The sequence below is a fragment of the Acinetobacter sp. CIP 64.2 genome, from assembly GCF_000369645.1.
Classification (GTDB): domain Bacteria; phylum Pseudomonadota; class Gammaproteobacteria; order Pseudomonadales; family Moraxellaceae; genus Acinetobacter.
Map to the genome: position 1 here is coordinate 1,939,531 of NZ_KB850122.1, position 57,671 is coordinate 1,997,201.

Annotated in this window: 54 protein-coding genes, 6 tRNA genes, 1 pseudogene and 1 other annotated feature (2 of these 62 only partly in view); of the genes and pseudogenes, 22 read left to right on the plus strand and 39 right to left on the minus strand. The window is 42.2% G+C overall.

Going from position 1 to position 57,671, the window contains the following annotated elements:
- The 4 genes in view from F895_RS02125 to kdpA are tightly spaced (at most 16 nt apart) and all read right to left on the minus strand, a layout consistent with a single transcriptional unit that may run on beyond the window.
- Positions 1-849: the 5' end (the start) of a sensor histidine kinase gene (locus F895_RS02125; RefSeq protein WP_005243952.1), read on the minus strand. The gene continues 1,800 nt to the left of window position 1, outside the view; 849 of the gene's 2,649 nt are visible here — the first part of the coding sequence; the start codon lies at positions 847-849; its stop codon lies beyond the left edge, outside the window.
- A gap of 13 nt (positions 850-862) precedes the next feature.
- A complete protein-coding gene (gene kdpC / locus F895_RS02120; protein WP_005243955.1) occupies positions 863-1,474 on the minus strand; it encodes a potassium-transporting ATPase subunit KdpC in 612 nt (203 codons plus the stop codon).
- Between the two features lie 9 nt (positions 1,475-1,483).
- Positions 1,484-3,496, minus strand: coding sequence for a potassium-transporting ATPase subunit KdpB (gene kdpB, locus F895_RS02115; protein ID WP_005243957.1), 2,013 nt, complete (start codon positions 3,494-3,496; stop codon positions 1,484-1,486).
- Positions 3,497-3,512: 16 nt separating this feature from the next.
- Complete coding sequence (gene kdpA, locus F895_RS02110) at positions 3,513-5,210, minus strand: potassium-transporting ATPase subunit KdpA (RefSeq protein ID WP_010589830.1); 1,698 nt, start codon at positions 5,208-5,210, stop codon at positions 3,513-3,515.
- 490 nt (positions 5,211-5,700) lie between these two features.
- Between kdpA and F895_RS02105 the strand changes: the two genes are divergently transcribed.
- Both F895_RS02105 and F895_RS02100 read left to right on the plus strand, forming a co-directional pair.
- A complete protein-coding gene (locus tag F895_RS02105; RefSeq protein WP_005243962.1) occupies positions 5,701-7,191 on the plus strand; it encodes a long-chain fatty acid transporter in 1,491 nt (496 codons plus the stop codon).
- Positions 7,192-7,443: 252 nt separating this feature from the next.
- Positions 7,444-8,670 (plus strand): OmpP1/FadL family transporter, encoded by a 1,227-nt coding sequence (locus F895_RS02100; RefSeq protein ID WP_005243964.1) that lies wholly within the window; start codon positions 7,444-7,446, stop codon positions 8,668-8,670.
- A gap of 75 nt (positions 8,671-8,745) precedes the next feature.
- Here the strand turns inward: F895_RS02100 and thrH are convergent, their stop codons facing one another.
- Positions 8,746-9,363: a bifunctional phosphoserine phosphatase/homoserine phosphotransferase ThrH gene (gene thrH / locus F895_RS02095; RefSeq protein ID WP_004652299.1), complete on the minus strand. Its 618-nt coding sequence runs from the start codon at positions 9,361-9,363 to the stop codon at positions 8,746-8,748.
- 172 nt (positions 9,364-9,535) lie between these two features.
- On the opposite strand from thrH, the gene F895_RS02090 reads away from it, so the two are divergent.
- Positions 9,536-10,267 (plus strand): phosphoadenylyl-sulfate reductase, encoded by a 732-nt coding sequence (locus tag F895_RS02090; protein ID WP_005243966.1) that lies wholly within the window; start codon positions 9,536-9,538, stop codon positions 10,265-10,267.
- 186 nt (positions 10,268-10,453) lie between these two features.
- Complete coding sequence (locus F895_RS02085; protein ID WP_005243968.1) at positions 10,454-11,836, plus strand: WS/DGAT/MGAT family O-acyltransferase; 1,383 nt, start codon at positions 10,454-10,456, stop codon at positions 11,834-11,836.
- A gap of 37 nt (positions 11,837-11,873) precedes the next feature.
- Here F895_RS02085 and F895_RS19985 read toward each other — a convergent pair whose 3' ends face one another.
- The 6 genes from F895_RS19985 to F895_RS02060 form a co-directional block, all read right to left on the minus strand.
- Positions 11,874-12,047: a PA1571 family protein gene (locus F895_RS19985; RefSeq protein ID WP_005243969.1), complete on the minus strand. Its 174-nt coding sequence runs from the start codon at positions 12,045-12,047 to the stop codon at positions 11,874-11,876.
- A 134-nt stretch (positions 12,048-12,181) separates the two neighbouring features.
- Entirely contained in the window at positions 12,182-13,636 is a 1,455-nt protein-coding gene (rng, locus tag F895_RS02080) for a ribonuclease G (RefSeq protein ID WP_005243977.1), read from the minus strand.
- Between the two features lie 42 nt (positions 13,637-13,678).
- Positions 13,679-14,245 carry a Maf-like protein gene (locus tag F895_RS02075; RefSeq protein WP_005243979.1) on the minus strand — a complete coding sequence of 189 codons (567 nt, stop codon included), beginning with the start codon at positions 14,243-14,245 and terminating at the stop codon, positions 13,679-13,681.
- Positions 14,233-14,724: a rod shape-determining protein MreD gene (gene mreD / locus F895_RS02070; protein WP_005243982.1), complete on the minus strand. Its 492-nt coding sequence runs from the start codon at positions 14,722-14,724 to the stop codon at positions 14,233-14,235. Before mreD ends, F895_RS02075 begins: the two co-directional genes overlap by 13 nt.
- Positions 14,711-15,568 (minus strand): rod shape-determining protein MreC, encoded by an 858-nt coding sequence (mreC, locus tag F895_RS02065; RefSeq protein ID WP_005243984.1) that lies wholly within the window; start codon positions 15,566-15,568, stop codon positions 14,711-14,713. The genes mreD and mreC overlap by 14 nt, the downstream gene beginning before the upstream one ends.
- Positions 15,569-15,585: 17 nt before the next feature.
- Entirely contained in the window at positions 15,586-16,626 is a 1,041-nt protein-coding gene (locus F895_RS02060) for a rod shape-determining protein (protein ID WP_005226999.1), read from the minus strand.
- A gap of 133 nt (positions 16,627-16,759) precedes the next feature.
- Here F895_RS02060 and gatC point away from each other — a divergent pair, with 133 nt between their 5' ends.
- Genes gatC through gatB form a run of 3 tightly spaced genes read left to right on the plus strand, consistent with a single transcriptional unit; the run spans position 16,760 to position 20,078 of the window.
- Positions 16,760-17,077, plus strand: coding sequence for an Asp-tRNA(Asn)/Glu-tRNA(Gln) amidotransferase subunit GatC (gatC, locus tag F895_RS02055; RefSeq protein ID WP_004652310.1), 318 nt, complete (start codon positions 16,760-16,762; stop codon positions 17,075-17,077).
- A gap of 53 nt (positions 17,078-17,130) precedes the next feature.
- Positions 17,131-18,609, plus strand: a complete 1,479-nt coding sequence (gene gatA / locus F895_RS02050; protein ID WP_005243988.1) for an Asp-tRNA(Asn)/Glu-tRNA(Gln) amidotransferase subunit GatA — start codon at positions 17,131-17,133, stop codon at positions 18,607-18,609.
- Complete coding sequence (gene gatB, locus F895_RS02045) at positions 18,609-20,078, plus strand: Asp-tRNA(Asn)/Glu-tRNA(Gln) amidotransferase subunit GatB (protein WP_005243990.1); 1,470 nt, start codon at positions 18,609-18,611, stop codon at positions 20,076-20,078. The genes gatA and gatB overlap by 1 nt, the downstream gene beginning before the upstream one ends.
- Positions 20,079-20,121: 43 nt before the next feature.
- Here gatB and F895_RS02040 read toward each other — a convergent pair whose 3' ends face one another.
- Entirely contained in the window at positions 20,122-20,742 is a 621-nt protein-coding gene (locus tag F895_RS02040; RefSeq protein ID WP_005243992.1) for a TetR/AcrR family transcriptional regulator, read from the minus strand.
- A 111-nt stretch (positions 20,743-20,853) separates the two neighbouring features.
- Between F895_RS02040 and F895_RS02035 the strand changes: the two genes are divergently transcribed.
- From F895_RS02035 to F895_RS02030, 3 genes and pseudogenes are all read left to right on the plus strand, one after another.
- The gene (locus F895_RS02035; protein WP_005243993.1) at positions 20,854-21,720 is read left to right on the plus strand and encodes a metal-dependent hydrolase; all 867 of its coding nucleotides are present in this window, start codon (positions 20,854-20,856) and stop codon (positions 21,718-21,720) included.
- Between the two features lie 16 nt (positions 21,721-21,736).
- Positions 21,737-21,824: pseudogene (locus F895_RS20495) on the plus strand (hypothetical protein); the annotation flags it as partial.
- Positions 21,825-21,922: 98 nt separating this feature from the next.
- Entirely contained in the window at positions 21,923-22,402 is a 480-nt protein-coding gene (locus tag F895_RS02030; protein ID WP_005243996.1) for a hypothetical protein, read from the plus strand.
- Positions 22,403-22,516: 114 nt separating this feature from the next.
- Here F895_RS02030 and F895_RS02025 read toward each other — a convergent pair whose 3' ends face one another.
- The 3 genes from F895_RS02025 to F895_RS02015 form a co-directional block, all read right to left on the minus strand.
- Positions 22,517-23,038 carry a hypothetical protein gene (locus tag F895_RS02025; RefSeq protein WP_005243997.1) on the minus strand — a complete coding sequence of 174 codons (522 nt, stop codon included), beginning with the start codon at positions 23,036-23,038 and terminating at the stop codon, positions 22,517-22,519.
- Between the two features lie 136 nt (positions 23,039-23,174).
- The gene (locus tag F895_RS02020) at positions 23,175-23,945 is read right to left on the minus strand and encodes a hypothetical protein (RefSeq protein WP_005243999.1); all 771 of its coding nucleotides are present in this window, start codon (positions 23,943-23,945) and stop codon (positions 23,175-23,177) included.
- Positions 23,946-23,979: 34 nt separating this feature from the next.
- Positions 23,980-25,047: a DUF1176 domain-containing protein gene (locus tag F895_RS02015; RefSeq protein ID WP_005244001.1), complete on the minus strand. Its 1,068-nt coding sequence runs from the start codon at positions 25,045-25,047 to the stop codon at positions 23,980-23,982.
- A 130-nt stretch (positions 25,048-25,177) separates the two neighbouring features.
- Between F895_RS02015 and F895_RS02010 the strand changes: the two genes are divergently transcribed.
- Positions 25,178-25,927: a DUF4850 domain-containing protein gene (locus F895_RS02010; protein WP_010589827.1), complete on the plus strand. Its 750-nt coding sequence runs from the start codon at positions 25,178-25,180 to the stop codon at positions 25,925-25,927.
- Between the two features lie 13 nt (positions 25,928-25,940).
- Here F895_RS02010 and F895_RS02005 read toward each other — a convergent pair whose 3' ends face one another.
- A complete protein-coding gene (locus F895_RS02005; RefSeq protein WP_005244004.1) occupies positions 25,941-26,840 on the minus strand; it encodes a LysR family transcriptional regulator in 900 nt (299 codons plus the stop codon).
- A gap of 100 nt (positions 26,841-26,940) precedes the next feature.
- On the opposite strand from F895_RS02005, the gene F895_RS02000 reads away from it, so the two are divergent.
- Positions 26,941-27,513, plus strand: a complete 573-nt coding sequence (locus F895_RS02000) for a chromate transporter (RefSeq protein WP_005244006.1) — start codon at positions 26,941-26,943, stop codon at positions 27,511-27,513.
- Complete coding sequence (locus F895_RS01995; protein ID WP_005244007.1) at positions 27,510-28,025, plus strand: chromate transporter; 516 nt, start codon at positions 27,510-27,512, stop codon at positions 28,023-28,025. Before F895_RS02000 ends, F895_RS01995 begins: the two co-directional genes overlap by 4 nt.
- Positions 28,026-28,074: 49 nt before the next feature.
- Here F895_RS01995 and F895_RS01990 read toward each other — a convergent pair whose 3' ends face one another.
- The 6 genes from F895_RS01990 to F895_RS01965 form a co-directional block, all read right to left on the minus strand.
- Complete coding sequence (locus tag F895_RS01990; RefSeq protein WP_005244009.1) at positions 28,075-30,126, minus strand: M13 family metallopeptidase; 2,052 nt, start codon at positions 30,124-30,126, stop codon at positions 28,075-28,077.
- 219 nt (positions 30,127-30,345) lie between these two features.
- Positions 30,346-31,539, minus strand: a complete 1,194-nt coding sequence (gene sbmA, locus F895_RS01985) for a peptide antibiotic transporter SbmA (protein WP_005244011.1) — start codon at positions 31,537-31,539, stop codon at positions 30,346-30,348.
- A gap of 227 nt (positions 31,540-31,766) precedes the next feature.
- On the minus strand, positions 31,767-32,747 hold the full coding sequence (locus F895_RS01980) for a patatin-like phospholipase family protein (RefSeq protein ID WP_005244015.1): 981 nt from the start codon (positions 32,745-32,747) through the stop codon (positions 31,767-31,769).
- 155 nt (positions 32,748-32,902) lie between these two features.
- Positions 32,903-34,384 carry an alanine/glycine:cation symporter family protein gene (locus F895_RS01975; protein ID WP_005244017.1) on the minus strand — a complete coding sequence of 494 codons (1,482 nt, stop codon included), beginning with the start codon at positions 34,382-34,384 and terminating at the stop codon, positions 32,903-32,905.
- A 94-nt stretch (positions 34,385-34,478) separates the two neighbouring features.
- Positions 34,479-35,714 (minus strand): sodium/glutamate symporter, encoded by a 1,236-nt coding sequence (gltS, locus tag F895_RS01970; RefSeq protein ID WP_005244019.1) that lies wholly within the window; start codon positions 35,712-35,714, stop codon positions 34,479-34,481.
- 190 nt (positions 35,715-35,904) lie between these two features.
- Positions 35,905-37,254 (minus strand): DcaP family trimeric outer membrane transporter, encoded by a 1,350-nt coding sequence (locus F895_RS01965; RefSeq protein ID WP_005244022.1) that lies wholly within the window; start codon positions 37,252-37,254, stop codon positions 35,905-35,907.
- A gap of 423 nt (positions 37,255-37,677) precedes the next feature.
- Here F895_RS01965 and F895_RS01960 point away from each other — a divergent pair, with 423 nt between their 5' ends.
- A complete protein-coding gene (locus F895_RS01960) occupies positions 37,678-38,382 on the plus strand; it encodes a nitroreductase (RefSeq protein WP_005244024.1) in 705 nt (234 codons plus the stop codon).
- Positions 38,383-38,404: 22 nt separating this feature from the next.
- On the opposite strand, the gene F895_RS01955 is transcribed toward F895_RS01960, so the two are convergent.
- Positions 38,405-39,622 carry a multidrug effflux MFS transporter gene (locus F895_RS01955; RefSeq protein WP_005244026.1) on the minus strand — a complete coding sequence of 406 codons (1,218 nt, stop codon included), beginning with the start codon at positions 39,620-39,622 and terminating at the stop codon, positions 38,405-38,407.
- Between the two features lie 108 nt (positions 39,623-39,730).
- Here F895_RS01955 and yccS point away from each other — a divergent pair, with 108 nt between their 5' ends.
- Positions 39,731-41,905 carry a YccS family putative transporter gene (gene yccS, locus F895_RS01950; protein WP_005244029.1) on the plus strand — a complete coding sequence of 725 codons (2,175 nt, stop codon included), beginning with the start codon at positions 39,731-39,733 and terminating at the stop codon, positions 41,903-41,905.
- 105 nt (positions 41,906-42,010) lie between these two features.
- Positions 42,011-42,595, plus strand: coding sequence for a YcxB family protein (locus F895_RS01945; RefSeq protein ID WP_005244031.1), 585 nt, complete (start codon positions 42,011-42,013; stop codon positions 42,593-42,595).
- A gap of 91 nt (positions 42,596-42,686) precedes the next feature.
- On the opposite strand, the gene F895_RS01940 is transcribed toward F895_RS01945, so the two are convergent.
- From F895_RS01940 to F895_RS01925, 4 genes are read right to left on the minus strand one after another with little or no spacing between them, the layout of a single operon-like run.
- On the minus strand, positions 42,687-43,805 hold the full coding sequence (locus F895_RS01940) for a type VI immunity family protein (RefSeq protein ID WP_010589826.1): 1,119 nt from the start codon (positions 43,803-43,805) through the stop codon (positions 42,687-42,689).
- 4 nt (positions 43,806-43,809) lie between these two features.
- On the minus strand, positions 43,810-44,910 hold the full coding sequence (locus F895_RS01935; RefSeq protein ID WP_010589825.1) for a type VI immunity family protein: 1,101 nt from the start codon (positions 44,908-44,910) through the stop codon (positions 43,810-43,812).
- A 4-nt stretch (positions 44,911-44,914) separates the two neighbouring features.
- Positions 44,915-46,015, minus strand: coding sequence for a type VI immunity family protein (locus tag F895_RS01930; RefSeq protein ID WP_005244035.1), 1,101 nt, complete (start codon positions 46,013-46,015; stop codon positions 44,915-44,917).
- 14 nt (positions 46,016-46,029) lie between these two features.
- A complete protein-coding gene (locus tag F895_RS01925; protein WP_005244036.1) occupies positions 46,030-46,467 on the minus strand; it encodes a VRR-NUC domain-containing protein in 438 nt (145 codons plus the stop codon).
- A gap of 208 nt (positions 46,468-46,675) precedes the next feature.
- Between F895_RS01925 and F895_RS01915 the strand changes: the two genes are divergently transcribed.
- Positions 46,676-47,895, plus strand: a protein-coding gene (locus F895_RS01915) for an IS3 family transposase (RefSeq protein WP_107114716.1) whose coding sequence is annotated in 2 segments (ribosomal slippage) — positions 46,676-46,952 and positions 46,952-47,895 — 1,221 coding nt in all. Because the reading frame shifts where the segments join, the coding sequence is not laid out codon by codon here.
- Positions 46,951-47,067: a sequence feature (AL1L pseudoknot), on the plus strand. (Overlaps the previous gene by 117 nt.)
- Here F895_RS01915 and F895_RS01910 read toward each other — a convergent pair.
- Positions 47,892-48,071 carry a hypothetical protein gene (locus tag F895_RS01910; protein ID WP_005244037.1) on the minus strand — a complete coding sequence of 60 codons (180 nt, stop codon included), beginning with the start codon at positions 48,069-48,071 and terminating at the stop codon, positions 47,892-47,894. The two genes, F895_RS01915 and F895_RS01910, sit on opposite strands and share 4 nt — an antisense overlap.
- The gene (locus F895_RS01905; protein WP_005244039.1) at positions 48,064-48,597 is read right to left on the minus strand and encodes a PAAR domain-containing protein; all 534 of its coding nucleotides are present in this window, start codon (positions 48,595-48,597) and stop codon (positions 48,064-48,066) included. The genes F895_RS01910 and F895_RS01905 overlap by 8 nt, the downstream gene beginning before the upstream one ends.
- 240 nt (positions 48,598-48,837) lie before the next feature.
- Between F895_RS01905 and F895_RS01900 the strand changes: the two genes are divergently transcribed.
- Positions 48,838-51,375: a PepSY domain-containing protein gene (locus tag F895_RS01900; RefSeq protein ID WP_005244041.1), complete on the plus strand. Its 2,538-nt coding sequence runs from the start codon at positions 48,838-48,840 to the stop codon at positions 51,373-51,375.
- Between the two features lie 122 nt (positions 51,376-51,497).
- Complete coding sequence (locus F895_RS01895; protein ID WP_005244043.1) at positions 51,498-52,283, plus strand: YdcF family protein; 786 nt, start codon at positions 51,498-51,500, stop codon at positions 52,281-52,283.
- A 21-nt stretch (positions 52,284-52,304) separates the two neighbouring features.
- Here the strand turns inward: F895_RS01895 and F895_RS01890 are convergent, their stop codons facing one another.
- The 9 genes from F895_RS01890 to F895_RS01850 all read right to left on the minus strand — a co-directional run bounded on the left by F895_RS01890 (position 52,305) and on the right by F895_RS01850 (position 55,113).
- On the minus strand, positions 52,305-52,787 hold the full coding sequence (locus F895_RS01890; protein WP_005244044.1) for a DUF2750 domain-containing protein: 483 nt from the start codon (positions 52,785-52,787) through the stop codon (positions 52,305-52,307).
- Between the two features lie 87 nt (positions 52,788-52,874).
- Positions 52,875-52,950 (minus strand) — tRNA-Val (locus F895_RS01885).
- Between the two features lie 139 nt (positions 52,951-53,089).
- Positions 53,090-53,166 (minus strand) — tRNA-Asp (locus tag F895_RS01880).
- A gap of 39 nt (positions 53,167-53,205) precedes the next feature.
- Positions 53,206-53,281 (minus strand) — tRNA-Val (locus F895_RS01875).
- A gap of 101 nt (positions 53,282-53,382) precedes the next feature.
- Positions 53,383-53,459 (minus strand) — tRNA-Asp (locus F895_RS01870).
- Between the two features lie 43 nt (positions 53,460-53,502).
- Positions 53,503-53,579 (minus strand) — tRNA-Asp (locus F895_RS01865).
- Between the two features lie 23 nt (positions 53,580-53,602).
- Positions 53,603-53,678: transfer RNA gene (locus F895_RS01860), tRNA-Val, on the minus strand.
- Between the two features lie 157 nt (positions 53,679-53,835).
- On the minus strand, positions 53,836-54,351 hold the full coding sequence (gene elsL / locus F895_RS01855) for a cell wall-recycling L,D-carboxypeptidase ElsL (RefSeq protein WP_005244045.1): 516 nt from the start codon (positions 54,349-54,351) through the stop codon (positions 53,836-53,838).
- Between the two features lie 396 nt (positions 54,352-54,747).
- Positions 54,748-55,113 (minus strand): YbaN family protein, encoded by a 366-nt coding sequence (locus F895_RS01850; protein WP_005244046.1) that lies wholly within the window; start codon positions 55,111-55,113, stop codon positions 54,748-54,750.
- Between the two features lie 100 nt (positions 55,114-55,213).
- On the opposite strand from F895_RS01850, the gene F895_RS01845 reads away from it, so the two are divergent.
- The 3 genes from F895_RS01845 (at position 55,214) to dapE (ending at position 57,595) form a co-directional block, all read left to right on the plus strand.
- Positions 55,214-56,086 (plus strand): DUF1853 family protein, encoded by an 873-nt coding sequence (locus F895_RS01845; protein WP_005244048.1) that lies wholly within the window; start codon positions 55,214-55,216, stop codon positions 56,084-56,086.
- A gap of 108 nt (positions 56,087-56,194) precedes the next feature.
- On the plus strand, positions 56,195-56,338 hold the full coding sequence (locus tag F895_RS01840; protein ID WP_168926886.1) for an entericidin A/B family lipoprotein: 144 nt from the start codon (positions 56,195-56,197) through the stop codon (positions 56,336-56,338).
- A gap of 123 nt (positions 56,339-56,461) precedes the next feature.
- The gene (gene dapE / locus F895_RS01835) at positions 56,462-57,595 is read left to right on the plus strand and encodes a succinyl-diaminopimelate desuccinylase (RefSeq protein WP_005244050.1); all 1,134 of its coding nucleotides are present in this window, start codon (positions 56,462-56,464) and stop codon (positions 57,593-57,595) included.
- A 48-nt stretch (positions 57,596-57,643) separates the two neighbouring features.
- Here dapE and F895_RS01830 read toward each other — a convergent pair whose 3' ends face one another.
- On the minus strand, positions 57,644-57,671 hold the 3' end of the coding sequence (locus F895_RS01830; protein WP_005244051.1) for a hypothetical protein. It continues 428 nt past the right edge of the window; the window shows 28 of its 456 coding nt (coding positions 429-456); its start codon lies off the right edge, out of view; its stop codon occupies positions 57,644-57,646.

Consider the following 57,671-nt stretch of genomic DNA (forward strand, 5'->3'; position numbering starts at 1 on the left):
AATCGAGATGACACTCCATATCGCATTACGTCTTTCAGCAATACGGTGTGCACGTCGTACCAAATCTTCTGAAAACTCAGACCCATCAATCGCTAACATCACATGATTTTGAATGGGAATGATTTGTCCCTGTGCGACAAATTTTTCCCGATAATCCATTTCAACTTGCCCTGCCACCGTTTGAATCGCGAGATCACGCAAAGCAGTTAAATGTGCGGGTTTGAAAAATCCCTGTAAGGCATGCGGTGCAACATCCGCTAAATAAATCTTGCCGTGATTCATACGCTCTAACAGCTCAGGCACAGGCAGATCAACCAAGCGAATATCTTTCAAACGTTTGAGCAATGCATCCGGAACTGTTTCGCTAACGCGAATCCCTGTAATTTGATAGACCACATCATTGAGACTTTCCAGATGCTGAATATTTAAGGTGCTATAGACATCAATCCCTGCATCCAACAGTTCATTGACATCTTGCCAACGGTATTCATGCCGACTATTTGGCACATTACGATGTGCGAGTTCATCCACCAACACAATTTCAGGCTTTAATTTAAGGATTTGATCAAGATCCATCTCTTCCAGAGTACGACCCTGATAGTCCACGGCCTTTCTTGGAATCACATTCAGGCCTTGAATCAAACGCTCGGTATCAGATCGACCATGCGTTTCCACCACGCCTACCACCACATGAGAACCTTGCTGCATCAACTCATGTGCCCGTGTCAGCATGGCATAGGTTTTTCCCACACCTGGTGCCGCACCCAAGAAAATGGTTAAACGACCAGATTGCTCCCGTTGACTATGCGCCAACCATGCATCTGCTTTATTGTTTCGGTCGATCTGCATATCCTGTGCTCTATCAACGTTGGGTCGATGACAATTGATCTAATGCCAGATTCAATTTCAGCACATTAATCCGTGCTTGCCCATACAAACCTAATTGAACAGGTTGAATCTGTTGTTGTACTAAATTATGTAGCTGCTGCTCAGACAAATGACGCTGCTGTGCTACACGTTTTACCTGCAATAACGCACTTGCTGGTGAAATGTCTGGATCAATACCACTGCCTGATGCAGTAATCATTTCAAGTGGAACCTGCTGCCCAGAAATATGATTATTCTGAGCAAACTGCATTGTTCTTTCCTTAATCTGTTTTTGCAGTACTGGGTTTGAAATAGCCAGATTACTCCCAGCCATTGTATCCAATTGATAGTTGGATGCACTTGGACGCGCATGAAAATATTGCTCACTGACAAAGCTTTGTCCAGCTAAACTTGAACCGATAATCTTGCCATTAAGCTCAATTAAACTGCCATTGGCCTGTTTGGGAAAGAATAACTGTCCCAGCGCGACACCAGCACCACTATACAGCGCACCAGCAATTAAAAAGCCGACCAAAATCAGCCCTAAAGCAGGACGTAATAACGCGTGTGTATCTACAGACAATGGAAGATTTTCTAATGTATTCATTTTTCACTCCTAAATCCACAATGACACAACAAGGTCAATCAACTTGATCGCAATAAACGGAAAGATCACCCCACCCACACCATAAATCAGCATATTACGGCGTAATAATTGCAGAGCACTGGCAGGCTTAAACTGAACTCCTCTTAAGGCAAGTGGAATCAGCATTGGAATAATTAACGCATTAAAGATCAGCGCGGAAATTACAGCGCTGCTTGGACTACTTAAGCGCAAGATATTCAGTACATCCAGTTGAGGAATTGCCACAGCAAATAACGCAGGCAAAATCACAAAGTACTTGGAAACATCGTTAGCGAGAGAAAAAGTGGTTAATGCCCCACGCGTAATTAGCTGTTGTTTCCCGATTTCAACCACATCCAGTAATTTGGTTGGATCCGAATCCAAATCCACCATATTGCCCGCCTCTTTAGCTGCCTGAGTCCCAGAGTTCATGGCGAGGCCAATATCCGCTTGGGCTAAAGCAGGCGCATCATTGGTACCATCCCCCACCATCGCCACCAGCTTACCTGCTGCTTGTTCTTGACGAATACAGGCCAGTTTATCTTCGGGTTTGGCTTCGGCAATATAGTCATCTACTCCAGCTTCAGCCGCAATTGCTGCAGCGGTTAACGGGTTATCGCCTGTAACCATGATGGTTTTAATCCCCATTTCACGCAACAGCGCAAAACGTTCTTTAATGCCCTGCTTGATGACATCGGAGAGTTCAATCACACCGAGAATATTATGATTTGAGGCTACCACCAAAGGTGTTGCACCTTTAGAAGCCACTTGTTCGACGCGAGTCTTGAGTTCAAAGTTGTCCTGAATATTTTGCTCGGTAAATTTAAGAATGGCATCAACAGCACCTTTACGAATGCGTTGCCCAGTGGCCAAATCGACGCCAGACAGCCGTGTCGATGCACTAAACTGAATAAATTCTGCATCTTTCGGCTCTTGAATATGTTCCCCCAATTCTTTGCCTAGACTGACCACAGATTTCCCCTCAGGGGTTGGATCTGCAAAAGAGGTCAGCATAGCAGCTTGGCGCAACTCATTTGGACTCACACCTGCCAGTGGATAAAAGGCTGTGGCTTGGCGGTCACCATAGGTGATCGTTCCCGTTTTATCCAGCAGCAATACATCGATATCACCCGCAACCTCAACAGCCTTACCAGATTTAGCCAGAACATTGGCTTTTAAAGCACGGTTCATCCCTGCAATTCCAATTGCAGGTAACAAACCGCCAATTGTGGTTGGAATCAAGCACACCAACAGCGCAATTAATAAGACCAAGCTGATTTTGACACCGACCATTGCCCCAATAAATGGCAGGGTTGCCACCACCACAATAAAGGTGAGGGTCATGATATTCAGTAAAACACCCAGTGCAATTTCATTCGGTGTTTTTTGACGGTTAGCGCCTTCAACCAAAGCAATCATGCGATCCAAAAAGCTATGACCAGCTTCGTTACTAACACAAACTGTAATTTGATCGGATAGTACTTTGGTTCCACCAATCACCCCTGAACGATCCGTATTGGCTTCACGCAATACCGGTGCAGACTCCCCTGTGACCGCTGACTCATTGATGGTGGCAAAACCTTGAATGATTTCACCATCCGCAGGCACAATTTCCCCTGCTTTAACGATGACCAAATCACCTTTTTTTAATAGATTTGCAGAAACAATTTCCGGGAGTGCATCCAAATCAGCAACGCGGTTTGCAGTTAAATTCTCGCGCGCTTGACGCAATGAAGCCGCTTGTCCACGCCCTTTAGCTTCTGCAACAGCCTCTGCATAATTGGCAAATAATACGGTCACCAACAAGATACTGCTTAACACCAAGCCAAAAACCAGACTTGCATTCCCTATTATGGTTGCGATGAGGCTTAGGACAGTTCCGATCCAGACGCAGGCCATCACTGGATTTTTAAATGCATGTTGAGGTAACAGTTTATAAAAAGTCTGCTGGATAACTTCTTTATTCAAAATATCTAGCTGTTGTGTCGCATTTGAGTGTTTCATTGTATTTGCTCCACACTTAAACTTTTATTGATAAATAATCGGCAATTGGGCCAATCACCAACACTGGCATGAATTGCAATAAGGTCAGAATCAGTACGATGCCGATCAAAGTCAGTGCAAAGGTAGGAGATTCAATATGTAAAGAGCCTTTACTTTCAGTGGCTTGTGGTTTAGTTGCTAAACTGACGGCAATCAAAACAGGAATAATCAATACGCTATAACGCCCAGCTAATAACGCAATGCTCGTACTCAAATTCCACCAGAGTGTGTTATTACCCAACCCTGCAAAACCAGAACCGTTGTTGGCATAGGCTGAGACATACTCATAGAACACTTGGCTAATACCGTGAAAAGCTGGATTTGAGTTGGCTGTCAGGGATGGGAAAGCAATCGCGATTGCGGTCAATCCAAGAATCACCACGGGCTGTAATAAAATCACCAGTGCCAACAACTTAATTTCGGTAACTTCAATTTTTCGGCCGAACAGTTCAGGAGTACGTCCAGTCATCAAACCTGCAATGAAGACCGCTAAAAACAGATAAATAAAGAACTGTAATAGACCACAACCAATGCCTCCCCAGATGGCATTAATCAGCATATTGCAGAGTTCAACCAGTCCTGTCAGTGGAGATTCTGAGTCATGCATCATATTGACTGAGCCGTTATTCACTTGGGTGGTTAAGCTACCCCAAAGTGCAGAAGCCTCCACACCAAACCGGAACTCCTTGCCCTCCATCACAGCCAGATTTGGAGTTAAAGATGATTTTTCAGCCCATAGGGTCAATACAGTCGAAGCCAATGACATCAACAACATGGTGCCAAAAATCATCCACATTAATTTTTTACGCTGGATAAAACGTCCCACCATAAATACGACTGACAGTGGGATCAGTAAAATCGCAATCATCTCCATCACATTAGATAAAGGCGTTGGATTTTCCAAAGGCACACTGCTATTTGGGCCATACCACCCTCCACCATTACTGCCAAGCTGTTTAATCGCTACCATGGGTGCAACTGGACCAAGCGGAATATGTTGTGTTTTAACTTCTGTGGTCTGATCTAGAACTTGTGCTGTTGGCCCTGCAGACAATGTTGCAGGAACACCTTGAAAGGTCAAAAATACAGACAGGACAAGACCTAAAGGAATAAAGAATCGAAATAAAGGCCGAATGATATCCATCCAGTAATTACCCAGATTGATCTGGTTCCAACGCTTTTTATCGTTACTTTGCGCATGATTAGATTGTAAAAACATGGCTCTTAGCATTGCAGCCAATAATGCCAGTCCCATAATCGGAGACAGATACTGTAAACCGACAATCACTGTCATTTGCGATAGATAGGACAACTGAGCCTGTCCAGAATAATGTTGCTGATTGGTATTGGTCAAAAATGAAATGGTGGTATGTAAAGCCAAGTCCCAATTCATATTGGGAATATGATCTGGATTCAGTGGTAACCATGCCTGAGTCATTAAAATGATGACGCTTGCCCCAAGCAATAACAGGTTGCTGAGTAGAAATGCAGTGAGATATTGTCGCCAGTTCATTCCGACCTGCTTTACATTGAGAAATGCGTAGATTGGCTGCTCAATCCATTTAAACAAACAGTCACTTTTCATTGGTTTGGCTTGCATCACATCGGTAAGATAAATGCCAAGTGGATAAGCCAATAGCAATGAAACAATAAAGACAGAAATAAATTCCCACATAGCAAATGCCATTTAAAAAATAGGTCAGCTTTAGTATGGAAATGAGGGACGTAAATTCTCTATATTGAAAAAAGCGCGAGGCGTAAATTTTGCGTAAAATTATTCTAGACTGATCTGATCCGCTTAAAATTTTGCCTAAAAGGCATATGTGGAGAAATAAATCTCATTTTTTACAAAAAATCTTTGACCAAATAAAAAACATTATTTTGAAAAATGCAAAAAATAACGATTATTATTTGAGAAGAATAATTTATATTTATCATTATTTTACAAATAAAAACACATATGTATATAAATTTTTTAAGATTTATTTTTATCCAATTTCAACAAAACCAGCATACTGCATAGTTCATTTAGAACATTTACTCTTATTCTAATTATGGTATTTTTGTTACATGAAGTTATAGCCAATCACGATAGATAACTTTTTTGTTGTCAGATCATAGCTTCTTAACACTTAAGAATCTTGAAGTTCAAGGAAAGATTTACAATGAAATTAAAACATCTTAGCACTGCCATGATTTTAGCAACGCTGCCTGCAACTGGAGTTTTTGCAGCTGCGTTAGACCGTTCAGGTCAATCTATGTCTGCTTTTTTTCAGCCGGGTAACTATTTTGAAGCGGGTATTTCGGTTCTAGACCCAACAGTGAAAGGCCAAGAAGCTGGCACATCATCAACAACACGAAAAATTGGGGATATGGCGGATGACTATTATTTCCCTAGCGCAGCATTAAAATTACAACTGACTGACAACGTTTCTTTCGGTTTATTATACGACCAACCTTATGGTGCAAATGCTCAATATTCTGGAAACAACGTTTTTGTATCGAATCCTGGCTCTGATACTGTTCTACCTGTTGAAAAAACAAATGCTTTAGTACAAAAGAAAGTAACTGATTATTTAAGCTCTCCAACAGGCCAACAGCAAATTGCTGGACTTGTGCAAGGTGGTATGACCCCTGCTCAGGCTCAAGCAGCAGTCACTCAAGGCTTCTTAAATAGTGCACCAGTAAAAGCATTACAAAAAGGTCTTGCTGATGCAAATGCAGCTTTAGGCGAAGGTAATACTTCAGTAAAAGTAGATACGCAAAATATTTCTCTTGTTTTTGGCTATCAACCAGTTAAAAACATCAACCTGTATGCTGGTGGTGTTTACCAAACAGTTAAAGGTAATGTAAACCTACGTGGTACAGCTTATAGTATCTACAATGGCTATGATGCGAATATCAAAGAAACTGGCGGTGCTGGTTGGTTAGTCGGTGCAGCTTATCAAATTCCTGAGATTGCGCTTAAAGCATCTTTGACATATCGTTCAGAAATCGATCACAAAGTAAATATTAATGAAAATTTCTCTGTAACCTCTGCGTTGGTTAACAACCCAGCCGTGTTAGCAGGTTTACTGGGCATTACTCCTGCTCAAGCATTAGCTCAAGCACAAGCACTTGAAGAAGGCAGTGCGGGTAAAAAGACCAAAATTACAACGCCACAGTCTGTTAACTTAGATTTCCAAACAGGTATCATGGCGAATACAGTTGCGTTTGCAAACGTTCGCTGGGTCAACTGGAAAGACTTTGCAATCCAACCATACAAGTTCGGTTTATTGTCTCAACAAATCGGTGGTTTAGTTGGTCGTCCAAACGGTTTCAACTTAGTTGAATATTCTGATGATCAATGGTCTGTTAACGCAGGTGTTGGCCGTAAGCTAAGCGAACAATGGGCTGGTAACGTTTCTGTAGGTTGGGACTCTGGTGCAGGTAACCCTGTAACAACACTTGGTCCTACAGAAGGTTATTGGAACGTGGGTGTCGGTCTTCAATTTAGCCCGACGCCAGCAACCTTTATTGCTGCTGGCGTGAAATATTTCTGGTTAGGCGATGCTAAAGCACAAACTGGTGCTCAAGCAGGTGGAAATGAATATGTTGCAGAGTTTAAAGACAACAATGCAATCGCCTATGGCTTAAAAATGGGCTATCGCTTCTAATCCACAGTTTTCAATAAAAGGTCATCTTGGGATGGCCTTTTTTTATACAACTTTAATAAATAAAATCAAAATCATAACTAAATAAATCAGCAGTGATACAAAGTTTAAAACCATCAATAAAAACCGTGAATGCTCAAGTATTTTCAGTGACTTTACCGTTCATTTATTGACATTTGTAAATTATTTAAGCGAATAAAAACTATGTTACTTTTCGCGCCATTCTGTTACAAAGTGATTTGAGAGAACATATTAATGAAGCTGAATGCTATTCAAACGGCTCTTCTACTTAGCTTAGTTCCAACAACAACATTCGCCGCAGCACTGGATCGCTCAGGTCAATCAATTGCCGCTTTTTTACAGCCAAATAACTATTTTGAAGCAGGTATCACCGTTCTAGATCCGAGTGTTTCGGGTAAAGACACATCTAAAAATAATACAGGTGATATGGCCAATCACTATTACGCGCCCAATGCAGCCTTAAAAATTCAAGCCACAGAAAAACTTTCGATTGGTTTGATTTATGATCAGCCCTATGGCGCAGATGCAGAATACACGGGCAAAAGTAACTTTATCGAAAGCCGCCCTGTTCCATTTAAAGGCGGCACATCAGTTACAGTTGATACTGAAAACTTAAATCTGCTACTCGGTTATCAACCGAATCAAAACTGGAATATTTATGCGGGTGCGGTCTATCAAACCCTAGATAGTACCGTACTGTTACGTGGCAAAAGTTATAATGCCTACAGTGGTTATGACTTCAAAACAGGCAAAGATGAAGCAGTTGGCTGGTTAGCGGGTGTTGCTTATCAAATTCCTGAAATTGCACTCAAAGCTTCTTTGACTTACCGTGCAAAAATCAAGCATGAAATGAATGCTTATGAAAATCATGGTATTGCAGGCATGACTGGCAGTGCAGGTTTGGATGCAGTTCTAAATAAAATTAATCATTCAGAAGGTACAACTGAAATCACCACCCCACAATCGATCAACCTCGATTTCCAAACTGGAATTATGGAAAACACCGTTGCATTTGCCAATTTACGCTGGGTGAACTGGAAAGACTTCGCCATCCGTCCCTATAAATTTGGTGCGGCTTCAACCTTACCACCAATCGTTGCGGCAACAGGTAAAAAAGAGGGTTTTGATCTGGTTGCCTATACCGATGATCAATATTCAATTACAACAGGTATTGGTCGTAAATTTAACGACCAATGGGCAGGTAATCTATCCGTTGGTTGGGACTCTGGCGCAGGTAACCCAGTCACCACACTTGGGCCAACTGAAGGCTACTGGAATGTAGGGGTTGGTGTTCAATACAGCCCTGCTCCAAATTATTTTATCGCAGGTGGTGTGAAATACTTCTGGCTGGGCGATGCAAAAGCACAATCCGGTTCACAATTTAATACGCCTGGCTATGTCGCAGAGTTTGAAAATAACAATGCCATCGCCTATGGTCTAAAGATTGGTTATAAATTCTAAAAAATCTCTACCTACCCCTCTTTAATCAAGAGGGGCAGTTTCCTCCTTTAGTAAAGGAGGGTTAGAGAGGACGAGTTATTCTGGAATATCACGTTGCGATACCGAACGAATCGCCTGTTTAAGTGCTTCATAACCATGCAATGGCGGGAATTGAGGGAATTCTGCAATCACATTTGCTGGCGCATCGAACAGGAAACCATGATCTGCTTCACCTAGCATGGTGGTATCGTTATAAGAATCCCCAGCTGCAATCACGCGGAAATTCAAACCATGTAATGCTTTTACCGCCTGACGCTTTTGATCAGGTTGACGTAATTTATAAGCTGTGATCATGCCATTTTCATCGGTTTCAAGTTTATGACAGAAAATGGTTGGCCATCCCAATTGCTTCATCAATGGATGAGCAAACTCATAAAAAGTATCTGATAAAATAATCAGTTGGAAATGGGTACGTACCCACTCAACAAACTCTTTGGCTCCTTCAAAAGGGCCCATATCTGCAATCACTGCCTGAATATCATTTAAGCCCAAACCATGCTGTTTTAAGATATTCAGACGTTGTGTCATCAACACATCGTAATCCGGAATATCACGTGTGGTGGCTTCTAGTTCTTTAATCCCTGTTTTTTTTGCAAAGTTGATCCAGATTTCTGGAACTAAAACCCCTTCAAGATCTAGGCATACGATTTCCATGAATGCTTCCAATGTTGGTTAAAAATTGCTGTATCATAGCACTAAGATTATTCAATTTTTGTGCTGTTGTGGAATAAAATCACATATTCTGCAAGATTAAAATCTGACATAAGCAAACTGCTTTGCTTCGAATGATTTACAATTGTGCCCAAGCCTATCGCCAGGAACATCCATGACTGTTATTCCGACTATTGACCTTGTAGATGCGTTCGCTGCTGAATACGCAGATAAATCGCCACGAGAAATTTTAGAACTTGCATTAAGCCAGCAAGGTGAAATCGCAATTTCATTTTCTGGTGCAGAAGATGTTGTTCTAATTGATATTGCCTCGCGTCTAGGTAAGCCCTTCCGTGTGTTTAGTCTGGATACGGGACGTTTACATGCAGAGACTTACCAGTTCATTGAAACAGTTCGTAAGCATTATAAGATCGATATTGAAATTTGCTTCCCGGAGTCTACTGCTGTTCAGCAATTCGTCACTGAAAAAGGCCTGTTTAGCTTTTTTGAAGATGGACATCAGGAATGCTGTGGAATCCGTAAGGTACAACCTCTACGTAAGAAACTGGCAACCTTAGATGGCTGGATTACGGGCCAGCGCAAGGATCAAAGTCCGACCCGTAGCGAAGTGCCTGTGATTCAAGCGGATGTCGGTTTTTCTGGTGAGGGCAAGCAGTTGATTAAATATAATCCACTGGCGAACTGGAGCAGTGCTGATGTATGGAGTTATATCCGAATGATGGAAATTCCATATAACCCATTGCATGAACGTGGTTTTATTTCAATTGGTTGTGAGCCATGTACACGCGCGGTGTTGCCAAATCAACATGAACGCGAAGGTCGCTGGTGGTGGGAAGAGGCCACGCATAAAGAATGCGGCCTACATGCCGGCAACCTCAAAAAATAATCAATTAAAGATTTGGTATATTAAAACCACTGATTCGTCAGTGGTTTTATTTTCGCTGACTCGGTTGTCTAAAGTCATATTTTAACCAGAACAAACAGTATATACTGCGCAGAACGGTTCCAATAATTCTAATAAGAGCTCCAAGAGAGTATCTTAGAAAAAATGCGATGAGAGGCTAGATCTGCTATGCGCCCACTACACCCCATTGATTTTATCTTTCTCTCGCTAGAGAAAAGACAACAACCTATGCATGTAGGTGGGTTGTTTTTGTTTGAGCTTCCAGAGAATGCGTCACCCACATTTGTTCATGATCTCGTCAATGAAATTCGACAATCTAAGAGCATTCCCGTTCCCCCATTCAACAACCAACTGAATGGTTTATTCTGGGGTGAGGACAGCGAATTTGATCTCGACCATCATTTCCGTCATATTGCCTTACCCAATCCGGGACGTATTCGTGAACTTCTGGTGTACATCTCGCAACAGCACAGTTCTTTAATTGATCGTGCCAAGCCACTTTGGACCTGTGACATTATTGAAGGCATTGAGGGCAATCGCTTCGCCATGTATTTCAAAATCCATCATGCCATGGTCGATGGCGTAGCCGGTATGCGTCTGATTGAAAAATCACTTTCGCAAGACCCGAATGAAAAACATGTGGTGCCACTCTGGTGTGTAGAAGGAAAACGCACCAAACGTCTTAAAGCCCCGAAACCACCAACGGTCAGTAAAATTAAAGGTGTGATGGAAGGGATCAAATCGCAACTGGAAGTTGCGCCGAAAGTTATGCAAGAACTTTCCCAGACTATTTTTAAAGAAATGGGCAAAAATCCAGATTATGTCTCGACCTTTCAGGCCCCCCCTTCAATATTAAATCAACGTGTAAGCTCTTCACGTCGCTTTGCAGCACAATCTTTTGAGCTCGAACGTTTCCGCCGTATTGCCAAATCATTGGGCGTGACCTTGAACGATGTCATTTTAGCCGTATGCTCAGGTGCTTTACGGGAATATTTGCTCAGTCATAACAGTTTACCAAAGAAACCGCTCATTGCGATGGTACCTGCTTCAGTTCGTACTGATGATTCAGATGTCAGTAACCGTATCACCATGATTCTGGCCAATCTTGCCACGCATATTGAAGATCCGATTGAGCGTCTGGAAATTATTCGCCGTAGCGTACAAAACTCTAAACAGCGTTTTAGTCGTATGACCGCCAATGAAATCTTGAACTATAGTGCGGTTGTATATGGTCCCGCAGGTTTAAATATTGCGTCAGGTATGCTCCCGAAACGCCAAGCTTTCAATCTGGTCATTTCTAATGTACCTGGTCCACGCGAGCCTTTATATTGGAATGGTGCGAAGTTAGATGCGCTCTACCCTGCATCAATTGTAATGGATGGTCAGGCGCTCAATATCACCATGACAAGTTATTTGGATAAATTGGAAGTGGGTTTGATTGCGTGCCGTAATGCTTTGCCTAAGATGCAAAACTTACTCACTCACTTAGAAGATGAAATTCAACGCTTTGAACAAGCCATTCAGGATTTACCGCAGAAAGTGGCAAATTAATTGCCCAGAGAAAAATTAAGGGGCTTTCAATGGCCCCTTATTTTTTAATTGTGCGACAACGCTGCAACAGCTGGTGGCAAGCCAAACGAATCATTGCCGTGGTAATCTGAACTTCTTTACCTTGACTGTCTACCATATAACATGTGTTTACAGGATTACTGTCCAAAACATGCTTAAAACCGTGGTTCACTAAACTTTCACTCACATTCATGATCTATACCTCATATTATTTGCTAAGGCACCTAAAAGTACCTATGGCTCATTTTATGGTTCTAGTATTTAAAATTCGTGATAGAAAGTAAAATTTCAGTTGTAACAAGGCTTAAGCGAAATCTTGTTACAACTTTAAGTTAAAATGATATCGTATTGCTCTTGCGTATACAGATTTTCAACCTGGAATTTAATCACACGATTAATAAAATGTTCTAAATCCGCGACAGCTGGGGCTTCTGCTGTTAGTAAGCGGTCAATCACTGCTGGATGTGCAACGACAGTAAAGCCACCCTTGGAATCAAATGCACGGGCATAACGCAAGATCTCGCGAAATATCTCGTAACATACTGTCTCTGCTGTTTTCACATAACCGCGCCCCTGACAGGTTGGGCATGACTCACACAACAAATGTTCTAAAGATTCACGGGTACGCTTACGGGTCATTTCGACCAGACCCAACTCAGAAACCTGCGTAATTTTAGTTTTGGCGTGATCACGTTCCAGCATACGCTCAAACTGACGCATCACCTCTTCACGATGCTCGGCTTCTTGCATGTCAATAAAATCAATAATGATAATACCGCCCAAATTACGTAGACGAAGTTGCCTTGCAATTACCTGAGTGGCTTCCATATTGGTTTTAAATACGGTGTCTTCCAAACTGCGACCACCGACATAAGAACCAGTATTCACATCAATGGTGGTCATGGCCTCGGTCTGGTCAATCATCAGATAACCACCTGACTTCAGTGCCACGCGAGTTTGTAAGGCTTTTTGAATATCCTCTTCGACATTGTATAAATCGAATAACGGCTTTTCGCCCGGATAATGGATTAAACGGTTTTGAATGGTCGGCACAAACTCATTCACAAACTCGCTCAGCTTGGCATGAATCTCACGCGAGTCGACATAAATCTTCGCAGTTTCATCACTAGCCAAGTCACGCACAATCCGTTGCGGTAAAGGTAATTCTTCAAAAATCAGTTCAGCAGTTGCAGCTTCTTTTTGTTTACGCTGAATAAATTCCCACAGCTTGCTCAGATAGCACATGTCCTGCGCAATCGCAGCATCATCGACCCCTTCAGCAGCCGTACGCACTATCACACTGCCTGGTAAATTATGTTCAGCCTGAATGCCTTCAATAATGCCACGCAAACGATCACGTTCTTCTTCAGACTCGATCCGTTGTGACACACCAATATGGTTGCCATAAGGCATCAACACCAGATAACGAGAAGGAATGGAAAGATCGGTACTGAGACGTGCGCCTTTAGTGCCAAGCATGTCTTTCATGACTTGAACAGTCAGCATTTGACCAGGGTGTAACAGCTCAAAAACGTTGGGGGTTGGCTGCGAACGCGACCACACCATATCGTTAATATGCAAAAAAGCGGTTCGAGACAAACCGATATCCACAAAAGCAGCTTGCATCCCTGGAAGTACACGGACTACTTTGCCTTTGTAGATATTCCCTACTAAGCCACGTTTTACAGTTCGTTCAACAAATAGTTCATTGACCGTACCATTTTCAATCAAGGCCACACGACATTCCATCGGCGTGACGTTAATCAGCAACTCTTCTGCCATAACAAACTCAAAACTTTATAAAAATTCTTATACCCGAAAGTGTCAGCGTAGTGCTTTAACCCTTTCTAATAACTGTGCTGTCTCATGCAAAGGCAAACCAACCACATTACTATAGCTGCCACGGATTTGCGGAATATATTGCGCTGCAATTCCCTGTATTGCATACGCACCCGCTTTGCCTATCGGCTCGCCTGTTGCCCAATATTTTTCCATGTCTGCATGACTGAGTTGTTGTAACTCAACTTGCGTTGCCACCACGGTACTCAACATCTGAGTCGTGCTTGCCACACAAACACCAGAGTAGACATCGTGCCATTGCCCAGAAAGTGCAGACCAGATAGCAAAAGCATGCTGCTTCGACTCTGGTTTGCCAATAATCTGCCCAGCGAAACTTAAACTGGTATCTGCTGCAATCACGATGGCATCTGGATATTTATTTAAAACAATCTGTGCCTTATCTCGCGCCAAGCGCTCGACATAATGCGCAACTGTTTCCCCATCCCGCACCGTCTCATCGACATCTGGACGATAGGTATCGAAATCCAGTCCTAGTTGCTGTAACAGCTCCTGCCGACGAGGCGAGCTTGATGCGAGAATTATATGCGCCATTTATGTAAACAATAATAAACTAAAGGCCATACCAGCACACTGCTCACCAAGGGTTGCCAGTGTCGTGCAATCGAAAAGTGCGCGCCTGCGATGGTCTGGCTAATCCACAAAAATGTCAGATGTGCAACCACTGCAATCAGCGCAATTGCCCATGAATTGCCAAAAGTCAGAATACGGCGTTCCCGAATAAAATAACGTATTCCAAAAGTGATAATGACAAAACTCAGCGCATTTAAGCCAAATGGTGCGTCCAGCAACAGATCAGCAAAAAGTCCCATGCCAAATGCAAACCAGACCCCACACCACACGGGCTGATAGAGAATCCAGAACAGCATGATCATCAGCATGACACATGGACGCCATCCAGAGGCCTCATAGGCCATTGGATAGACCATGAGTACTGAACCCACCACAATAGACAGGATAATCATCCAGAGTGGATCTTTACGCTTCTCATAATTTAACTTAGCGATCGGCATAAGGTTGCTCCTGCGCTAAGGATTCAGAGAATAGCACCACCACATGATGACCACTGGCAAGTTGAGCTGCCGGCGTGACATCAATTTCAGCAAACTCACCCGACGTATGTCGACTGACTTTAGATACAGTACCCACTAAATAACCTGCTGGAAAATGTTCACCCAAACCGGAACTAAACACTTTGTCTCCAACCTGAATATTGGCACTGGTTGGTACATATTCCATTTTGAGTTGACCCAAATCACCTGTACCTGAAATGATTGCACGCATGCCTGTCCGTTCTAAACGTACTGACAACGAATGTTCTTTATCAGAAAGCAGCATGATACGCGCGCTATGAGGATAGACATTAATAATCTGTCCCATAATCCCTTTATCATCCAACACCGTCTGCCCGACTCTTAAATGATCGACGGAACCACGGTTAACGATAATAATATGGCGCAATGGGTCTGCATCCGTTCCAATCACTTCCGCAATTTGCATACGCCCATCAATAATCAATGGGGTATCCAAAAGCCCTCTTAAACGGTTATTTTCCGCAGAAAGTTCTGAAAGTTTTTGTAGACGGACTTGAGCTTGAAGAAGTTCTGCTTGCATCGCGGTATTTTCACGGCGCAATTGAGCTTCAGATTTGGTTTGTTGATTAAGCCATTCTCGCGACAGTACAGGATAGCTTGCCAGCGCATAAATCGGGTTATACGCGGCATACAAGACATCCCTTGCTGGCTGAATTACATAGGGCATGCGCCAATCAAAGAAAAGCACCACCAAACATGTAATGACCGCAATGACAAATGAGCGAAAAGATGGCGGTTGTCTTGAAAAAAGATTCGGTTGCACCGCCTAGTCCTTATGATTTAACCAACGAAAAGCATGTCATGGTTTGGATTGTCAAAGAACTCTAATACTTTACCACCACCACGAGTGACACAAGTTAAAGGATCATCTGCAACAATCACAGGTAAACCTGTTTCCTGAGCAAGCAATTTATCGAGGTTACGCAACAATGCACCGCCACCTGTCAACACGATACCACGCTCTGCAATATCCGAAGACAGCTCAGGTGGTGTTTGCTCAAGCGCAGATTTCACTGCACTCACGATGCTTTGTAAAGGATCGGCAATGGCTTGTGTGATTTCATCAGAAGTCACCGTAATCGCGCGAGGTACACCCTCAGCCAAGTTACGGCCACGAACTTCGATTTCGAGGGTTTTGCCGTCAGTCACAGCCATACCCACTTCTTTCTTGATCACTTCAGCTGTGGTTTCCCCGATCACACAACCGTGTGCTTTACGAACGTAGTTGATGATCTGTTCATCAAACACATCACCGCCGATGCGTAATGAGTCTGCGTAAACACAGCCTTGTAATGAAATGATCGCGATTTCAGTCGTTCCACCACCCACATCAACCACCATCGAACCACATGCTTGCTCAACTGGCATACCTGCGCCAATTGCTGCAGCCATCGGTTCTTCGATTAAGCGAACATCACGTGCACCTGCATTGAATACAGCCTCACGAATTGCACGACGCTCAACCAAGGTTGATTTACATGGTACACACACCACGACACGTGGTGCTGGTGGGAATAAACGCTTTTCATGCACTTTGCCAATAAACTGATTCAACATGGTCTCAGTCACTTCAAAGTCAGCAATCACACCGTCTTTCATAGGACGAATCGCTGAAATATTCGCTGGTGTACGACCTAACATTTGTTTAGCATCGAGACCTACAGCGGCAACAATTTTTTGTGAACCACTATGGCGAATTGCCACAACAGTTGGTTCATTTAATATAATGCCACGGCCTGGTGCATAAATAAGTGTATTTGCAGTACCTAAATCAATGGCTAAATCCGGCGAAAACAAGCCAATTAGTCGTTTTAGAATCACGGGGGCGTTCTCAATTAAACTTTGTGTGAATACAAGGTGGCAACTTTAACTAAATGTGATGATTTGAACAAGTCAATCGCTTATTATAACGCACGATATTTTGAAATTTTTTAATACTGAATTAGGTAAAGTTATGTCTACATCATCAGATGCTCAGCAGACAACAGACTTAAATGCGCAAACGGTATCGCAAATTGCACACCTTGCCCGTTTATCTCTCAATGACACGCAATCTGCTGAATATGCTCAAAGTTTAAATAAAATCCTTGGCATGATGGAAAGCTTGAAAGGCATTAATACCGATGATGTTGAGCCTTTAAAGAGCCCATTTGACAACCCGCAACCCCTACGCGCTGACGTTGTGACTGAAAGCAACCATCGTGATGAATATCAAGCGGTCGCGCCTGCTACAGAAGCAGGTTTGTACCTCGTACCTCGCGTAATTGAATAAGATTTATTCGATTAGTCAATATTTTATATTTAGAATGTAAAGAAATTTTTCATATGACAGATTTACATCGCTTATCAATCCGTGAACTCTCTGAAGGCTTAAAAACAGCCCAATTTTCATCACGCGAATTGACTGAACATTATTTGAAGCGTATTGCCCAAATTGACCCAAAAGTAAAAAGTTATGTAACAGTGACTACAGAACAGGCGCTTGCGGAAGCAAATGCGGCTGATGCTGCACTGAAAGCAGGCAATGCCCATGCGCTGGCAGGTATTCCGCTTGCGCACAAAGATATTTTTTGTACCCAAGGCATTAAAACCACTGCTGGTTCAAAAATGCTGGATAACTTCATTTCACCATACGATGCAACGGTGGTTGCAAAAGCGAAAGCTGCGGGTCTCGTGACTTTAGGTAAGGTGAACATGGACGAATTCGCCATGGGTTCAACCTCTGAAAACTCTTATGTCGGTGCAACCTCGAATCCTTGGGCACTGGATCATGTTCCGGGTGGTTCATCAGGTGGTTCTGCAGCAGCTGTGGCTGCTGATCTTGCGCCGATCGCAACAGGAACCGATACGGGTGGCTCCATTCGTCAACCTGCTTCATTCTGCGGCTTAACTGGCTTAAAACCGACCTATGGTCGTGTATCTCGCTTCGGTATGATTGCGTATGCATCATCACTGGATCAGGGCGGCCCAATGGCGCGTTCGGCAGAAGACTGTGCGTATTTGATGAATGTGATTGCAGGTCATGATGCCAAAGACTCGACTTCAATCAACAAAGAAGTGGACGATTACGTTGCTAACCTAAACGGCACAGCGGTGAAAGGCCTACGCATTGGTATTCCAAAACAATACTTCAATGTGGCAGGTTTAGACGCTGATGTGAAAGCACGCGTTGAAGAATCGTTGAAAAAGCTTGAAGACATGGGCGCGACCTTGGTTGAGATTGATCTCAACATGACTGAAGCCTATGTACCAACCTACTACTTGATCGCACCTGCGGAAGCCTCTTCGAACCTGTCACGTTTTGACGGCGTACGTTACGGCTACCGTTGTGAAAATCCGGTGGACTTGATGGACTTGTACAAACGTTCACGTTCAGAAGGTTTTGGTGCCGAAGTACAACGTCGTATCCTGATCGGGACTTATGCCCTTTCTGCGGGTTATTACGATGCTTACTATGTGAAAGCACAAAAAGTACGTCGCTTGATTCAGCAAGACTTCCTTAAAGCATTTGAAAATGTCGACGTGATTGCTGCACCATCTGCACCAACCACTGCTTACAAAATCGGTGCGAATCTCAGCCCGACTGAAATGTATTTAGGCGATATCTATACCCTTGCTGTGAACTTGGCAGGTCTACCTGCCATCAACGCACCTGTTGGTTTCGATAAAGACAGCTTGCCTGTGGGCTTACAGTTGATTGGTAACTACTGGTCAGAATCACAATTGTTGTCGATTGTGCATCAATATCAACAAAACACAGACTGGCATACCAAACGTGCGGCAATTGCTGAGGAGAATGCATAATGACTGAAGCTCAAAAGTTAAAGTTAATTGACGGTTGGGAAGTCGTTATCGGGATCGAGATCCACACGCAGTTGGCGACCAAGTCTAAAATTTTCTCTGGCTCATCAACTGAATTTGGTCAAGACCCAAATACACAAGCCAGCCTTGTTGATTTAGCCATGCCGGGCGTATTGCCTGTATTGAATGCAGAAGTGGTTGATCTTGCGATCCGCTTTGGTTTGGGGATTGATGCCTATATCGACCAAGCCTCGGTATTTGCGCGTAAGAACTATTTCTACCCAGATTCGCCAAAAGGCTACCAGATCAGCCAGATGGACAATCCAATTGTTGGCTTGGGTCATATCGACATCCAGCTTGAAGATGGCACTGTGAAGCGTATAGGCGTGACTCGTGCCCATCTTGAAGAAGATGCGGGTAAATCGATCCATGACCAGTTCGAAGGCATGTCGGGTATCGACTTAAACCGTGCGGGTACACCATTGCTTGAAATCGTATCTGAGCCAGATATGCGTTCAGTTGAAGAAGCGGTTGCCTATATCAAGTCGATTCACACCCTAGTGCGTTGGTTAGGTATTTCTGACGGTAACATGGCAGAAGGTTCGTTCCGTGCCGACTGTAACGTGTCATTGCGTCGTCCGGGTCAACCGTTCGGTACGCGTTGCGAGTTGAAAAACCTCAACTCATTCCGTTTCATTGAGCAAGCGATCAATGTTGAAATTGAACGCCAGATGGAAATCTTGGAATACGGCGGCGAGATTGATCAGGAAACCCGTTTGTTCGATCCGAACAAGATGGAAACCCGTTCAATGCGCTCAAAAGAAGAAGCGAACGACTATCGCTACTTCCCAGATCCTGATTTATTACCAGTGATCATTGCCGACGAGCAGATCGAAGCGGCACGTGCTGCCCTTCCAGAGCTGCCTAAAGCGCGCCGTGCACGCTTTATCGCTGACTTTGCTGTGACTGAGTACGATGCGCATGTATTGACGCTGTCACGCGAAATGGCGGACTTCTACGAAGCGGTTGTGGCTGCTGCGGGTGGTGCGAAGCAAGGTAAACTCTCTGCAAACTGGGTGATGGGTGAATTCTCAGGTGCTTTAAACAAAGCTGGCTTAGAATTGGCGGACTCTCCTGTTTCTGCTGAGCAGTTGGGCGGCATGATCGCGCGTATTGTCGACAATACCATCAACGGTAAAATCGCGAAGCAAGTGTTTGGCTTTATGTGGGAAGCAGAGGGTAAATCTGCGGATGACATCATTGCTGAGAAAGGCTTGAAACAAGAAACCGATACAGGTGCGATTGAAGCAATCATTAAAGAAGTGCTTGCAGCCAATGAAAAAATGGTTGAAGAGTACAAGTCTGGTAAAGAAAAAGCCTTTAATGGTCTTGTTGGTCAAGTTATGAAAGCGGCAAAAGGTAAAGCTAACCCAGCTCAAGTCAATGAATTAATGAAGAAATTGATTGGTTAAACTGATCTGATTTCAAAAGAAAACCCGCTTTAGAGCGGGTTTTTTATATTTTTAATTTATTACGTTCATCATCAATATATGACATCGTAATATCAATTAAGCAATCAATTAATTCTTCAAAAGTAAAACCCGTATTTTGAGATGAAAAGAAATTCATGGTCAGTGCAACACTGGAATTAATCAAAACATAAACCATCAATTTTAGATTTTTTATTCTGAGCACTTCAGGATGTTTAACTGCATATTCGATCGCTAAAGTATTGATTGCCTTCACTGCTTTTACATGGCTGGCTTCGGTACTATATTTGCTCGAAACACTAAGCCAATAGAAATATTTATTCTGATCTTTCGCTAAAAATTCACCAATGTGCAAAAAAATGGATCTGATCGCTTCTGGAATTTCCATTTCTTGAACCGTGGGGATGACTTCGTAAATCACTTTAGCCAGCTCAGCAATAAAATCTTGTTGCATCTCGACAAACAAGGCTTCTTTGTTTTTAAAATATTCATAAAAACTTCCAGAACCAACGCCTGCAATCTCACATATTTTCAGTACAGTTGTATGATCTAATCCATTATTTTTTACTGATATAAATCCTGCATCAACTATAGAACTATAAGTATTTTTTGATCGACTTTGCTTTGGTTTTCTTATGGTTACCATTATAAAAATCTCCTTATTAAATCCGTCTTTTTTCCGTACAAATTCATTGATAGATTCTATATACAAACTCAAGATTGTTCAAATTACCACCTACCTATAAGGGAAAAGAAAATGAATATAGCAGCACAATCTCTACAAAGAATCGTTCGTCGTAATGTGGTTATTCCTTTTGATAAGAACAAAAAGTTTTCTTTTTACTATGAAGATAACCTCGTTGTTACCTCATTATTTGTGGTTCTTTCAGCCATGTTTCCACCCGGTGAAATGTTTTTCATTGAGAGTGTAAGAAATGTCCGTGATCAAATTAAAGATGAAAAACTACTAGAAGACATCCGCAATTTTATTGCGCAAGAAGCCTTTCATAGTCGTGAACATCAGTCTCTCAATGAGCATCTTATCCAATCGGATTATCCTGAAGTTGTAGAGATAGAAGCTAAAACCAAAGCAAAACTAGATGAATTTCGTAAACTACCCAAATTTGAACAATTGGCTGCAACCGTGGTGATGGAACACTATACGGCAACCCTTGCACGATTATTATTAACTGATCCGTTAATTAAACAGAGAACGACGCAAGAAAGTAGAAACCTGTGGGAATGGCATGCACTAGAAGAGCTAGAACATAAATCTGTTGCATTTGATGTATTGGATGCCATAGGTGGTAATACAGCTAAAAACAGAAGGATGGCTCTAACTCGAGTTACTAAACTTCTTTCCCCAGTACTTTTTCATTACTGGATCAAAATATTAAAACGCAGTGATATTAAATTTTCTATTCGGGAGCTCAAAGACGGTGTATATCTGGGCTTTGGAGGAATCAATCGTATAGGAATTATCACAAAAGCAATGATTGAGATGTTGGATGTACGAGATAGAGATTTCAATCCCCTACACATGCAAACGGATCAACTCGAAGCAGAATATCGAGAAAAATTATTTGGTGAAAATGGCATTTTAAAAGCTGTACTTAAAAGCTAATTACTTTTGAGAAATAGAAAAAGCTTTTAACAATCTTATAGGTCAAATGATGAAAGCATCTAAGGGTAAAGCCCCCTACACAAATAAATGAATTGATCAGTTAAACTTATCTCATTGTAAAAAGAAAACCCACTTTAAAGCGGGTTTTTTAATTTTTATAGGATAAAATAGCTGCACAATAATTTTTTAAACTAAAACAGACATGATCATTCAACTTATGAAAAATAGATTACTTTTGAGTACCTGTTTACTTTTAATCAGCAATTCTAATTTTGCACAATCACCTCAAGTCCCTAAAGCTGATACTGATGCTATTTTCAAAGCGGCAGGTTTTACAAAAAGTAAAAAAGGCTGGAAAAGTGATTGTTCAGTCGGTGAAATTACCGCTTATGCCGATTTAAACGGTGATGGGCTGAAAGATGCAATCGTTTCAGATTACGGTACCATGTGTTATGGCAATACAGGCGTTGGTTACTATGTTGTAGCGCAACAGAAAAAGGGTCAATGGAAAACCATTTTAAAAGAAGCAGGTATGCCTGAGTTTTTAAAAACAAAAGGAACAGATGGCTGGCCTGATATTGAGAATGGTGGGCCAGGATTTTGTTTTGAAGTTTTACGTTGGAATGGTCAAGCCTACAAGGTTAATCGCTACGAATATCAAGGTAAGGCTTGTGAGTTATAACGAATAAAATATCAAATCAATAAGTTAAGAAAATTTAATTGAACTAATCTCATTTCAAAAGAAAACCCGCTTTAGAGCGGGTTTTTAAAATCAAATTCGGCAATATGAAACCCATCACTGCCCTCTTAACACACCCAACTTATTCCAGATATCAGGCGTTAAAAAAGTCGTCACTAATTTATTTAAATCAATATAACGCAAGGTGCCTTGCAACTGCTGTCTGACCGCTGGGTCTTTAACAATATCCTGACCTGCACTCTGACCTAACTGCTGAAAAGCCTGTCCAACTGCTTGAATTCCTTCAGCCTGAATCACGGCTTTGGTCTGTGTCGAACACTGCTCCACAATCACACGCTGTAACACCTGTGCCAGCTTCTGATCCAACTGGGTTTTCTGCTCAGGTGTCACATTACTGAAAGACTTTAAATCAGGATGCGCTGCCAAAGCAGTAAAGGTCCATTGCAAAACCGTGGTCTTATCCGCAGCGGTAGTCGCCTTCACCAAACAATCACTCAATTGATCGACCGTCGGCCCTGCCATCGCCACTTGGGTTGTGCCCAACACAGCCGCAGCCATCAACACAGAACAACTCAAATGAGAAAATTTACGGCGGGCAGAAGTATAAACACGAGACATAAGCACAGTTCCAAATTGCAATCTTTCCCTTTGTACCATGCTCTGACAAGATCATCTGTTATGACGCTGTAAATTGCGTAAGCCCACGCGCTCAAAGCTTTGACAAAATGTAAAAACCATGAAGATGGTAAATCACTCAACCTGCACCTTCATAATCCCACTCTGCTGGAATATTCGGTTGCTCAGGTGCTTTATTTAAATCGATATTCAGGTTATGACTGCCCTTAAATGATTTCTCTCCCGAATCTGACGCAGGTGACACATCCAGACTGTAGCGATAACGGAATTGCCAAAGCATCGGCTTAATCGGACGGATATCTAGGCTCAAACCATCTTCATCATGGCACTTGCCCTTAGAGTTTTCATAATCCTGTTCCGAGAAACAGGCCCGAATCATACGGCTAAAATTAAAAGGATAGTTTTCAATAAAGCGATGTGTCTGACCTGAATTCTGTAACTCATAGAAACTGGCACGTTCAACACTCGCACCGCCACCTGAATATGATTCTGTCAAAGTATCAATCAGCGCAACCGCATAACGGTTTTGATCCATTGGAAATAGTTTAGGGAAAATAAACTGTTTTGATCGCGCCATTTCCTCAGCAGGCGCTAATGGAATCTGCCATTGCGTCAATACTTTAAAGCCAGAATTCGAATGACTAAACTGGGCAATATTACCCTCAGACAATAACCATAAACTTTGATCAGGTGTTTTTAAACTCAGCCATTGTGGTTTCCTCTGACACAGCTCTTTCACTTGTTCACAGAGTTGCGTCTGTTCCGTTGCACTCAGTTGCCCCTTTTTAAATTCCAGAATTTGTAAGGGCGCAGCCAAAACAGATGCACTCAAACAGGTGGATGCGCCCAGCAAAATCATTGCACCTAAAATCATCTTATTTGTGAGCATGCTATCTCCTTAGGCTATTTTTATCTTCACGGTATTACTTAACCACGGCTTCAATCTGATCAAGATCCCAAATCCCACCTGCCGCAAGGCTTCGGCACATCCCTGTCCATCGGTCTTTGGTATGGATAAACTGCTGACCATCCCAGACCCATTCATCACTTGACCAACAATCCCCGAAGCCACGCCCTTTCTGAGCGCTACTGAGAATCCCTGCATGAAAATCAGTGGAATGCTCTGTCACAAAAGTGGCTTGATTTGCAAGTGACTCATCCAACACCCATGCGCCATAGCCTTCGTTATAAGCACCCTGCCAGCATAAAGTCGCTGCCAATACTTTTTTATTGGTCAATTTATACAGATCAATCGCTTGAGGTGCTGTTTGCTTGCCATTATAAGCCCCTCTACAAAATTCTTCTTTTTTAGGCAGTGGCTGATTCGCCATCAGATTTTGATAGAGTGCGGCATAGCGTTTATCACTTGGCCGTAAGGTCAAATAAGGTTTACTCGACGTTTTGATGTGTTTTACGATGAGTTTGGGTTGAGCCGCCAATACATTCGCTTCGTCAGCTTTACCCTTTTGGATCAAAGCGCCCACTGTACCGATACGCTTTTGAAAATCATCCATTTTTAGCAATACGGCAGCCATCCCTGTATCTGAGATTTGCCATTGCAGATTGATATTTTTAAAAACAATTTTGGTTGTTTTCTTGGGTTGTTGTAATAAGGCCTTCACTTGGTTTGCAGAAAGTTTTCCCATCACTGGAAAATCGGTGCCCTCCTCTAAAACCACCTGCCCCAAGTCCTTGCCATTGACATAGAAATGAATATTTTTAAGTTTTTCTGCTGGCATGGAAACTTCTTGAAAACGTGACAATGCAAATTCGACCTGTACAGGTTGCCGCGCACCAGCCTGACGGGTCAATAACAGCGAAGCGGGTTCATCATCACTATATACCTGATAATAACCTGCTGCTCGGCAAGTGCCTGTATTGCTACAGTAAATTTCCCAATCTTCATGATAAAATGCAAGACCTTTGATGTCTTGAGCAAAGGCAGTAGAACTCAGGGCAGCAAGGTAACAGGCTAAAAGCATTTTTTGCATCGGATTTTTTGCTCTTTCTGATTTATTTATTCTTCATTAAAAATATTCTAAATCTTTTAAATTAATCACGTTGTAGGTTCTTGTATTCAAGAATATGCTAATTTGAACTCACACCAAAATGCACACTAAAATGAAAACATTCATCACTATTTCCGCTGTTTTATTCACATTATCAACCACTTCAACTCATGCAGAAGTCAGTAGCTTTCAGCCTATTTTTCCTAAATTTTCAAACACTTCTCAAGAGCGAAAGGCCGAAAACCAAATTTATGCCTTGGGCGAAGTGTCCTTTGTCAACAATGTCCGTGTTCCCTTTTATGGGGTCACAGCTCTGAATCCTGCCGATGAAGGCTTATTAAAAGACTTTAAAAGCTGTACCGCAAAAAGCTGCCATTTTGACTTTAAGCTAGATACACATCAGGCCAAGCAACTCAAATTAGTGGCACTACCTGAAATTGGTGTCGTACTTGTACCTAAAGATTGGCACGATGTGGAGGCACATGCGGGCGCAAATGGTACGGGTTCGGCCTTGCTGCTGAGTCCAAATCAAAAACAGGCCATAGAATTATACGATTCATCCTTTTGTGTCGGTTGCGGTATGCCCAATGCCACGCTTTACTTTCCCAACCTGTTAAAAGAAAGTATTGAAAATGAATTTGGTGGCTATAAAGACCCAAAAAAATTGGTCACTGTGGTTCATCCCTCTAAAAATGTGGCTTTCTTTAGTTATCAGATTCCGAACTTCAACAATAAAACCCATGGTGTGGCGAAATACCATGACGAGGACACCTTTAATTTTAGAGAAATCACCGTCACTCTGGATCAATCACAACAGCACTTGCTTGGGCCAATTTTAAATTTTTATCACTTTAGCCACTAGTAACCTAAAACTTTCAAGTCGTTTGACTGGCTTTGAGTAGATTTAAAAAATGCTCCACCCGAACACTATTGCCTTTGGCACGACAAATCGCATAAATCGGGGCGATACACGGCTTTTTCGCTTCTAGCGCTTTATACACAATCTGTTTATTCCAGAAATCCTGAATCGATGCGGGGACAATTGATAATCCAATCCCCGCCGCAATCAGATTAAGGCTCGAAGTTAGACGTGGTGCTTCCTGCACAATATTCGGGTTAAACCCGGCCTGATAGCAATTTGCCAAAATATTATCAAACAGGTCCTGCCCCGCAATACGGCGATACAACACAAACTCATACGGCTCTAAATCGAGTAGGCGGATTGATCCCTCTTGCTCAACCAAAGGATGATTACTCGGTAAGGCCACAATCAAGGGCTCATCCAGTACATGAATGCTTTGAACTGCGGCATGAATCGGCGCGGGTTTGCGCAGAAAAACGATATCCAGTTTTTCATTGATCACTGCATCGGTTAAGGCGGTACTGCTGTCTTCTTCCAAATGAATGGCGACGGCAGGAAACTGTTCCCTGAATTGACGTAATAAGGCAGGCAAAAAAGGATGCAAACCTGCCGAGTTGGTAAAGCCAATATTGATCTGACCTTCCAAACCTTGGGCAATGTTTTTCACCCGTTTGGGAATCGACTGGGCATGCGCCAAAATGGTGATGGCTTCCTGATATAAAGCCTTACCCGCTTCAGTGACTTCCACACCACGAGGCAGACGTTTGAGCAAAGCGGTATCCAGCTCTTCTTCCAGACTTTTAATCAATCGGGTCAACGGTGGCTGTTGCATATGCAGTCTAACTGCGGCTTTGGAAATATTGCTTTCTTCTACCACAGCAACGAATGCATTGAGCTTATGAATATCAATCATACATACCTTAAAAGTATAGATAGCGGCAAAAATAGCATTTGTGAATATACCACAAATCTTCCATGCTATAGCTCACAAGGTTGAACAGAAAGGTAATCCAATGAAAGCCCAAGCCCTATCAATAGCGAGTGAACCACTAACGACTGCTCCTGATTGTAAGGCACTTTTTACGGGATTTATGAAATTGGGATTGATGGGTTTTGGTGGTGTTTTGCCACTGGCGCATCGCATTATCGTTGAAGAACATAAATGGATTGATGCTGGCAAATTTACCGACTTGCTGGGTATCTGCCAGTTATTACCGGGCGGCAACATCATCAATATGGCCGTTGCCATTGGAATGGAATTCCAAGGCGTGAAAGGTGCAATCAGTTCAGTGCTCGGTTTAATCTCCGCCCCAACAGCAATTGTGCTGATCATCTATCAGGTCTATGAGCATTTTCAGTATCTCCCTGCCGTTAAACACATGATTCAAGGTTTGGCAGCGGCTGCCGCAGGCTTGCTGTTTGCAACAGGATTTAAGATGCTCAAGCCAATTTTAAAAAGCTATCTGACTCTTTTTACAATTGGCCTGACTTTCGTGTTTATGATCTGGATCAAGCTGCCCTTAGCCCTGACTTTAGCAATTTTACTGGCCATTAATATGCTGGTTTTAGGAGTGAAAAAATCATGATTTTGCTGACACTTGCAATTGTATTCACTCAACTTTCGCTACTGGCTTTTGGTGGTGGTAATGCCATCCTGCCTGAAATGCAACACCAAGTGGTGACCGTGCATCAATGGATGAGCGCAGAACAGTTTAGTTCACTGTTTGCCATGGCACAGGCTGCCCCCGGCCCGAATATGATGATTGTGCCTTTGGTCGGCTGGCATGTGGCAGGGCCAGCCGGTTTGTTAGTCACTTCATTGGCGAAGTTTGGCCCATCTTCCATCATTACCATTTATGCGCTGAAATTCTGGGAACGCTTTAAAGCCAATCCATTACGGGCACGCTTTGAAAAAGCGCTGAAACCGATTACCGTGGGTTTGGTTCTGGTCAGTGCGTGGTTGATTGCCGATGCATCTGCACAAAACCTGCTTTTGGTCGTCATCGTGATTGTAACCGCGATTCTCGGCATGTTTAAAAAGATTCATCCCCTCTGGGTCATGGCCGCAGGCGCAGGACTTGGAATCGCCTTCCTTTAAAATGACAATAAAAAACCTGCTTGATACAGGTTTTTTATTGCATCTCGAACTACCAGATACTGACCCGTTTTTCAGGCGCTAAATACATCTTATCTCCCGCTTTGATCTTGAAAGCATCGTAGAACGGCGCTTGATTGACTAAAGCTCCGTTGGCACGCACTTTATCGGGTGCATGCGGATCAGTTTTTAAATACACTATCGCTTGCGCTTCACGGGTTTTGGCACGCCAGACTTGCGCCCAGCCCATATAGAAGCGCTGCTCACCGGTACGCCCCTCGATCATAGGCGCAGGCTTCCCTGCTAACGAAATTTGATACGCTTTATAAGCAATCGATAGACCTGAGTTATCGGCAATATTTTCACCCAAAGTCAGTTCACCGTTGACGTGATAGCCCGCAATGGGTTCATAGGCATTGTATTGGGCAATCAAGGCCTGTGTTTTGGCTTTAAATTTCTGATGATCTTGCTTGGTCCACCAGTTGCGCATATTACCCAACTCATCAAACTGGCTGCCTTGATCATCAAAACCATGACTGATTTCATGCCCGATCACACTGCCAATCCCACCATAATTCACTGCATCATCGGCATCGATATTAAAAAATGGCGGTTGCAGAATTGCAGCAGGAAAAACGATTTCATTTGATGACGGGTTGTAATAGGCATTCACGGTTTGCGGTGACATAAACCATTCGTCACGATCAACAGGCTTACCCAATTTATCCAGACTGTCTTGATGTTCAAACTCTCTGGCACGAATCACATTACCAATCAGGTCACCATCTTTGATCTCTAGCGCAGAATAATCACGCCATTTGTTTGGATAGCCGACTTTAATCGACAAACTGGCTAATTTCTTCTTGGCCTGTAATTTGGTTGCAGGACTCATCCAGTCCAGTTGGCTAATGCTTTGATCATAGGCTTGAATCAGATTCTGTACCAAGGCATCCATACGCTGTTTTTTATCCGCAGAAAAATGTTTTTCTACATAGATCTTGCCCAGACCATCACCCAGTACCCCATTCACAGTGTGCACACCACGCTTCCAGCGCACTTCCTGCTCGGCAACATCGCGTAAAGTCTTGCCATTGAAGGCAAAGCTTTCATCAACCAAGGCTTTGTTCAAGAATGGCGAAAAATTACTGATCAGGTTCCATTTAAAATACGCCTTCCATACATTGAGAGGTGTTTGATTGAGGACAGGATCAAGCGCTTTAAAATAGCTGATTTGATGCACTTGAATGGTCTGGATTTTGCCCTTGACCCCGACGGTACTGAGATAAGCATCCCAATCAAAGCTACGGCTTAACTTGTTTAAGTCTTTCAGTCGGTAAATATTGTAACGCTTAGATAAATCACGGTTCTGGACATTACTCCACTGAATCTTGGCCAAGTCGGTTTCAAGCTTCAAAATTTCTTTTGCGTGCTGTGCCGCTTGCTGATCGCCTGCCAGTTGTAGCATGCGTTCAATATGCTTGAGATATTTGGTACGTGTTTCCACAAACTTCTGGTCATCTTTTAAATAATAATCACGGTCAGGCAAACCGAGTCTGCGCTGTGCCAGTCCCGCAATCATCACATCAGAATGCTTCATGTCTTGATCAATACTGATATCAAACGGCGTTCTGACCCCGATGCGGGAGAAATGCCCCATTAACGTAGCAAGCTCTTTTTTATTTGCAATTGCATCGACTCGTGCCAACTCTGGCTTTAACGGTGTGATGCCCTGTGCTTCAATCTTTTTTTCATTCATGAAACTGGCATACAGGCTGGCAACTTTCTGCTCAACAGTCCCAGTTGTCCATTTTTGTGCGCTCAGTGCTTCAACAATAGTGTGCAATTGATTGGTCGATAACTCCTGCAACTCATTGAATACACCCCAGCGTGATTTATCAGCAGGAATCTCAGTATCTTTCAGCCATGTGCCATTCACATAGTTATAAAAGTCCTGATTGGCAGACACACTGTGATCAATATATTGCTGGTCAATACCTGAGATTTTTTGCGTTGTGGAAGATTGAATTGCGGGATCTGCGTATACATGTGCAGTAAAAGCCGTCAGTGCAAGCGCCAATGCACTTTTAAGCAATACAGGTTTCATGATTTATCCTATTTATTTAGGTTCTAAGTTATACAAAAGAAAAATGAGAGATCATTAATTTTATCAAGCGAATATAGTGAAGTAGTTTCATCAAATAAAGTGATTTTCGTTGCAATATATATTCACTTTTCACATAAAAACCACAAACTGGCTAAAATCGTTGGCAATAAAAAAGCCCTAGCATCAAGCTAAGGCTTTTCAATTTAAATAACTAAACCATTAATCCAAGGTCTTTTCAAACGCTTTAAGACGCTTATAGATGGATAATAGTTCAATAATTGTTGGCCATGATGTAATAAGGTATTGAAAGGACTTTCTCACTTGTTGGAATACATTCAGAATTTGCATCATGATTCCTAAAGTTACTGCACCTGCAGCAATTGAAGGCGCAAGTACAAAAATTCCATATAAATTATCTAGTTGTAGATACCAGATACGCACTAAATTAAAATACGTATAATGAAAGTACAATTTAAAATAATTCAAACGAACCTTACTAAAGAGCTCTTTTAAGGTTAAAGGATCTGCTCGAGTCGCATGATCTTCACCATAGACTAATTCTTTACGGTATGCAGCCTCAACTTTTTGATTATTAAACTCCAGACCTGGAAGCTTATATCCCACCAACATCAAAACAACTGTCCCGAAGATTGCCCAACCTAAAGCAGCAATCATTAAAGCATGGGGAATTTCTCCAACGACTGGTAAAACCTTTACATGAACTGAAAGTTGCAACAAGATTGGCAAAAAGGCAATCAGGGTCATTATTGCTTCAATAAAGCTTACTCCCAAACTTTCTGAAGTTTTTGCAAAACGCATGGTATCTTCTTGCACACGCTGTGAAGCACCTTCAATATGACGGAGTCTATCCCAAAATTGGGTATAGTATTCATTCATTGCTGTACGCCAGCGAAAAATATAATGGCTGACAAAAAATAGATTCAGGACAGCGATGGTGACATAGACCATCGCAATAAAAATGAAAGTCAGCATCTCAGTATAAAGCAGATTAAGTTCTCCACCTCCGCTTGATACCATTTTCTGAATTAAATTATAAAAGGGTTGATACCAAGCATTAATAACCACATCAACCTGAACACTGAACCAGATATTAAACAGGATAAATGCAGAACCCCAAATCGACCAACGCTGCCATTTATTGTCTGAGAAAATCCGCCAAAATCCAGCAAATAATGCTGTTGCTATAAAAAACCAGATATAAAACCAAAGAAATGAAGGTGCCCAGAAGCGACTGACATTAATTGATAGCTCAGCATCAGCATAGCCTTTAGGAAAACCTAGATATTCCCCCCAGCTATGCCCCCCTGTATACCAGAGCAACATATTGAGTGCTAACCAGACGATGACTGAAATAAAAAACGGACGCGGATTCGGAAAGAAAGACTTAAACATGGTGTTTAACAATCCTTGTTATGTAGCGATTCATTTGACTAGGTCATCCTATGGCCTAAAACTTAAAATGATCTGATAAAAAGTTTGATGATTTGTAGTTATTTACCTGTTTTTTCAACTTTTTGATAGCTTTTTGTAGATGATTTACAATTTGTTTTTATCGACAAGCGATTTTAGTAAATGGACTCAAACACTTAAGTCCATTATGGCAATCATGACAGAATAATTTAACGTGGTACGGAGGTACTCATTTTCAAGGCAATATCCTGCTGTTCATTTTGTGCTGGATAGCTTTTACTTTGAATCGCCCATTGAATTTCAGCTAACTTTTCATTGGCAGCATCAACACCTGCTTGCATGGTCATCTCACGGCCTTTGACATCAAAAATATGTGCTTTCTCACGCAAGTCAGGCTGAATCACGATATCCGCTTCTTTCAGTTCTTCTTCGGCCAGACGCCCTTGCATGATATTGATATTTTGATTGAATAGCCCCCAGACATTACTGGTTTCGGTATGAATCGGTTGTGCAAGGATATCCACAGCAATCACCACATCTGCCCCCAGCTCACGTGCAACATGCACAGGTACAGGACTGACCAAGCCACCATCGACATATTCAACATCATGAATTTTAGTTGGGATAAACATACTTGGAATGGATGCTGAAGCCCGCACAGCCTGTCCAGTATTGCCATAATTAAATACGGTTCGGGTGCCATCTTTTAATTCAGTTGCCACCACATACATTGGGATTTTCATTTTTTCTAATGGCAGGTTATGCACTTGCTCGTTGATATAGTCTTCTACTTTTTTACCATCAAAAAAGCCCTTGAGGCTCACATTGACTTCGCGAACGTCATTGGCTTTGAGTTTTAATGCAATATCACGCAACTCGGCAGCACTTTTGCCACTGGCATAGATCGATCCTACAATACTGCCCGCACTGGTACCCACAATAAAATCAGGGCGAATCCCTTGCCGCTCCAGAACCTCAATAACACCAATATGGGCATAGCCGCGCGCGCCGCCACTCCCCAGAACCAATGCAATCACGGGGCGTTTTTGCTGCTGTTTAATGGCAGTAAAGGGTTGGTTCACAGCTTGAGCTTGGGCATCCTCAATCACGGGTTTTAAATGTGATGTTGTTTGGCACCCTGCCAACACAGTCATGGAAAGACCCAACACCCATAATTTAAGCTGTTTCATAAGCCACAATTGCCATATCTACGATATCTACTGCTCAAATTTTAGCGTTTACTCATCCAAAAACTGTATCAATTTTTTGTATTTTTCATAAAAAGTTCATAAAAAAAGCTCCTCGAAAGGAGCTTTTAGATTTGATCAATCTTGGCAGAATTCAATTACCAGATATCTGAATCGACTTTTTTCTTCAATTCTGGATACTTATCAATTTTAAACTCAGGCTCTTTAATCCCTTGCTTCAACTGTGAGGTATAGTCTTTCAATAATGTACGCGCCATTGGCGTTAACAGTAAGATTGCGACCAAGTTAATGGTTGCCATAATCCCCATGAATAAGTCAGCCATTGACCAAACCAATGGAACACTACCAATTGCACCGAAGTACACCATGACCAATACAAAGATTCGGAAGATGAACATCACTTTCGGATTGTTATTGATAAACTGTACATTACTTTCCGCATAAGCATAGTTACCTAATACGGCTGAATAACAGAATAAGAACAACAGAATCGCAAGGAAATCGCCACCCCAGCTTCCTACTTGAGACTCTAAAGCACGTTGTGTCAGTTCAACTCCGACAAAGCCCGCATCATGGTAAACACCAGAAACCAAGATAATGATCGCTGTACTGGTACACACAATAAAGGTATCAACGAAAACACCAAGCATCTGTACCAAACCTTGGTTGACTGGATGTTTTACATCAGATGCTGCAGCTGCGTTCGGCGCCGAACCCATACCCGCTTCGTTGGAGAACAAACCACGTTTGATCCCTTGCATCATTGCCATCGAAATCATGGCACCAAAGAAGCCACCCGCTGCGGCATTAAACTGGAAAGCCTCGCTAAAGATCAACTTGAAGATTCCAGGAAGGAGCTCATAGTTGCTTAATGCGATATACAACGCAACTGAAAGATAAAGACCAGCTTTTAATGGTACAAACATTTCAGCAAACTTTGCGATACGCTTAATACCACCAAAAATGGCTAATGCAACCAAGACAACAAGTGCAAGACCAACCCATGAAATAACCAGATCAACACCACCTAGGTGTGCAACCAGATTGGCTTTGTCCCAGCCCCATGCATGCGAAGAAGCGTTTGCAATCGCATTGATTTGAACTGAGTTAAATACGAAACCATACGTAAAGATCAATGCCAGAGCAAAGATCACCCCAAAGGTCTTGCTGCGTAAACCCTGAGTAATATAGTACGCTGGCCCACCCCGGAACTGCTTGCTATTACTATCTCTCACTTTAAACAGCTGCGCGAGCGATGATTCAATAAATGCAGAACTCATGCCTAGTAATGCTGTAAACCACATCCAGAACACCGCACCAGGTCCACCAATCGCAATCGCGATTGCTACACCAGCAATGTTACCTACACCAACACGGCTTGCTAGCCCCGTTACAAACGCCTGAAACGGTGTAAGTCCATGTGAATCTTTTTCTTCAGCTTTACTACGGCTGCCCTTCATCACCTTAATACTGTGGAAGAACATTCGAATCTGTACTGCTTTCGTTGCAATAGTATAGAAAATACCGACTGCAAGCAGGAAAACAACGAGAAAGTCCCATAAAGGATCATTGAAAAAACTTACCCAAGCCATCAGGGTGTCATTTAATTTTTCATTCATCACTTATTCGCTTTTAAATATTTTATGTACATCCGTACATATACGATAACAATGGATGAATCAAAAAAGCCCCGCTTGGGGCTTTTGATCCGACTTAGGCAAAGAATTTCAAAATTAATTGAATTACTGTTGCGTTAATTAAATCAACGAAGAACGCACCACAAAGCGGAACAATCAAGAAGGCTTTATGAGATGGTCCATACATATTGGTAATCGCTTGCATGTTTGCAACTGCGGTTGGTGTTGCACCCATACCAAAACCACAATGACCTGCTGCCAATACCGCTGCATCATAGTTTTTACCCATGACACGGAAGGTAATGAATGCTGCATACAATGCCATGGTAATGGTTTGCGCCCCTAAGATCACAACAAGTGGACCAGCTAAATCGGCCAATTGCCATAATTTCAATGAAAGCAATGCCATTGCGAGATAAAGTGATAATGACGCATTACCAAACACATCAATCGCACGGTCAAAGATATCTACTTTTAATACGCTTTCTAAGATATTACGTAAAATCACACCACCGCCAAGTGCCCAAACGAAAGTTGGTAACTCGAACCATGTACCCTTACTAAAGCCAGTCATGAATTCTGCAAATGCTAAACATGCAGCAAACATCCCCAAGGTCGTAATCGCATTATCCGCAGTAATTAAACGGACTTGGTGGGGATTTTCAAATGGTGCAAGCTCATCAGGATGCTGATCCAGATGCGTATCACGATTTTTGATCTCTGCAGGCGTTTGCGCTTGAGCAAGACTATAGCGGTTGATCAATAGTTTCGCCAATGGCCCACCGATAATACCACCGATAATCAGACCAAAGGTTGCACTCGCCATACCTAACGCTAAAGCACCTTGAATCCCATGTTGGGTTTCAAGAATTTCGCCCCATGCACCTGCGGTACCATGACCACCCGTCAATGTGATTGAACCTGCAATCAAACCGACCAAAGGATCAATACCCAGCATCGTTGCAAGGCTCATACCAACTGCATTCTGTACCACAATAAATGATGCGACACAGATCAGGAAAATCACTAAACCAATACCACCTTCTTTCAACTTCATGAAATTAGCACTTAAGCCAATCGAAGCAAAGAAGATCAGCATAAAACTGGTTTGTAACTCACTACTAAAGACGATACTGTAGCCCCAAAGTGAGTGTACAAGCAGTGAAAGTACTGCTGCAACCAAACCACCCGCAACAGGCTCAGGAATGTTATAGCGCTTTAAGAAGTCAATTTTATTAACGAGTAAACGCCCTAATAACAAGACGATCACCGCCGAAATTAGGGTGTAGAAACCATTAAAAGTAAATTCCATATCTTCTTCCGTTTATTTTAATTGTTCTTCCGATGGTTTTTTCGCCACGTTGGAACGCATAAAATAGTAACTCTCAAAATGAGTGAAAACTCAATCAACTTAATAAAAAGCATACAGTTCTAAGCAAGAACTTTGCCTGTATTCAGCAATTCAGTTTTCACGGATGATTTACACCTACAGGATAGATGGCTTAGAAGTTATAGCGAGCCATTGCTCCTACACGATTATCCTTACCTTTTTGTCCATCAAAAGTTTTACGTTCGCCATAAATATACTCAAGACCAAACGTAATCGGTGTGACAGGTGAATACATAATATTCCACCAACCTTGTTGCAAGGTTTTATTCTGCGCAGTGTCTTTAGCGACAACAGCCTGCTTAGCAAAATCATTGCTATCATCAGCAAACATCGCGCCATAAGCCAAGGTACTACGCAGTTTTGGTGTAATTTGATAGGTTGTGCCCACAGTCAGGGCATCAAACTCATTTAGGTTTAAAGCAAAATTATTTGGGTTTACGTTGTAAGCATTGTTGGTATACAACAAGAATTTACTGTCACCTTTAACATGCGAATAATCGATCATCGCCTGTAATTCATCAGTAAACTTATATTTTGCACCAACTGCAACGCCCCAGCCTAACTCAGAATCATTGGCACTCAGTTGCTTATCATTATTATAAGCCGCTCTACTACGTGCTTCGGTAATCAATGCACGTGCAGATGTCGTGCCCTTGCCTTCTGCAAAATCATATTTCAATTTTGAAGTCAAAGCAGGCGCGCGATTGTCATCATTGCCTTTTTCCAAGGCCACAAAATAATGTGTATCTGGATTCAGTGCGCCACTATAACGAACCATTGGTGTACGGTAAGTCCCAATACCCAGCGGTGAGTTGAAATCCAGCATTTCTGGCTGCAAGTCGGTTGCCAGGAAAGTCGAGGTGGTTTGACCAAATAACCAGTCATTTAGGGTCATATATGCATGACGGATACGAATGGTGTCATTACTGCTACCACCGCGGAAATCTACTTCTAATTTACCGCCGACCTTCGCCCCTTCAACAGGCGCTTTAAAATCAAGTCCTAAACGCGTCACTGTGGCCGTGCTATAGAAACGATCACTGTTCTTTTCAGCGCCTTCTAAATCGACTTTATTGATACGGTTAAAGATCCCATCGCCACCTTTAGCTTGATAAGAAGCATCACCGCGTAAGAAACCATGTAATTTAACTTCCGCACCAGAGGCGGTATTAAAGACCAGTTGTGATTTTTGAGGTACTACAGGAGCAACTGCTACATTTGCAGGATGATCCGGATGTGTTTCCTTTAAATTAGAATGCTCCTGTCCTGGAACAAGCACACTTTGTTGTTTTGCTTGAGGAACATATTGCTGAAGCAACGCTCTTAATTCTTTCACTTCATCACGAAGTTGCTGAATCTGTTCTTGCTCGCTGGCAGCATGGGTGTTGTTCATCATCAAGGCTGCAACAGTGATTGCCAAACCTTGTACTACGAACGGCTTACGGATGAGAGATAAACTCATGAGAAGCTCCTTGTATCTGGTGTATATTTCAACATTTTCCATAAGCATATAGCCGGATAAACTTAATATGCCCGAAATAGAAAATCCCCCTCACCCTATCAGTAAGGAAAGCCTAATCAATTTTTTAAAAAGGGCGTATTATGCATAAATTTCGGATATTGTGTGTACTTTTTATTTAAGGAGTTTTGCTCATTTTGACAGCAATGAAAAAATAGTTTTTCGATTTCATTATGTTACTAATAGTTTTCTTTTTCACACAAACTAAACAAAATATCAAAAATGCGTAACAGGCCGCATTAATTCTTTTATTTTCTCGGCTATTTTCTATACTCGGTTAAATTTTGCCGTGAAAATTATCACGAAAGTTTATTTATTGATTTATAGTCTGCAGATACCACAAGACCAACATGATAAGGAGTTTTTATGAACACGGAACAAGTCCGCTATGTGGATGATGCCATCACCTCTCGCCATTCGGTACGTGCATTTTTAGATACTCCTGTTGACACCCAAACCATCAAAGATATTTTAGCTGTGGCCAGTCGTGCGCCTTCAGGGACCAATGTGCAGCCGTGGAAAGTGTATGTGGTGACCGGGCAAAAACGTAACGAAATGATTGACCGTGTTTGTCGCGCGCAAATTGAACTCCTGCAAAAACCCGAACTGGCAGCCCAATATCAAGAAACCTTCGCCTACTATCCTGCAACCTGGATCTCACCCTTCATTGACCGTCGTCGTGCCAATGGTTGGGGACTATATGGCTTATTGGGTATCCAGAAAGGCGAGAAAGAAAAAATGGCGGCGCAGCAATTACGTAATTTCCAATTGTTCGATGCCCCTGTTGCCCTGTATTTCACCGTCAACAAAATTATGGGCATCGGTTCAAAAATGGATATTGCCATGATGATCCAAAATGTCATGGTCGCCGCTAAAGCCCGTGGCTTAGACACCTGTCCACAAGCAGCATGGAATCATTTTCATCCTATCGTACTCGATATTCTGGGTGCACCTGAAGATGAGGAACTGGTCTGTGCTGTAGCTTTAGGCCATGCTGATCCTGAACATATCGTCAACACATTTATTACCCCTCGCGAACCGGTAGAAAACTTCACGGTCTTTTTAGACTAAGTCTGGAGGTCAAGCAGTGTCTCTAAGTAGAGAGACTGCTTTGTTGCTGTTGTCCAACTTTTAAAATCGCGAAAAAGCCAGCGCTGGTAAACAGCAGCATCATGATGCCCATATTTAAAGATGCTTTCCAGACCAAGAAGTTCAACATCAATCCTGCCAACAAACCACAAGCAAATTGCATACTGCCCATAATCGCACTGGCTGTGCCTGCACGCGCACCTTGCTGTGACATGGCCAAAGCCATGGCATTTGGCCCCGTCAAACCAATTCCAGACACCACCAAGAATAGACCAGACATTAACAATACCAAGGGTGCATCTGCCATTAAACCTGCACTCAGTACAATCAAGGCACCAAAACACTGGATTAAACCGCCTAAGCGCAAACGCTGGAAAATCCCCATTCGGCTATTCAGATGTTTATTGAAAGATGACATCAACATAATCCCTGCGGCATTTAACGCAAAGGCATAAGAGAAATGCTGTTGGGATAAGCCATATTGCCCCATAAATACTTCAGAAGCCGAGCTGATATAACAGAATAAGGCTGCTCCCGTTAAACAACCCGCAAACATGGGCACACGGAAGCTTTCGTCTTTGAAAATTGCGGCATAAAGCGTCGTAACCTGATAAGCCGAAAGTTTTAAACGGCGTTCAGCGGGCAGAGATTCTTTAAAGAAGAAATGCACACATAGCCAACACAGCACCCCAATCATCGACAAGGTAATAAAAATCGCCTGCCATGGGAAGAAATTCAAAATCCATGCGCCAAAAATAGGTGCCAGAATTGGTGCCAGCCCCATCACAATCATCATGCTGGAAAACGCTTGTGCAGAACCTTGCATGTCCAAACGATCACGGATGGTCGCCCGTGCCATGACCACGCCCACACAGCCGCCCACGGCCTGAAAGATACGTGCGGCAATCAAGGCCCATTCATTGGTGGCGAACACACAAGCCAGACTGGCGATTGCATACAGTGCCAAACCAAAATATAGGGGGTTTTTACGGCCAATGCGGTCACTGACAGGTCCATAGATCAATTGTCCAATCGCCAACCCTAAAAAATAAGCTGGTAAGGTATTGGCCACCATTTGTGTACTGACCCCAAACTCATCTGCCATTTGTGGCAAAGCGGGTAAGTACATATCAATTGATAAGGGCCCTAATGCGGTTAACAAGGCAAGCAACAAAATCCATGCTGTTGAATATTGACGCTGATGGGGTTGCTCTGCCTGCATAATGCTCTACTTTTCATCTATTACTTAGATTCTAAGCTTAGCATCCCCAACATATTTGTGCATAATAAGAATGAGAAAATCGATTGCAGAATACAAAAAGGACAAACTTTGAATCCTTGGTTCGGACGTTTAAGACAAGCAACCTATAACACCACGTTTATGTATAACGTGCGCATGTTAATCGCCTTTACGGGTACAGCTTTTGTTCCCTATCTTTTAAATGATCAATTGGCCACCATTCCATTGACTTTGGGTGTGGTTGCCGCCGCGATTAGTGATATTGATGATCGCTTTTCAGTGCGCATCCAGAATCTGCTCTATACCTATATTGGTTTCTTTATTACCGCCGCTTCGGTGCAACTGTTATTCCCCTATCCTGTCGCTTTTGCCATTGGCTTAATCGCCTCATGTATCGGCTGGATTTTATTGGGTTCTTTGGGCCGTCGTTATGCCACCATTGCCTATGGCTGTCTGGTGATTTCGGTCTATGCCATGCTGGGTGTGCACTTATTTGAACAATGGTATATGCAACCTGCCTTATTGGTCGCGGGTGCTGCATGGTATGGTTTGCTTTCTACCATTAGCTTCCTGCTTTTTCCAGTCCGAAAAGTTCAAGATCAGCTTGCTGCATCCTACACGGCTCTGGGGAGTTTCCTGTTTGCCAAGTCAAACTTATTTGATGTGGACATGACCCCTTCCAGCTATCAGCAAAGTATGATTGATATCGCCATGGAAAACGGTAAGTTAGTCGCAATCTTTAATGATCTTCGCATGTCATTATTAACACGTCTCAAAGGTGACCGAGGGCAAAAAGACACTCGACGTAGTCTGCAATATTATTTCGTAGCACAAGACATCCATGAACGCGCTGACTCAGCCCATATTGATTATCAAAAGCTGGCAAAGGTATTTCAACATAGCGATATCTTATTTCGTTTTCAGCGGATTTTGTCCATCCAAGGCAAAGCCTGTCAGGACTTGGCCCAATCGATTTTAAGTCGTACCCGTTATACGCATAACAAACGCTTTAAACACAGTTTTGAGAACTTGCGTCTATCGCTGGAAAAACTGCGTGAAGAGGGTCAATATGATCAAGTCCGGATCAATGCCCTGTTTGCACTGTATCAAAATCTCAAATCAATTGATGCTCAGTTACAAAACTTAGAGACTGAACGTAATCTGCAAAAGATTAATGCAGAGCATACCGAGAGCCAGCTTAAAGATGATGATCTCAAGGGCTGGAATGACATCATGGTACGGGTAAAACAACATCTCACGCCTGAATCGGTATTATTCCGTCATGCCGTGCGTTTATCCATCGTCCTCTTTATTGGCTATCTGTTTATTCAGCTCACCAATATTGCTTACGGCTACTGGATTTTACTCACCGCCTTATTTGTCTGCCAACCCAACTTCAACGCCACCAAACGCCGCTTATACCTTCGTATCATCGGCACACTGGTCGGGATTATTGTCGGTCTGGCGATTATCTATTTTATTCCTTCGATCGAAGGACAGTTGGTGATGCTGATTCTGAGCGGTGTACTGTTCCTTGAATTGCGCAGTAAGCAATATGCCCAAGCGACCGCTTTTATTACGATCCTTGCCCTCATTAACTTTAATTTAGATGGTTCTGCTTTTGCTGCAGGTTTTCCACGTTTGATTGATACCGTGATTGGTTGTGCCTTGGCATGGTTTGGGGTCAGCTTTATCTGGCCAGACTGGAAATTCCGCAGACTGCCCCGCTCGATTCAACGTTCTTTACAGGCACAATGTAAATACCTTGCGGAAGTGGTTGAACAATATCATCAAGGTCGCAACAATGCTTTAAATTATCGGGTGGTACGCCGCACCGCACATAATACCGATGCAGAAGTCGCATCACTGATCTCAACCATTGCGACAGAACCGAATATCGATATCAATAAAAAAAGTCAGGCGTTTGAGTTTTTATGTCTCAGCCATACTTTTTTAAGCTATATCGCCGCATTGGGGGCGCATCGAGAGCAAATTCAAGATCAGGAAGTCTTAGCCTTACTTGATCAGGCTCTGGATGATATCCAAGGGGCACTACTGAGAGATGAAGTTCCTGATCTATCTGCGCAAAACCTGATGCAAACCATCCGTGAGCGCCTGAGTGACAATAATGATAATGATCCAAAATCGCTCATCATTTTACAGCAACTTTCACTGATGCTCAGCGTATTAACGCGTCTCAGTATGCTAAAACAGAGCCTGAGCCATGAACCGAATGAAGAGGGTACCGAATTTGCTTCACTTTAACAGCCGTTGAGATTGCAACCGCTCCCATGATTCGCCATTGGCATAATATCTTTGCATGCCAATAGATGTTAAACTAAACCCAGTTATATACTCATTTTTTATACTATGACCGCCAAAACGCTATACGCTTATACGCTACAACCTGTTCCTTATGAAGTTTCTGAAGCTGAACAACGTCAAGCTCAACTGATGATTTGGCGTAGTACCAACAAATTCAGCCGCAAAGCATGGATGATTATGATTGCACTGGTTGTGCTTTCATTGGTTGCTGCAGGACTTATTAAATATTATTCAACCTACTCAACCGTGATTTGCTGGGTCGTGATTATCAGTGTGGTACTGTTCTATCTGATCAAACGTTTTGGTCTGGAATGGTACGTTAAACGTAAAATGACTGAATTCCCAGTACAGGAAATCAAAGGCTTACGTTTAGGAGTACAACCACATGGTATCGTAATGCGCCAAAAAATGGGCCTACAAGAAGGTACTGCAACTATTGGCTGGAAAGACATTTACGAATGGTATAGTTCTCCTGATTTTATTTTGGTGAACTTCAAAGTAAAAACGCCAAAAGGTGAAGAACAACAAGGCGCTTATATTTTGCCAAAACGCATGGATTCAAAGAATTTCTCTTTCAATACCGTACGCAAGCATTTAAACGAAACCGTTGGTGCTGCCAAATCAATCTAAGCTTTAAAGATTGATTCCAAAACCTCCCTTGCTGGGAGGTTTTTTTTAATGGATGAATAAAAGAAAAATTAAGAATAATGTCATCATTTTTTTAAAGCAGATTAGATGCGTTATTCCAGTCTATGCGCCGATCTAAAAACGCATATTGAGCTGTTAGTTTGGGTTCTGCCTGTAATTTTTCAAAATAATCCAGCACTTCACTCTCTGGAATATCAAAACGTTTCATCCATGCTTCGGCTCGATAACCTTTAAGCAGAGGTATTTCTTCTGTATCGTAATTGCCTCTATGCAGCGTCTGTATCCTTTCGGCTCGTAATGGCTTAAGGATACGATTGAGTAAGACATAAGGTGCAGGCAGAGGGTCAACTTCATCAGAACCACTTAAAGCGAGATTGCCTGCTTGAATCAGGATGCCAGTCCCATAGTCGTACCCAATAAACCAGCTCATTGGTAACTCACTATTTAAGGCTTCTTCTTCACGAATTTTATTAAACCATTCGTTGTTAATTGCAGTGAGCCAACTGACTGTTTTTATATCATTTAATAAATGATCTGATTCTAGGAATGGACTACCGACATTCATTGCCCAGAGTTTACGAGACAAGTAGGCTTCGGTTGGTTCATTTTTCTCAGATCTAATCTTAGAGATGATACAGGCATAGCCAGCATAACCATGATTGGCTTTTAAGCGTTGCGCGCAGTTAATAAATAACTCAATAAATAATTTTGTATTCTCTTCAACCCATTCGACTGGCATGGAAAATGTTAAATTACTTTGATAAATTTCCATTTCTGATTGCCACTTGCTAACCCCTCCAACATTAAATTCCCAAGCGCCTGTAGCAAATTTTTCTTTGCCACTGGTATATAGCAAATTAAATGCTTTCATTTGGCTGTAGGATTTCAAAATATCTGTTAATGGTTTTGTATCTTTATAGGCTGAAGTTGCTTTTTCGCCTTTGGGTGGCTCATCTTGCCAAAGCCAAGTGAGATGATCTTTCGCATAGACTTGATAGTCGTCAAAGCATTGTGCAATCGCTTCACGTATTTCGTCACTAAAGCCTTCTTTAAAATAAAGCACAGCACGAATGGCAGGGATTGCCCCGACGTAATCTTCTGGACCTTGGGGAGTGAAAATACCTCCACCAATTGCACCTTTTTCCTGTTGGTCAGCCCAAACTTTATAGTCTTCTTGATTTTTAAAATGCAAAGACCTACCCCCAATCCACACGCCGATCCAAGAATGCGTGTTTAGAGTTTAACTTTGGCTCAGATTGTAGCTTGCCGAAATACTCAAGCTTTTGATCATCTTTAATGTCAAAACGTTTCATCCATGCTTCGGCGCGATAACCTTTGATTAGAGGGTTTTCCTCAGTATCTTGATTTCCCCAATGAATAGCTTGTATCCTTTCGACTCGTAATGGCTTAAGGATACGATTGAGTAAGACATAAGATGCAGGCAGAGGGTCAACTTCGTCAGAACCGCTTAAAGCGAGATTGCCTGCTTGAATCACGATGCCAGTCCCATAATCGTATCCAATAAACCAGCTCATTGGTAACTCACTATTTAAGGCTTCTTGTTCTCGAATTTTATTAAACCATTCATGGTTAATGGCAGTGAGCCAACTGACTGTTTTTATTCCGCTGATAAGATATTTTGCACTTAAGAACGGATCTCCAACATCCATTGCCCAAAATTTTCGAGATAAGTAGGCTTCAGTTGGTTCATTTTTATCTTCTCTAATTTGAGAAATAATACAGGCATAGCCAGCATAACCATGATTGGCTTTTAAGCGTTGCGCGCAGTTAATAAATAATTCAATAAAAAGTTTGGTATTTTCTTCAACCCATTCCACGGGCATGGAAAAGGTTAGAACGCTCTGATGAATCCCCATTTCTGATTGCCATTTACTTTTTCCACCAACAGTAAACTCCCATGCTCCCGTCGCAAATTTCTCTTTACCGCTAGTGTATAAAAAATAGAAAGCCTTCATAGGACTATAATTTTTTAAACTATCTCGTATAGGTTTTGCTTTATCGAAGGTTGTATTTTCGCTTTCACTTTTTGGTGGTTCATCTTGCCATTGCCAAGTCAAATATTCTTTGGCGTAGGTTTGATAGTCATCAAAACATTGTGCAATCGCTTCACGCATTTCAGTGCTATAGCCTTCTTTAAAATAAAGCACAGCCCGAATGGCAGGAATAGCTCCAACATAATCTTCTGGACCTTGGGGAGTGAAAATACCTCCACCAATTGCATCTTTTTCCTGTTGGTCAGCCCAAACTTTATAGTCTTCTTGATTTTTAAAATGCAAAGACCTACCCCCAATCAACACGCCGATCCAAGAATGCGTGTTTAGAGTTTAACTTTGGCTCAGATTGTAGCTTGCCAAAATACTCAAGCTTCTGATCATCTTTAATGTCAAAACGTTTCATCCATGCTTCGGCTCGATAACCTGTAATTAATGGATTTTCTTCTGTATCGTAATTGCCTCTATGCAGCGTCTGTATCCTTTCGGCTCGTAATGGCTTCAGTATACGATTGAGTAAGACATAAGGTGCAGGCAGAGGGTCAACTTCGTCAGAACCACTTAAAGGGAGATTACCTGCTTGAATCACGATGCCAGTCCCATAGTCGTAACCGATAAACCAGCTCATTGGTAACTCACTATTTAAGGCTTCTTCTTCACGAATTTTATTAAACCATTCATGGTTAATGGCAGTAAGCCAACTGACTGTTTTTATGCCATTACGCAAATAACTTGCGTCAAGGAATGGATTCCCGATATCCATTGCCCAAAATTTACGAGATAAATAGGCTTCTGTCGGTTCATTCTTGTCATCACGGATTTGAGAAATAATACAGGCATAGCCTGCATAACCATGACTGGCTTTTAAGCGTCGAGCACAGTTGATAAATAACTCAATAAAAACTTTGGTGTTTTCTTCTACCCATTCAACAGGCATCGAAAAAGTTAAGGTACTTTGATATGTCCCATTTTCTATTTGCCATTTACTTTTTCCGCTAATATTACACTCCCATGCGCCCGTCGCAAATTTCTCCTTTCCGCTGGTATATAGCAAATTAAATGCTTTCATTTGGCTGTAGGATTTCAAAATATCTGTTAATGGTTTTGTATCTTTATAGGCTGAAGTTGCTTTTTCACCTTTGGGTGGTTCATCTTGCCATAACCATGTTAAATGACTTTTAGCAATTTTTTGATAATCATCAAAGCATTGCACTATGGCTTCACGCATTTCATCGCTATAGCCTTCTTTAAAATAAAGCACAGCACGAATAGCAGGGATTGCCCCAACATAATCTTCAGGTCCTTGAGGAGTGAAAATCCCTCCACCAATTGCGCCTTTTTCCTGTTGATCTGCCCAAACTTTATAATCTTCTTGATTTTTAAAATGCATAACTTTGTCCAAAATTACCAAGCTGGTGTTGGTTTAGGTAATGGGAAACGTGGTCGAGGGATTTTTCCTCTGGAAATAAAATATAAAAGTGTTCCAGCTATTGCAGCAGCCCAAGCTGCTGCAGTCGATACTTCGCTTGCATTATCGTCTTTTTCATTACCGCAATCACATTCATTCTCATCTAGCTGTTTAACTTTATGTCGATTGCCTGCAATCTTTGCATATTCCTCTTTTTGAGTTTTTCCAAAATCATCAGTACCAAACTTAATTTCAACGACATGCTTAATGTTGTCTTGTGTGGGCGGTTTGGTCGGGTCATTGACAATGACAACATCAGGGCGTCGAATCATACCTTCGCCAGCCTCATAAGGATAGCCTTTGTCCTTTTCCCAGTATTTTTTAATCCATCCTGGAAGATAATCATGAGCCTTAGTTAAAATTCCTTTGTCCATGATGGGTTCAGGGGGATTTTTATGCATGTCATAGTTTACTTCGGGCTTATAAGGGCTATGATGCCCCAAGAAGCGTTCTAGTTCCTTTAAACGCTCAGATACGCATGATTGGTACTGATTATGCCCTGCCTTACCTTTATTGGGTCTGGCATCACAATTGAACCGTACCGGGTTTGTCGGAGACTCAATATTCTGAGAGACTATTCCGATGAAAAAACCAAACTATACCCCCGAAATTAGAGAAAGAGCGGTTCAATTACTAATTGAATCTGAAAAAGATTATCCATCGAATTGGGCAGCAGTTTCCGCAATTGCTCCTAAAATTGGCTGTACTCCTGAAACACTTCGTGTTTGGTATCAAAAATACTTAGATCAACAAAATCCCGCCAAAGTACAACAGGTATCTGACCAAGAAAAAATGAAGCAAATGGAACGTGAAATTAAAGAATTAAAACGTGCCAATGAAATTCTACGTAAAGCAGCCGCTTTTTTCGCCCAGGCGGAGCTCGACCGCCCACACAAATAATGGTGGATTTTATCCATAACAATAAGGCGTTATATGGTGTTGAAGCGATTTGTAGAATTTTACCGATTGCAGCTTCGACCTATTATCGGGCTTTAGATTTCGTTGATAACCCAGAACATCGAGCGAAACGTGCTCTGCATGATTTACATCATGCAGAGCAAATCAAACGTATTTGGAAAGAAAGTTCAGGTCGATATGGTGTACGTAAAGTTTGGCAAAAATTGAAACGTGAGGGTTATGTTATTGCACGTTGTACAGTTGCTCGATTGATGCAAAAGCTAGGTATACAAGGTGTTTGGCGTGGTAAGAATAAACAAACCACCCGTAGCCGAGATGATCAAAAACGAGCAGATGATTTAGTGAAACGGAATTTTAGTGCTGATCGACCTGACCAATTATGGGTCAGTGACTTTACGTATATTCAAACACATTCAGGCTGGGTCTATACCGCCTTTATTATTGATGTGTTCTCACGAGCAATTGTTGGATGGAAAGTATCTACACGGATGAATACAGATATGGTGCTCGATGCATTGGAGCAAGCATTGCACGATCGAGGCATGCCAAAGAATGTGATTCATCATTCCGATAGAGGTGTTCAATATCTTTCTATTCGCTATACCAATCGTTTAGATGCTGCAAATTTACGAGCATCAGTCGGTACGACAGGTGATTCATACGATAATGCTCTGGCTGAAACGGTGAATGGCTTATACAAAACAGAGGTGATTGAATATTTAAAAGCAGATTGGCAAGGTTTAGCAGATGTACAACTTGCGACACTAAACTGGGTAGATTGGTTCAATAAAAAGCGTGTACACAGTGCACTGGGTTATGTATCGCCTTTTGAGTTTGAAGCAATGTACTATGATAAGATTAACCCGTTAGGTCAGGTGGCCTAACTTAAATAAAAAAGTCTCCGACAAACCCGGTACGGTTCACAATAGCAAATTGCCTTACAGATCACTTCTTTGTCTTGTGGGTCCAGTTGATCATTTCCAATAGCAACAACTTTAATTGTTTGAAGTTGAGCAGGTGCCGTTTTTAATGTTCCAAGAGGTTTTCCTTGTTCAGCCATTGTCTAATTCATCCACTAAATTGAGATGAATTTCTTGCTCAGAAGGCGTATAAATCCAATCAGTAAAGCCTTGATCATCACTTGCATACATCGTACTGGTACCATCAGCTAAAGTGACTCTTACACGACGATTCGTAATTGGTTGTCCTGTATTTTGATCAACCAATTGAAACCGCCCTGTATGATCTTCAGGTGGTGGTACTGTATCTTCACCTTCATCATTAGGATTCCCCATCAGTTGAGAACCAAAGGGTGAGCTTGGGTCTACAACCACCAAAAATGAACTTGGAAGGAGGGTTGCACCACATGCCGTTTTCATCGTAGCCAAAGCGACAGGATTACCATCAGGCAGGATAAAGTTTTCTGCGCCTTCAGAAATTGGGAACACACCTTTACATTTAGGACAGGCGACCATATAGCCTTTGCCCGCCATGCCAATACCATTAATTGAAATACTTGGGTGTCCTTGTATAACCACACCACCATGATCTGTCTTGCATCCTTGCACAATTATAGCCAGAGGCATATAGATATTCTTATCATTGTTTTTAATTTAACTAAATTATAAACAATAAAAGCCACCTGTATACAGACCAATCAGTTTTACTAGTAAAAATACGTAACCAATATCCAAGGTGATATAAATTTTTATACCCATAAAATAAATGAGAATCAAAATCAATATTACCTACAAAATCCATATTATGTTCTTATTCTTGGGTTATAATTTTTTACATGAATTCCATTATCTTTTCATTTTTTGACCATGTTTAAAAAAGTTTTCTTTCAGATCCATTGGTTTTTAGGGATTACCGCAGGGCTGATTCTCTCTTTAATGGGAGTCACGGGTGCAATCTACTCATACGAACCGCAAATTCTAAAGTGGATCAACCAAGACAGCTATGTCGTTGAAGTTGCTCAAACACCTAAACTTAGCCCTGCCCAGCTGTATCAACATTTCAATCAGCAACAACCCGAGATTGAAATTAACAGCATTACTATCGCTTCAGACCCCACAGTCTCTTCTACCGTCAATATTAAAAAAGAAGGTGCACGTCGTGGCTACAATATGATGGTTAACCCTTATACCGCAGAAGTCCTACCCGACATTAAGGGGCGTGACACGCTGCAATTTATTCAGCGTTTGCATCGTAATTTAACCGCAGGTGAGTTCGGTGCGCAGATTACTGGCGCATCTACATTGATGCTGATTTTCTTTGTTTTGAGTGGGCTTTATCTACGCTTTCCAAAGAAACACACTTTTAAACAATGGTTCTTTATTAAACCCAAACTGAAAGGCCGTAATTTTATTTGGGATCTGCATGCTGTAGTTGGAACTTGGGTAGTGGTGTTCTATCTGCTCTTTGCATGTACTGGCTTATATTGGTCTTATGACTGGTGGCGTGCCGGCATGTTCAAAGTCATGGGCGTTGAACAACCACAACGCAATCAGCATAATAATGAACGCGGCAAAGATAAACCACCAGAACTGGCCAAAGCACAGGTCAGCACCATCCTGACGCAAACATGGACTGGAGTAAATGCACAGATCGGCCGTGAATACTCAAGCTTGACCCTGAATATTCCAAAACGTGAAGATGCTAAAGTTGAGCTTTCCTTTGTTGATGCCATTCCTCAGCATGAGCGCGCACGCAATCAAGCGGTCTATAACTATCAAGAAAATAAATTTGAAAAGTTTGAACTGTATGAAGACAAAAAGCTCAATGAAAAAATCATGAGCAGTATGCTGCCTGTACATCGGGGTAGCTTCTTTGGTTCAACCTATCAATTTATTGCCATGCTGGCTTCATTGGCAATGCCACTGTTCTTTATAACAGGCTGGATGCTCTATCTAAAACGTCGCAAGCAGAAGAAACTCACTCTCGCAGCCCGTCAATCACTCAGCGCACAGCCAATTGATCCGAATGCCAAACCTTGGCTGATTACTTATGCATCGCAAACAGGCGTGGCTGAACAATTGGCTTGGCGTACAGCAACCAGCTTGCAAGAAGCGCAGCAGCCAACCACAGTCAAACCGATTCAACAATTGACGGAGCAAGACCTTTTACAAGCAGTACAGGTTTTATTTGTAATCAGTACCTATGGCACAGGTGAAGCACCCGATCTTGCCGCCAGTTTTAGCAAAAAACTGATGCAACAAGACCTCGACCTCAGCCAAATGCAATATGCAGTGCTTGCGCTGGGATCAAAAGAATACCCAGATAGCTATTGTAGCTTTGGTTATGCTGTTGATACGTGGCTAAAACAATGCAAAGCCCAAGCATTATTTGACTTAATCGAAGTCGATAATGCCAATGCCAACGATATTCAACGCTGGAATCAGGCCCTTTCAGTCGTGACCAAGCATGAACTACATGCCATGAATATCGAGAAAGTGTTTGATCAATGGACTCTCGCTAAACGCACATTGCTCAATCCGAATAGCTTAGGACAAGCCGCCTATAACATCGAGCTCAGCTCAACTTCAGATATGACTTGGCATGCAGGTGATATTGCGGAGATACAACCAGCCAATAGTTTAGCTGAAATTCAAAATTTCTTGATCCAATATCAAATTCCAGCAAACAGTCTGGTTGAGTCATTGAGTCAAACAATTGAACAGCTGCTTTGGGATAAGAATTTACGGGTCGAGATCAAACCTTTCAGTACGCTTGAATATTTATTGGAACAACTTCCAAGCTTACCGACACGTGAATATTCGATTGCCAGCATTCCTTCGCAGCAAATATTACGACTGGTGGTTCGTCAACAACAGGATGAACAAGGTCAACTTGGTCTAGGTTCAGGTTGGCTCACGGAGTTTGCCCAACTAAAACAAACAATTGCTCTGCGTATTCGCACCAATGAATCTTTCCATCTGATTGGCGATAACCGTCCAATTATCTGTATTGGTAATGGAACAGGCATTGCTGGACTCATGAGTTTATTACAGCAACGGAATCGACAAAACTATACCGCCAACTGGCTGATCTTTGGTGAACGTCAACGCGAACGTGATTTCTTCTATCAGGAAACCATTCAAGCTTGGTTAAACATGGGGAGCTTGCAACGTTTGGACCTCGCCTTTTCCCGCGACCAAGAACAACGTATCTACGTACAAGATATCTTACGCAGCAATGCCGATGAATTGCTAAAATGGATTGAGCAAGGCGCCGTAATCTATGTTTGTGGCAGTATTGAAGGCATGGCAAGTGGGGTCGATCAAGCGTTGAATGATATTCTCGGCGAGGAAACAGTAGATGAATTAAGGCAGGCGGGACGTTATCGTCGCGATGTTTATTAATTTTGTCCGATCTAAAAAACGAGTGCTAGTCACTCGTTTTTTTCATCAGACCATAAGAGAATTTGCCTTTCTCAGAATTTTGCATACACTTAGCACGATTCAAATCGACTACAATTAAGATTATGCAAATAAGTTCATGGGTTCGTATTGTTTTAGCCCTTATCGGTTCAGTCTTGTTCTTAGATGGCGCCATTCTCATCGCCTTTAAGAAGATTCATATCGGAACAGTACTCCCCTTACTGCTTGGTCTATTTTTCTGTCTTTACGCTTATTTTTATTATCATATTGAGCGTTTCTTTTTCTATCATTTTCGCCTGCACTCGATTTGGCGCTTTGGCTGGCTGTGCTTCTGGATCTGGGTTGTTAGCTTAGGCTATTTCTTTGATTATCTTTCTCACAATAATACTCAAGCGCAAACCATCTCTCCTGTTAAGGCTATTATTGTATTGGGGAGCGGTATTGAAAATGGGCAACCTTCTGCGACGCTGGCCAAACGACTGGATCGTGCTGCCCCGATTGCTTTGGCTCAACCACAAGCTAAATTGGTGATGACGGGCGGTATTGATTTTGGCGAAACCCAGAGTGAAGCCATCGTCATGTCAAACTATGTACAACAGCGCTATCAGATTCCTGCCTCTCAAATCATTTTGGAAGATCAAAGCACCAGCACCGAACTTAATCTTAAAAATAGCCAGCAGTTATTGCAGGCACAACAGATTAGCATTCAACAGCCGATTGCAATTGTGACCAGCGATTTCCATACCTTACGTGCAGCAGCCATTGCCAAGAAACAAGGCTATCGCGATATTACCATGCTTGGTGCAAGCACACCTTTGGCAACACGCTACAACGCATGGTTAAGAGAATACTTCGCCTATGCCAGTGGTTGGCTACTCAATGAATATTGATTGAGGACGCTCCTCCCGATCTCAAGATGATGCTGAGTTATGCAAACGAATATCGCGTGGTAACGGAAGTTTTAGCTCAGCAAATACATCTGGACGTTGCAAATAGATTTGGTACAGAAAATTATTAATATCCAATAATAAAGCATCTGGGGAAACCAAGATATTATTTCCTTCCGGGGTCAAGTCCAGAGATAAAATCGTATTATTTTCTTTTAGAAAGGGAATTATTTTTTCAATAAACGCCAATAAGGAGACTTCCTGAATCTCATATTGCACCCAATTGTCTTTAATCAATAACTTTGCCAAGCTTTTACTCTGCCAAACCGATAAAGCATGCTGGCCAGATGGTGTTGAGCATAGTGCCCAACCGTCATGATAGAGCGCAATCACCTGACGCTGTATAATAATATTTTGAATAAATTGACGATAGCTCTCTTTGAGCGAAGAATTGACGGGGGTAGCTTGAGATTTCGACGCAGCCTTGCGTTGATAAGGGTTTCTCATAGAGTAAGTCTTATTAGAATCATTATTAATGCTAATAATAAAATAACTTAGTCTTGATTACAACAATGAGGAATTCGAGGAGAAATATGGTGGGCGCTGACGGGATCGAACCGCCGACATTCTGCTTGTAAGGCAGACGCTCTACCAACTGAGCTAAGCGCCCTGAGCGAGGATCAACAAAGCGAAGCTTTGTCTGAGCGCAAGAGAAAAATCTTTGATTTTTCTAATGGCATCTCGTATCAGAGATCAAGTATAAAGATACTTGTTAAAACTAACATTCTCTTAAAATGATATCAAGAAAATGGCGCAGCGGACGGGGCTCGAACCCGCGACCCTCGGCGTGACAGGCCGATATTCTAACCAACTGAACTACCGCTGCACGGTATTACTTCCAAACAGAAGTAAGTGTCACAAATTATGGTGGGCGCTGACGGGATCGAACCGCCGACATTCTGCTTGTAAGGCAGACGCTCTACCAACTGAGCTAAGCGCCCTGAGCGAGGTAACAAACTTAAAGTATAACTTTAAAATCTGTCTGAATATCAAGGATGTTAATCCTATCTAATCAACTCTAGCTATTCTTGCAATCTTAAAGTGGCGCAGCGGACGGGGCTCGAACCCGCGACCCTCGGCGTGACAGGCCGATATTCTAACCAACTGAACTACCGCTGCACGATAATTTTGCAATCACAGCAAACGACGATTAAAACTTAAGTGGCGCAGCGGACGGGGCTCGAACCCGCGACCCCCGGCGTGACAGGCCGGTATTCTAACCAACTGAACTACCGCTGCACTTGAGTCTTAACGTAAAGGTTTGGTGGGCGCTGACGGGATCGAACCGCCGACATTCTGCTTGTAAGGCAGACGCTCTACCAACTGAGCTAAGCGCCCTTAACGTCTTCATCGTTTGTGAGGTGCATTATAGAGAATCTTTACAGCCTGTCAAACGCTTTTGCCATTCTTTTCCAAAAAAACCGCACGAGTGATTAAAAAATAAGTAATTCCTTGAAAAAACCTACATTTCCGTATTTTATTTAAGCACTTATTGCTATTTTCTTAGCTCATTTTCGATGGCATGTTCTGAGATATAAACCAGCGCTTGCTCAGAAACGAGTCCAAATAGTTCGAGAATTTCATCATTCTTCATTCGAATACACCCATGCGACATGGGAATCCCCATCGGTTCTGTATCGGGTGTCCCATGAATATAGATATAACGCTTAAACGTGTCGTGCCCTTCTCCATGATTAAAGCCTTCCTCTAAACCATCCAGCCATAAAATTCGCGATAAGATCCAGTCACGTTGCGGGAATTGCTGAGCCAATTGCTGGTCATAGACCTCCCCTGTGGGCTGACGTGCAATAAATACGGCATTTTTAGGTGCATCCTCACCAATCTTTTGTGCGACCTGATGCCAACCTCGAGGCGTTTTCCCGCTATTCTCCTGTTCACCAATACCGTTCTTCCCAGAAGAGATCACATAAAATTTATTCTGTTTTGGCAAATGTAATGTTTGTTGTGCTAAATCAATGACAATATCTGCCTGATCTAAGGTATAGCTCATTTTTATCTCAATAACGGATGGAACAACTTCATTTCAACATAGACGGGCGCTTTTTTCTTGTACTTTTCCGTAGTTTTAATCATGGGTGAGTTTTAAATATAAGTATAAACGCACAACCCTTGTATTTTTTCTCATTGCCAGCCTTTATTTCATCTCTTGTATTAAAGCCTATTCTTATTGTTGCGAAGTTTTAGTCGCTCGCAGCAAATAGCGATATTTGGCGCAAGGTCTTGCGCATGAGAAATACATTTCGCAAGAGCGTTGCTTTAAGTTTGTTTATCCTCGCCACTCGCAGCATAGCTGCTCGTCTTGCGCTTCGGGCAAAGCGTTGCTTTGCTTAACTCGCCACTTGCAGCATAGCTGCTCGTCTTGCGCAGCTAAAAAGCGTTGCTTTTCTTAACGCTGCTCAGGCTCGGGGCGTAACCACAACCATACCGCAACAATAAACATGGTGACATCGGTAAAGACTTTGACCCAAAATGGCGCATTGGTAAACAGCATCAAAATACCGCTAATCAACATCATGATACTGGCAATCCATTTTGCCTTACGTGGCACAGTGCCATGTTCACGCCAGTTGCGTAAGGTCGGACCATATTTAGGATGATTGAGTAACCACGCATCCATTTCAGGCCAACCTTTGGAAGCAGCCCATGCGGCAAGAATCAGAAATACTGTCGTGGGCATTCCCGGTAAAATCGCCCCAATGATTCCCAACGTAATAAAAAATACGACCAAACTACGCCAGAACAAAGTTTTCATTGAGCCATTAACCAACACCTGTTTACAACCGTGCTAGTATAAAGCGTTTTTAGTGTCGTTTCTTAAACTTAACCTATTATTTCAATGATTGAGTGACTTCATGTCTAAGATGATTGCCACCCCTTGCTATTTTGAGCCGTGGTTACAGTTTAAGCACCCCATCGTACGACATTTAGCATTTTGTATTGCCAGTCCGAATATTTTGGCTCAAATTCCACCTGATTTAAACATTAAGCATCCTTTTGAGCTTCATTCAAATCAGAACTGGCTAGATCACTATCTAGGTTATGAAAACCGCTTAAAACAACTTGATCAGCAGCCCCAACCCTTAATTGATTTTCTGGCGCAACTCAAAAGTACTCGGCTTGGTTTGCGTTTTGAAAATCTATTGTGGTTTTGGTTATTAGATGACGCTTATCATCCGTACCAGCTCCTTGGACATAGTATTCAAAAAATTGCAGGTGCTATCACATTAGGCGAACTTGATTTTTTACTGCTTAATCAAGACACTCAAGAAGTAGAGCACTGGGAAGTGGCTTTAAAATACTACTTAGGTGAATGCGAGCTAGATTTAGCACAGTGGTATGGACTGAACCGAGAAGATACTTTACAGCGTAAATTAAAACATTTTACCGAGCGTCAGTTCCAGTTTACTGAAGCAAATCATCATCAGATCCAACGCAAATTTGCGGTGATGAAGGGACAGTTATATCTTCCAGCAGAATCCCACCACCTCAACCTGCCTTGCTGGATTAACACCTCAAGGCGTTTAGGTCATTGGGGCACTGATCTTCCTGAAACAGCTTATTATCGCTTACAGCGGCATGAATGGCTTTGTCCCGATCGGTACCCCACTTCTGAAACAGCAGTCTGGTGGAGCAATGGTCTTTATTATCAGGATTCACCGACTCCTGTGTTTTATATGTTTCGCCAGCCCTCATTATTGTTTAGCAAACCTAAACAAACTCATTAGTTCATAGAGTAACATTTTATAACACATTTACCATCAAACCCTTATGTTCATTTAATGCTAAATTTTTTAGCCTCTTAAGTACATCATAATTACATTTAAACGGAGAAGATGATGAAAAAAATCTTAGTTGCTTCAATCATGACTGCTTTTGTTTTAACTGGTTGTAATACATTTAAAGGTATCGGTAAGGATGTATCTAAAGCTGGTGACAAAGTAACTCAAACGGCTGAAAAAACGCAAAATAAAATGTAATTCGATACAACCCGCCTTACCAAACCTTATCTAGACCTAGATAAGGTTTATTTTTAATACCTTTCTCCACAATATTCCCCTATTATATCGGTTCACATTTCACCAGATTTAGCTCCATCTCGCATGAATCACTCCGATACGCTCGAACTTAGTTTACAACTCCTACGCCAACCTTCTGTCACCCCGATAGACCATGATTGTCAAAATATCATGGCAGAACGCTTAGCAAAAATTGGTTTCAACATCGAAAACATGCGCTTTGAAGATGTCGATAATTTATGGGCACGTCGTGGTACTGAAAGTCCGGTATTCTGTTTTGCAGGCCATACTGATGTTGTTCCAACGGGCCATTTAGATGCATGGAATTCCGATCCATTTTTACCGAGTATTCGTGATGGTAAATTATATGGTCGCGGTTCTGCTGATATGAAAACTGCTTTGGCTGCCATGGTGGTTGCCTCTGAACGTTTTGTGACTAAACATCCAAATCATAAAGGTTCAATTGCTTTTTTAATCACTTCTGATGAAGAAGGCCCATCGATCAATGGTACGGTGAAAGTGGTTGAGACATTGGAAGCACGTAATGAAAAAATGACCTGGTGCTTGGTCGGTGAACCATCGAGTACCAATCAACTTGGCGATATCGTTAAAAATGGCCGTCGTGGCTCACTCAATGCCGTGTTAACTGTACACGGCAAGCAAGGTCATGTTGCTTATCCACATCTGGCAGAAAACCCGATCCATACCGCATCTAAAGCCTTAAATGAGCTATGTGAAACCATCTGGGACAATGGCAATGAATATTTCCCTGCGACTTCATTCCAGATTTCCAATATTCAGGCTGGCACAGGCGCGACCAATGTGATTCCAGGCACATTACAAGTTACGTTTAATTTCCGCTACTCAACGGAAGTGACTGCGGATATCTTAAAACAACGCGTAGTCGAACTCTTGGATCAACACCACCTTCATTATGATATTCAGTGGACGTTATCGGGCTTACCATTTCTTACGCCTGTAGGTGACTTGGTCAATGCGGCAAAAACCGCGATTAAAAATGTCACGGGGATTGATACCGTACTTTCAACCAGTGGTGGCACCTCTGATGGTCGCTTCATTGCACCAACAGGTGCACAAGTACTTGAATTGGGCGTATTGAATGCAACAATCCACCAAATCAATGAACATGTGAATGTCGCAGAATTAGAACCATTGGCTGAAATCTACGAACAAATTCTAGTCGAACTACTTGCCTAAAATAAAAATGTATAAATAAAAAAGGAACTCTGATGAGTTCCTTTTTTATTATAGTCCAAGTTGGGTCTGTATATTC

Bases quoted from the DNA above. Each gene is read 5' to 3' on its own strand.
- F895_RS01965 (WP_005244022.1), bottom strand. From the start codon at position 37,254: ATGAGTTTATCTCTCATCCGTAAGCCGTTCGTAGTACAAGGTTTGGCA.
- gltS (WP_005244019.1), bottom strand. From the start codon at position 35,714: ATGGAATTTACTTTTAATGGTTTCTACACCCTAATTTCGGCGGTGATC.
- F895_RS01930 (WP_005244035.1), bottom strand. From the start codon at position 46,015: ATGCATTTTAAAAATCAAGAAGATTATAAAGTTTGGGCAGATCAACAG.
- F895_RS02085 (WP_005243968.1), top strand. From the start codon at position 10,454: ATGCGCCCACTACACCCCATTGATTTTATCTTTCTCTCGCTAGAGAAA.
- dapE (WP_005244050.1), top strand. From the start codon at position 56,462: ATGAATCACTCCGATACGCTCGAACTTAGTTTACAACTCCTACGCCAA.
- kdpA (WP_010589830.1), bottom strand. From the start codon at position 5,210: ATGTGGGAATTTATTTCTGTCTTTATTGTTTCATTGCTATTGGCTTAT.
- F895_RS01895 (WP_005244043.1), top strand. From the start codon at position 51,498: ATGCAAATAAGTTCATGGGTTCGTATTGTTTTAGCCCTTATCGGTTCA.
- F895_RS01840 (WP_168926886.1), top strand. From the start codon at position 56,195: ATGATGAAAAAAATCTTAGTTGCTTCAATCATGACTGCTTTTGTTTTA.
- F895_RS01890 (WP_005244044.1), bottom strand. From the start codon at position 52,787: ATGAGAAACCCTTATCAACGCAAGGCTGCGTCGAAATCTCAAGCTACC.
- mreD (WP_005243982.1), bottom strand. From the start codon at position 14,724: ATGCCGATCGCTAAGTTAAATTATGAGAAGCGTAAAGATCCACTCTGG.
- F895_RS02090 (WP_005243966.1), top strand. From the start codon at position 9,536: ATGACTGTTATTCCGACTATTGACCTTGTAGATGCGTTCGCTGCTGAA.
- F895_RS01945 (WP_005244031.1), top strand. From the start codon at position 42,011: ATGACCGCCAAAACGCTATACGCTTATACGCTACAACCTGTTCCTTAT.
- F895_RS01960 (WP_005244024.1), top strand. From the start codon at position 37,678: ATGAACACGGAACAAGTCCGCTATGTGGATGATGCCATCACCTCTCGC.
- thrH (WP_004652299.1), bottom strand. From the start codon at position 9,363: ATGGAAATCGTATGCCTAGATCTTGAAGGGGTTTTAGTTCCAGAAATC.
- kdpB (WP_005243957.1), bottom strand. From the start codon at position 3,496: ATGAAACACTCAAATGCGACACAACAGCTAGATATTTTGAATAAAGAA.
- F895_RS19985 (WP_005243969.1), bottom strand. From the start codon at position 12,047: ATGAATGTGAGTGAAAGTTTAGTGAACCACGGTTTTAAGCATGTTTTG.
- F895_RS01910 (WP_005244037.1), bottom strand. From the start codon at position 48,071: ATGGCTGAACAAGGAAAACCTCTTGGAACATTAAAAACGGCACCTGCT.
- F895_RS02015 (WP_005244001.1), bottom strand. From the start codon at position 25,047: ATGCAAAAAATGCTTTTAGCCTGTTACCTTGCTGCCCTGAGTTCTACT.
- F895_RS02025 (WP_005243997.1), bottom strand. From the start codon at position 23,038: ATGTCTCGTGTTTATACTTCTGCCCGCCGTAAATTTTCTCATTTGAGT.
- F895_RS01850 (WP_005244046.1), bottom strand. From the start codon at position 55,113: ATGAAAACTTTGTTCTGGCGTAGTTTGGTCGTATTTTTTATTACGTTG.
- F895_RS02100 (WP_005243964.1), top strand. From the start codon at position 7,444: ATGAAGCTGAATGCTATTCAAACGGCTCTTCTACTTAGCTTAGTTCCA.
- F895_RS01900 (WP_005244041.1), top strand. From the start codon at position 48,838: ATGTTTAAAAAAGTTTTCTTTCAGATCCATTGGTTTTTAGGGATTACC.
- F895_RS01980 (WP_005244015.1), bottom strand. From the start codon at position 32,747: ATGAAACAGCTTAAATTATGGGTGTTGGGTCTTTCCATGACTGTGTTG.
- F895_RS01925 (WP_005244036.1), bottom strand. From the start codon at position 46,467: ATGGACAAAGGAATTTTAACTAAGGCTCATGATTATCTTCCAGGATGG.
- gatA (WP_005243988.1), top strand. From the start codon at position 17,131: ATGACAGATTTACATCGCTTATCAATCCGTGAACTCTCTGAAGGCTTA.
- F895_RS01990 (WP_005244009.1), bottom strand. From the start codon at position 30,126: ATGAAACCTGTATTGCTTAAAAGTGCATTGGCGCTTGCACTGACGGCT.
- F895_RS02010 (WP_010589827.1), top strand. From the start codon at position 25,178: ATGAAAACATTCATCACTATTTCCGCTGTTTTATTCACATTATCAACC.
- F895_RS02040 (WP_005243992.1), bottom strand. From the start codon at position 20,742: ATGGTAACCATAAGAAAACCAAAGCAAAGTCGATCAAAAAATACTTAT.
- F895_RS01975 (WP_005244017.1), bottom strand. From the start codon at position 34,384: ATGAATGAAAAATTAAATGACACCCTGATGGCTTGGGTAAGTTTTTTC.
- F895_RS01955 (WP_005244026.1), bottom strand. From the start codon at position 39,622: ATGCAGGCAGAGCAACCCCATCAGCGTCAATATTCAACAGCATGGATT.
- F895_RS02005 (WP_005244004.1), bottom strand. From the start codon at position 26,840: ATGATTGATATTCATAAGCTCAATGCATTCGTTGCTGTGGTAGAAGAA.
- F895_RS02000 (WP_005244006.1), top strand. From the start codon at position 26,941: ATGAAAGCCCAAGCCCTATCAATAGCGAGTGAACCACTAACGACTGCT.
- F895_RS02035 (WP_005243993.1), top strand. From the start codon at position 20,854: ATGAATATAGCAGCACAATCTCTACAAAGAATCGTTCGTCGTAATGTG.
- gatC (WP_004652310.1), top strand. From the start codon at position 16,760: ATGTCTACATCATCAGATGCTCAGCAGACAACAGACTTAAATGCGCAA.
- F895_RS02075 (WP_005243979.1), bottom strand. From the start codon at position 14,245: ATGGCGCATATAATTCTCGCATCAAGCTCGCCTCGTCGGCAGGAGCTG.
- F895_RS01995 (WP_005244007.1), top strand. From the start codon at position 27,510: ATGATTTTGCTGACACTTGCAATTGTATTCACTCAACTTTCGCTACTG.
- F895_RS01905 (WP_005244039.1), bottom strand. From the start codon at position 48,597: ATGCCTCTGGCTATAATTGTGCAAGGATGCAAGACAGATCATGGTGGT.
- elsL (WP_005244045.1), bottom strand. From the start codon at position 54,351: ATGAGCTATACCTTAGATCAGGCAGATATTGTCATTGATTTAGCACAA.
- F895_RS02020 (WP_005243999.1), bottom strand. From the start codon at position 23,945: ATGCTCACAAATAAGATGATTTTAGGTGCAATGATTTTGCTGGGCGCA.
- rng (WP_005243977.1), bottom strand. From the start codon at position 13,636: ATGGCAGAAGAGTTGCTGATTAACGTCACGCCGATGGAATGTCGTGTG.
- F895_RS02030 (WP_005243996.1), top strand. From the start codon at position 21,923: ATGATCATTCAACTTATGAAAAATAGATTACTTTTGAGTACCTGTTTA.
- gatB (WP_005243990.1), top strand. From the start codon at position 18,609: ATGACTGAAGCTCAAAAGTTAAAGTTAATTGACGGTTGGGAAGTCGTT.
- F895_RS02105 (WP_005243962.1), top strand. From the start codon at position 5,701: ATGAAATTAAAACATCTTAGCACTGCCATGATTTTAGCAACGCTGCCT.
- kdpC (WP_005243955.1), bottom strand. From the start codon at position 1,474: ATGAATACATTAGAAAATCTTCCATTGTCTGTAGATACACACGCGTTA.
- sbmA (WP_005244011.1), bottom strand. From the start codon at position 31,539: ATGTTTAAGTCTTTCTTTCCGAATCCGCGTCCGTTTTTTATTTCAGTC.
- F895_RS01845 (WP_005244048.1), top strand. From the start codon at position 55,214: ATGTCTAAGATGATTGCCACCCCTTGCTATTTTGAGCCGTGGTTACAG.